Below are 43691 nucleotides of genomic sequence, written 5' to 3'. Positions count from 1 at the left end.
CTATGTTTGAAGTGAAAAAATTCTTTTTAATAAGTTATTATCAATCTTTAAACTCAATGATAAACTCCGTTGTAAATATTATTCATTTACTTAACATTAGGTAAATGAAAATCAATTAAGCCAAGAAAGAGTCGTAATGAAATTTAGCCCGTTAGTTCAAGAACTTATTGATTCATTAAAATGTTTACCCGGCGTAGGTGGCAAATCAGCACAACGTATGGCTTTTCATTTACTTGAACGCAATCGTCATGGTGGCAGCAAGCTTTCTCAAACGTTAGCTCGCGCCATGGAAAATATAGGCCATTGTGAGCAATGTCGTAACTTCACAGAAGAAGCGTTATGTGATATTTGTCAAAGCCCAAAGCGTAAAATAGCAACACAGTTGTGTATAGTTGAATCGCCAGCTGATGTTATCGCCATTGAACAAACGGGAGAATTTCAAGGTCGTTATTTTGTTTTAATGGGGCATTTGTCACCACTTGACGGAATTGGCCCTGATGATTTAGGTTTAGATGTGCTAGAAAAACAACTAGCAACAGGTCAGTTTAGTGAAGTTATATTGGCCACTAACCCCACTGTTGAAGGTGAAGCTACGGCACACTTTATTGCGGAGCTTACCCAAATCCACGATGTTGAAATCTCAAGGATTGCACATGGTGTACCCGTTGGCGGTGAACTAGAATATGTTGACGGTAATACCTTGTCACATGCTTTGTCGGGGCGAAAAAATTATATATTTTAGTCGCTTTAAAATAGACTGAAAAATCATTTTTATTAACTACGTGTATCACGAGCAGAACATACTAAATCTGCTCGTTTTTCGCTATTTACACCTAACATTTATCCATTGTTTTTCATACCAAACGCTTCATCTTTCAATTTAAGTTTAAATTAAAGTTAAATACAACGTTAAAGTTTACGTTTCATTTTCTACAGGCATTTTAGGTACTAAATTGGTTTGGGCGTATTTAAGTAAGAATATGCCACAACATACAATAAAAGCAGTGAGATAAAGTGCCGCGTTATAGTTTTTAAATTCTGCGATTAATGCCACACAATATAACGGTGCTACGACTTGTCCAACACCATATGCCGCTGTGATCAAACCCATAATGAAAACGGGGTTTTTACCTGCCAGTTGGCCGCCATAATTCATAAACAGTGATACAAGGCCAATAAATGTTGCGCCGAATAACATGCCGCTAATTAAATTAAGATAAATGTTAGCTGAAAATGTTGGTATTAAAATACCAACAACCTGCAGTGCCATCGCCACCATCATAATATCGATACTGTTATATTTATGCGCTAAACGCATCCATATAATACAAGAGGGAATACCCGCTAAGCCAACCGCTAACCAAGCATAGCCACCGTAGCCGTTTAAACCAGGTAGAGAATTAACAATATCAGGCAAAAATGTTGCTTGTACTACCATGCCTACTCCTTCGGTAAAATAGGCAAGGGCGAGTACAATAACTAATGGAGTAAATAACGTTCGATCAAATTTGTGTTTAATAACTTGATCCGCTGTTTGTTTTTCAAAACTTAAAATATAGCCTGAATAACAGGCGAAAAGTGCGCCAGCAATCGCTAACGCTAACCAAGCATGTTGCCAGTTTTCACTGTAGGTAAAAACACTGCGCATGATTAAATCAGAGACTAAAATAGAAAAACCTAAGCCACTAAAATGAATGCCCATTGCTTTGGTTTTATTGGTGTTTTGTAGCTTTGACATGACAATAGCAGAGCCCACCACTAATGCCATAGCCGCACCAAAGCCCGCTAATAATCGAGACAGTAGCCAAATAGTGTTATTTTCGCTAAAAGCCAACAGTAGCGAGGTAATAACGCACAAAACTAAGCCAATTCGAAAGTATTTAACCTTGGCATGAATATCTTTAATGAAAATAGAAAAAATCGATCCTGTCAAATAACCCACATAGTTAATTGACGCGAGTACACCAGCAAAAGCAATACTTAAGTGATTTTCTAGCATAGAGGGCAATAACGAGGTAAAAGCAAATCGCGCGACACCAACGCCAACCACTAAAGCTAAAATACCCGCTAGTAAAATAGCGGCATTGTTGTTTCGATCAAAAAACATCTTCAATCCCTATGTCATTACTTATGTAAACATTCATGAAATAAAAGTGCCTGTATTGTCTGGAGGAAGGTCATCAGAAAAGCTTAAATGTAAGGAGTAAAGTGATTGAAAGCAAATCATTATTTTTGATGTGGACTATGCAAAAAGGTTTGTCGATAAAACTTAGCGCTTTATATCAACATACGCAGGGAGAAGGTTTTATGTGAAAAATTTTAATATTTTGCTTGAAAATGTTTTCGCTACCCCCACATGTTAACTATCGAGTGAGTATTGAATAATAATGTTTGATACCCACGACAAACATTCGTTTTCAACCAGTAAATGTAGGATAAATTTCACATGTCAGAAACAGGCCAAAAAGAAAACCATCAGTTTGCAACTGATAACGCTAAGCTTCTAAAATTAATGATCCACTCTCTTTACTCAAATAAAGAAATTTTCTTACGTGAGTTAGTTTCCAATGCTGCCGATGCCGCTGACAAATTACGCTTTAAAGCATTATCTAATGCTGACTTATATGAAGGCGAGGGTGATTTACGTGTTCGTGTAAGTTGTGATAAAGAAAACAATACGCTTACGATTTCTGATAACGGTATTGGTATGACGCATGACCAAATCGTTGATCACTTAGGTACGATTGCAAAATCAGGTACTTCAGAATTTTTCTCACAGCTTTCTGGTGATGAAGCATCAGACTCACAATTAATTGGTCAGTTTGGTGTTGGTTTTTACTCAGCATTTATCGTTGCTGACTCGGTAACTGTGCGTTCACGCGCTGCCGGTGTTGCTGCTTCTGAAGGTGTTGAATGGACAAGTACTGGTGAAGGTGAATTTACCACCGCTAAAATTGAAAAAACTAATCGTGGTACTGACATTATTCTTCAATTAAAAGCAGAAGAAAGTGAATATGCTGATGATTGGCGTTTAAAGTCGATTGTTACTAAGTACTCGGACCATATTTCTGTGTCTGTTGAAATGTTAACACCAGAAGTACCTGCCGTTGAAGCCGTTACTGAGACAAAAGACGACGAAGGCAATGTTACTTCACCTGCTATAGAAGCGCGTGAAGCTGTTCCAGCAATATGGGAGCCAGTAAACAAAGCTACAGCGCTTTGGACACGTGAGAAATCAGAAGTTTCAGACGAAGAGTACAAAGAATTTTACAAGCACGTTTCGCACGACTTTGGTGACCCACTTTTATGGGAACACAATAAAGTAGAAGGTAAAACTGAATATACGTCATTACTTTATATTCCGTCTAAAGCACCGTTTGATATGCACAACCGTGAAAAACAACATGGTTTAAAGTTATTTGTTCAACGCGTATTCATTATGGATGACGCTGAGCAATTCATGCCAAGTTATTTACGTTTTGTAAAAGGTTTATTGGATTCTAATGATTTACCTTTAAACGTATCACGTGAAATTTTACAAGATAATAAAATCACTGAAACAATTCGCAAGGGTTGTACTAAACGTGTTTTAAAAATGCTTGAAAAATTAGGCAACAAAGATGCTGAGCAATATCAACTGTTCTGGAACGAATTTGGTCAAGTACTAAAAGAAGGTCCAGCAGAAGATTCTGCTAATAAAGATGCGGTTGCAAAACTTCTGCGTTTTGCGTCTACTCATCAAGATAACAGCATGCAAAGTGCCTCTTTTGCGCAATACATTGAGCGTATGAAAGAAGGTCAAGACAAAATTTATTACGTGGTTGCAGATAGCTTCGAAGCGGCTAAAAATAGCCCGCATTTAGAAGTATTTCGCAAGAAGGGCATTGAAGTATTCTTGATGTCTGATCGTATTGATGAATGGTTAGTTAGCCACTTAACTGAGTTTGACGGTAAGCAATTACAATCAGTCACTCGTGGTGGTTTAGATTTAGGTGGTATGGACGACGCAGAAACGAAAGAAGCACAAGAAAAACTTGAGCAAGAATTCGATTCAGTTGTTACTCGCATAAAAGCAGCACTTGAAGGTAAAGCTAAAGACGTTAAAATTTCACAGCGTTTAACTGACTCTCCAGCATGTATCGTTGCTGACGAACATGATATGAGCAGCCAAATGATGAAGCTGATGCAATCGGTTGGTCAAGACGTACCAGACTCATTACCAATCTTTGAAATCAATGCTGAACATGACTTGATCAAACATGTTGCTGAAGAGCAAGATGATGCACAGTTTAAACAATGGGCAGAAGTTTTATTTGAACAAGCTATGTTAGCTGAGCGCGGTAGCTTAAAAGACCCTGCTACATTTGTGTCACGTTTAAACAAGCTAATGTTAAGCCTGACTAAATAGTACCAACTCAGGTTGAATACTACTTAAGTCATAATGTCGTTAGACTTTAGTCAAAAAAAGGAGCTTTTTAGCTCCTTTTTTGTTTATTTACAGTGCTTACCACTTGTTTGCACCCCTTTGAATATGTATAGTGTTTGCACTTTCAAAAACCAATTCATTTATTAAATAGGGTTATACTAAATGCGCATTATTTTATTAGGTGCACCTGGTGCCGGTAAGGGTACTCAAGCACAATTCTTAATGGCTAAATTTGGCATTCCGCAAATCTCTACCGGTGATATGCTTCGCGCTGCAATTAAAGCAGGCACTGATCTTGGTAAAAAAGCTAAAGCAGTAATGGACGCAGGTCAGCTCGTTTCTGATGAATTAATTATTGGTTTAGTTAAAGAACGTATTGCTCAAGATGATTGTAAAGCAGGTTTCTTACTTGATGGTTTTCCACGCACTATACCACAAGCTGACGCGATGAAAGAGAATGGCGTTGCTGTTGATCATGTTATTGAATTTGACGTGCCAGATGAAGTGATTGTTGAACGTATGGCTGGACGTCGTGTTCATGCTGGTTCAGGTCGTGTTTATCATATCGTTTATAATCCACCAAAAGTGGAAGGTAAAGATGATGTATCTGGTGATGACTTAGCTGTTCGTCCAGATGATGAAGAAGCCACTGTTCGTAAGCGTTTAGGTATTTACCATGAACAAACTAAACCACTCGTTGCCTACTACCAAGCTGAAGCTAAAGCAGATGCTTGTGCTTATTTAACTATTGACGGTACTCAACCCGTTGAACAAGTTAGCGCATTGTTAGATGAAAAGTTATCTTAAGTTAAATCCTTTAAGGTTAACTTAAAAATGAAGAAGCTCGCCTAGGCGAGCTTTTTTTGTGCGTAGCGCTCAAATTTGCTATGAAATGTTTATCAAGTAAGCTGTCTAGCTCTACAATTTATTGAGTTAATTGAGACAGCCATAGTTAATATTTTTAAATACTACTGCACTTAATAGTTTTTCAGTATATTTCATTACTGACTTTTAATGGCTTGCTCTATCTCCCCAGATTTCTTCTAAACGACTATCTCGACCACATCTCCAACGATAAGTGTTGTAACGTATAGGGTTATTCTTATAATAATCTTGATGATAGCTTTCCTCTCCTTTAATGGGATAAAAAGTACTGGTGTTTAAAATAGGCGTAACAACCGTTTGATTAGGAAACTCTGCTTTGACAGCTGTTCTTGTTTGTTCAGCGAGTCGACGCTCTTGCTCGTTAGCTACAAAAATAGCACTTAGGTAACTCGGTCCTTTATCACAAAATTGGCCTTTAGCATCAAAAGGGTCAATATTTACCCAGTAATGATCAAGTATAGCTTGGTAGCTTACTATATTTGGATCGTAAGTTATTTCGACTGCTTCATAATGACCGGTATGATCCCCGTTGTAGGTTGGATTTTTAATTTTTCCACCTGTAAAGCCTGATACAACATCAGTAACGCCGGTGAGTTTTTCGAAGTCTGATTCCATGCACCAAAAACAACCGCCAGCTAAAATGGCTTTTTTGGTTTCATTGGTATGAGCCAGCGATGCATACAAAAGTATTGATGAGGTTAAAACTAAGCCTAATATTTTTTTCATAAGAATCTCGCTTTAAAAGGATGAAAGTATCATGGGTTATGTTGTTATACGTAATAGACCTGCTATTGATCAATGGTATTTCATTTTTTGATTATTAATTTAAAAAGTCTGGTTATAATTTTTTAATCAGAATAATTTCTACAAAGCGTTATTTTACTACATACCAGAGTTAACAGGCTGTATAGCATAAAGTGTAAATACTGCTATTAATTTAAGCACTTAATCGGTAGTATTTCGCATAATATGAAACTTAATGACTTATTAAAATAGTACTGAGGAAAAACAATGGTAACGCTTTCATTAACTGGTTTTTATGCCAGTTTATTAGGACTTTTATATATAGGATTATCTATAAATATTATTCGCGTACGTTTGAGTGCGAAAATTGGCATTGGTACCAGTGGCAATGAAACTTTAGCCAAGCGGGTACGAATTCATGGTAACTTCTCAGAATATGTTCCACTAGCATTAATATTACTAGGCTGTTACGAAGTAAATGGCGCATCTGCTTTGATGTTACATATATTAGGTGGTGCGTTATTGCTAGCTCGTTTGTCGCACGCTATAGGTTTAAGTAAAACGATTGGCAGTTCAAAACCACGCCAAATTGGTGTGCTTGTAACATTCCTTGTACTATTAGTTTTATCGATAGAGAATATTCGTTTATTTATGCTGGCTTAGGCAATAAAAAACATTAGCGAATTCATAAAAAGCCAACCTTGCTAAAACCAATGTTGGCTTTTTAGTCAGTCATTTTTCCTGCAATATTAGCGTATTTTCAACATAGCGATATGCGGAATATCATCTTCTAAATACATATCACTCACACGTTCAAATCCATGCTGATTGTAGTATTTTTCTAAATGCTCTTGCGCTGATATTTTTACAGTATCATTTGGAAAGTCTGTTGAGCACAGTGCTAAAGCTACGCGCATTAATTCATGACCAAGCCCTGTACCACGAGCACATGGAGCGATTACCACTCGGCCAATACTAATGTAATCTGTATAAGTTAACCCTTTAGGGAGAATACGCAGGTAAGCGGTCATAACACCTTTTTGATAACAAAATAAGTGTTGGGTTAATGGGTGGCGGTCGTGATTGTCTAAGTCAGGATAAAAGCAGGTTTGCTCAACAACAAAGATATCAATTCGTAGTTTAAGTAAATCGTAGAGTTCATCAGTAGTTAGCTCTGAGAAAGTTTTATTTTTCCACATGTTATCTGTAAGCATAATAATTTGATTGGCAATGTTTTTTATATCATTTCACGGTACTTTAATTAAGTACAGCACAGCGATAAGGTATTTTATAATTGAGTTGAAAATACTAATATTACTATGCAAGCTATATTGATATAAAACTTTGTTAGCAGGATTTTTCGTTGATCAGTAATTGTTCAAAATCAATATCTGACATTGGCTTAGCTAATAAGAAACCTTGACCGTAAAGACAACCTGCCTGTATTAGAAATTGTTTTTGTTGCTCAGTTTCAATTCCTTCTGCAATAACATCAATATTAAGCTTACTTGCCATGACAATTATCGCTTCACATAACGCAGAATCTTCATTATCTGCTGACATATTTTGTACAAAACTTTTATCAATTTTCAGGTAATCAATCGTATAGTTTTTAAGGTATGAAAATGAGCAATAGCCAGTACCAAAATCATCAATGGAAAGCGCAACACCTTTTTTACGAATTTGCTCAAGCACGCTAACGACTTCAGCTTGATTTTCCATTAACAAATTTTCAGTTATTTCAATGGCAATCGCTTTAGGAGAAATGTTTCGCTCTTCTAGAGAATTGACCCAAGCACTTATTTGCTCTCCTTGATTTTTATATTGTACTGGTGAAGTATTTATACTGATCATTAACTCCTGGCAATATGCCTCGCGCCAGTATTTAACTTTTTCAGTGACTTCATTAAATATCCATTCACTGATCTCTACGATTAACCCTGTTGATTCAGCAATCGGGATAAAATCTAGCGGAGAAATTAAGCCTTTTTCAGGGTGCTGCCAACGAATAAGCGCTTCAGCTTTAATTACTTTATTGTTCGATAAGTTAACAATGGGTTGATAGACCATATGAAATTGCTGTTGTGTTATAGCCGTGCGTAAATCTTTTATTATTTCCATGCGCTTTAGAAAGTCAGTGCGCATATTTTCAGTAAAGAAGTGAATGCTATTGCGACCTTGATTTTTAGCGTTGTACATTGCTTGGTCAGCATTTCTTAACAGTGAGTTAATGTCTATAGCATCATCGGGATAACTGGCAATACCTATACTGGCTGTGCAATGAACACTTTGCTCATTAATGGTGTAGGGTTGTGCAAACGTGGTTAATAAATTTTGCCCAATGTTATCTATATCTTTTGCAGTAGTGGTTCCCAGTAACACTATAATAAATTCATCACCACCTAATCGCGCAACAATATCATTTGCTCTAATACAATTTTTTATACGTTTTGCACTTTCAATTAATAATTCGTCGCCAACATTATGACCAAGAGAGTCATTTATATCTTTAAAGTTGTCGATGTCTAACATGGCAATGGTTAGTTGTTTTTTGTCTCGTTTAGCGTTCTCAAGTGCTAAAGTTAGGTGTTCCTTTAATAAGTTACGATTAGGCAATTGTGTCAAGTTATCAAAGTTGGCTTGATGCCATATAGTTTTATCCGCACTATCTCGCTCAATGGCGATACGTACAAGGTTTGATATTTGTTCAATTAGGGCGAAATCTGCTTTTTTTGGTGTGGATTTTTTACGATGATAAATTGCAAATGTACCAATTAACTCACCTTTACTATCGATAATAGGCTGTGACCAACAGGCACCTAATTGAGCTTTTTTAGCCATTTCAGCCCACGGAACCCAATAAGGATGGCTTGATATATCACTAACAATAACTCTTTCTTTGGTGAACGCTGCTGTACCGCATGAACCATTTCCTTTACCTATTTGAACACCGTCGACCGCTTGATTATAAAAGTCAGGTAAACTTGGCGCAGCTCCTAGCATTAAATGTTCACCCGTATTATCGATTAGTAAAATACTGCACAACATTTCAGTATGCTCTTTTTCAATGCCATTTATAATAGCAGGTAGTATTTGTGATAGAGGGGCTGAGCTGGCAATTAATTCAAGAATATTATTACGCAGTTTATTTAAATTGTCACTTTGGGATAATTGTCGATTTTTATTCTGCATAAATACAGAAAAAGCAGATGCAAAAACATTGGTTAATATCATGGTTACAATGATTCTAACCAGTATAAAACTATCAAGTTGTTGATAAGTTATATAGCAGATACTGGTAATTAAAACGCCATTAAAAATACTAGCTGTCAAAGTGGGTAGTAAGTAAAAACTCGCTACTATCACCGGAAAAGTCCAATAAATTAATTGTTCACCTTTGAGTTCAACAGCAACTAAAATGATGATTTGAGAAAACACCGCAAGTGAGTAACTAAAAAATTTTGTTATATTTTTTTTATTGGTGAGTAAAACACCCAAAAAAATAATAAATATCGTTATCATACCTGTTAATGACAGGACTATTTCTGTGATATCTTGAGCGATTATGCTAAAAAATAGAATGGGGATAAAACCAAAGACAGCTGCAGCGCTAGCGGTTAATAGGATTTTGTTTTCTATAGAGCGATGTTTAATTTTAGCTATCATACAACATTAACTTCTTATGCTTGAGTTTTGTTTTTGAAGCGTGGTTAGATTTACTTATACGAATAAAATATCGAAAAAGATCCTCGTATTAAATAAAAATAGCAGAAATAATAAATAGCGTATATAGAAAGGTAGTGAGTTATGTCCAATTAACTTATATGGATGCTTGTTGATTAGTTATTGGCTAGTAACTGATTCGATATCAGTTAAGTTTACGTTCAAACGTTGAAAGTATTCGCCATATTTTTTTCGAGAAATATAATGATTAATTTCTATTGTATATTGTTCAATATCGAGTTCTGGATACTCAATATATATTACATTCTTTAAATCATTTTTTTCTAAATAAAGTAAATATGCTAATGGTAGATATTTAGGGTTAAAGTTTTTTAGATAAACAGTAGATCTAACCTCGGAAGGGGTATAATATTTTTTTTCACCAAAACGACTTTCAAGTGCTGGCATCAATTTAGCACCATATTTTTTGATTGCGCGAAATTTTAACAATGTGCTTTCCTTAGCCTATATTATCGTCATGAAAAAATATTGCGCGAATTATATACAGCAAGACATTGATGGTCAACCTAATCCTCTTTAAGCTCAGACTTATTTTATTTATGTGCGATAGCGTGAATAGTTTAGGTAAATGATGCTGTTGTTTTACCTACTAACAATAGCTTTAAAATAACTAAGTCACTAGATAAATAAAAAAGATAATGAAGGAAATAGCTAACTAAAAAATAGTTAGCTATTAATTGTTTGGTATTACTTCTTTGAATGTCTAGAAGCTAATACTGCCATTACTTCGCTTAAATCAATGTTCTGATCTTGCAGCAATACGATTGTGTGATAGAACAAATCGGCACACTCACCTAATAAATCTTCTTTAGTTTCTGCCACTGCTGCTAAGGCAACTTCAACACCTTCTTCACCTACTTTTTGCGCCATTTTGGTGGTACCACGTGAAAATAAGTGCGCAGTATAGCTGTCTTCAGGGGCGTCATTTTTGCGACTGGCGATAACTTGCTCAAGGTGGCTTAGAAAATTTTGTTGGCTAATTTTTTGCTCAGGGAAACAAGATTCTGTACCAAGGTGACAAGTAGGTCCTTGCGGACGACAGGCAATTAATAAGCTGTCTTGATCGCAGTCAGTTACCACTTGACTCACTTTCAAAAAGTTACCGCTTGTTTCGCCTTTACACCATAATGCTTGTTTCGCGCGGCTATAAAAAGTGGCTAAACCTGTACTTAACGTTTTCTCTAAGGCTTCAACATTCATATAGCCTTGCATTAACACCGCACCAGTATCTTGGTGCTGAATAATTGCTGGGATCATGCCCGTCATTTTATCCCATGCCAATTGGCTAATATTGTCATTTGTAATTAGCATAATCTGATCTCTACTTTTTCATTTTTAAGGGCTTGCTTTAATTCGTCCATCGGAATAATACCTTTATGGAAAACACTGGCAGCAAGGGCGCCATCAACATCTGCTTGTTGAAATACATCAACAAAGTGTGATATTTCGCCCGCGCCACCTGAGGCAATTAGAGGGACTTTACACAAATCTCTCACTTGTTTGAGCTGTGTAATATCATACCCTTGGCGAACGCCGTCTTGGTTCATGCAGTTAAGTACAATTTCACCAGCACCTAATTTTTGCACTTCTTGGATCCAATCTAAGGTGCGCCATTTAGTTTTTTGCGTTCGGGTTTCATCTCCGGTGAATTGATAAACTTGATATTCACCAGCGCCATTATTAGCGTCTTGATTGAAAAAGCTGTCAACACCGATAACAATACATTGTTGACCAAATACATCAGCTAAGCGCGAAATTAAACTTGGATCTCTTAATGCAGGAGAGTTGATCGATATTTTATCTGCGCCCATCATCAGTATTTGTTTTGCGTCTGCTTCGGTTTTTATGCCGCCAGCGACACAAAAGGGAATATCGATAACTTCGGCAATACGGCTAACCCAGCTTTTATCAACAACGCGGTCGTCTGAACTGGCAGTAATATCGTAAAAAACTAGTTCGTCAGCACCAGCTTGTGCATACTTTTGTGCCAGCGGTACGATGTCGCCAATAATCTCATGATTACGAAATTGAACACCTTTTACTACTTTACCGTCTCGAACATCAAGGCAAGGAATTATGCGTTTGGCCAACATGCGATTGCCTCCTCTAAGGTAAATTTACCTTCAAGTAGCGAGCGGCCAAGTATCACGCCATCAACGCCAGTAGGGATTAGTGCTTTAATATCATCTAAAGACCCAATACCGCCTGAAGCTTGCCATTTAATGCTTGGGTATTGCTGGCATAACTCTTGATACATACCAACGTTACTGCCAGTCAGGGTGCCGTCTTTACTGATGTCAGTACACAGTACATGAATTAAACCTGCTTCAATGTAATCATCTAATAATGTTTCTAAGTTAACGCCACTGTCTTTTATCCAACCGTGTGTGGGGAGGGTTTTATTGCCCATAGCATCAATTTTTACATCTAATGCGAGTACAATTTTTTCACCACCAAATTCTGTTATCCAGGTACGAACTAAATCAGGCTCTTTTATCGCGAGTGAACCAATAACAACACGGTCTGCGCCTAAGTTAAGTAACTGTTGTACGTCTTCTTTACAGCGCACGCCACCACCTACTTGTATGATCATAGTATCGTGCTTGACCAAAGTTTCAAGCAAGGTTAATTGGCGTTTGTTGCTATCTTTTGCGCCGTCTAAGTCAACAAAGTGCATGACCGTTGCACCCGCTTTAGCGTAAACGTTTTGTCGTTCTTTTGCGGTATATTGATAATTAGTCTTTTGCTGGTAATCACCTTGAAATAACCGTACGACTTCACCGTCGATTAAATCAATTGCTGGGATCATCATGGCTTACATCTCCAAAAAATTTTTAATGATTTTACTGCCAAGCGCGCTTGAGCGTTCTGGATGAAATTGGCAACCGATAAAATTGTCTTTTGCTATTGCCGCTGAAAATTCACTGCCGTATTGGCAGCGAGCAACTGTATATTCTGAAATAGGGGCAGCAAAGCTATGCACAAAATAGAAATAATCATCAGCGCTAATACCTTTGAATATTGCATGGTCGCTTACTTGCGTTAGGGTATTCCAACCCATGTGCGGCAAACGTAAACCGTTTGCTTGCAAGGGAGTAATATCGGTTGGAATCAAACCTAAACATTGCACTACTTCGTCTTTACCTGCGCCTTCAACAGACGTACGCGCCATTAATTGCATGCCTAAACAAAAGCCTAATACAGGTTGGGTAAGTTGCTGTAATGTTTGTACTAAACCTTTCGATACTATGTTTTCCATCGCATGGCGAGCACTACCTACACCGGGTAATATAACTTTATCGGCATTCTTAATCACATCAAGATCATCAGAAATAGTGATAGAAAAACCTAAGCGCTCAACGGCAAACTTTACTGATGATAAGTTTGCACAACCAGTATCAACAATCACAAAGTTAGCTTGTTTGTTCTCGCTCATGCTATAGGCACCCTTTGGTGCTTGGTAAGTCGTCACCGGCAACGGTTATGGCTTGGCGAAGTGCACGGCCAAATACTTTAAATAAGCTCTCAACTTGGTGATGACAGTTGCCTTCCGTGGTTGAAAGGTGCAGGGTGATTGCCATTGAGTCAGCTAACGAACGGAAAAAGTGCGAGACCATTTGTGTCGACATTTGGCCGACCATGTTATCACTAAAGTTGGCGTCAAACTCTAACCAAGGACGACCAGAAAGATCAATCGAACACTCGGCGCGACACTCGTCCATCGGTAATACAAAACCAAAACGACCAATGCCACGTTTGTCACCTAGTGCTTGTTTTAGCGCTTGGCCTAAAGCTAAAGCGGTATCTTCAACACTGTGATGTTCGTCAATGTGGTAGTCACCATCAACAGCTACTTGCATACTAAAACCGCCATGTGCAGCAATTTGTTCAAGCATATGGTCGAAAAAGCCTAAACCGGTTTTAATGCTAATATCGCCCACTTTATCTAAGTTAATAGCGACATTAATATCGGTTTCTTTTGTGGTACGCACTACTTTTGCAACTCTTGGGTTATTCAGTAGTTGTTCAGCAATATCATCCCAATTAAGTGTTTGGCGATTATATTTCATGGCTTTAATACCCATGTTAGCAGCAAGACCAACATCGGTATCGCGATCGCCAATAACATAAGAGTTGGCAAAGTTAACTTTACCTTGCTGTAAATAGTCGCTGACTAAACCGAGTTTAGGCTTGCGACAATTACAATTGTCTGTTTCGAAGTGTGGGCAAAGTAATACGTCATCAAAGGTAATACCTTGTGAAGTAAAAATCGCCATCATTTTATCATGCGGTAGGTCAAAATCGCTTTGTGGATAGCTTGTTGTACCTAACCCATCTTGATTAGAAACCATGACTAATCGAAAGCCTTTTTTCTGTAAGGCAATTAATACTGGAATTACGTTTGGCTCAAACACTAACTTTTCTAAGCTATCGACTTGTTTATCAGTAATTGGCTCTTCTATTAACGTACCGTCTCGGTCAATAAATAAAATGTTTTCTTGGCTCATATTAATTCTCTTGTGCCAGCGTTTGGGCTGTTGTAGTGGTAAAACTATTAATAATAGTTTGTTGTAATAGTGAAAGTTCGCTTTCACTGCCAATGCTAATGCGTAAACAATTTGCTAAGTTTTGTTGCTTTGATTGGTCGCGTATTAAGATACCTTGTTCTACTAAACCATTAAAAATAAAGTCTTTTAATTCGGTACTTTTACAGCGAAATAAAACAAAATTAGCATCACTGTTAAATACTTCGCTACACCATTGTTGTGCGTTTAACCATGTCGCTAATTGTGTTCTTAGTGTATCAGTTTCATTTACGCGAGTACGCATATGCTCAAGCCCTGGATTTGCTAAAGCTTCACTTGCTATATCAGCAACGGGCGTTGAAATAGGGTAGGGAGCGATAACTTTGCTGAGCATGGTGATAACATCTGTATTCGCAAGGGTAAAACCACAGCGTAAACCGGCCAAGGCAAACGCTTTTGAAAGGGTTCTTAAAATCACCAAATGCGGATAATGTTCAAGCCAACTTGCTACTGTTTGCGCTGGGCTAAATTCGATATAAGCTTCGTCAACCACAACAATAGCTGTTTCAGCAAAAAGCTCAAGCGCGGCTTTAATGTCTTGCTGCGCGAGTAAGTTGCCAGTTGGATTACCGGGAGAGCATAAAAACACGACTTTGGCTTGGCCAACTTGTGCTTTTAATCCTGTTAAATCCAAAGACATTGTCGATGTTAATGGCACTTTAATAATATCAGCACCATGGTTTTCAGCACTAATGGCATACATACCATAAGTGGGAGGACAAATAATAATGCTGTCTTGATATGCTTGGCAAAAAGTTCTGATGATTAGTTCAATTCCTTCATCAGCGCCACGTGTTGCTAACAAGTTTTCTGGCGCTATTTCACTGTATTGGCTATAAGCATTGATCAGCTTCTGTGGCTGAAAGTCAGGGTAGCGATTAATGCTGTCACTGTTAACTTGATAACTACCGGTGCCAGAAGCTTCGTTGGCGTTGAGCCAAACTTTGCCTTGTGTTGCGCCGCCGCTAGCAAACAGTCTGCGAGCTGACTGATACGGCACCATATCGATGAGTTCTTTACGGGCTAACTTGTTGGCAATACTCATTTACGACTCCGTGCTTATTGTTGATGAATTATCAATTTCAGCTTCTAAGCGAATGGTTACTGCGCGTTTGTGAGCATCTAATCCTTCTGCATCGGTTAACTCACAAATACATTCGGCGATTGAACTAAGGCCTTCGCGTGTTATTTCTTGTACGGTAAAGCGTCTTGAAAAATCAGCAAGTGATAAACTACTAATCACTTTGGAATAACCGTAAGTTGGTAATACGTGATTGGTACCACTGGCATAATCACCGGCAGATTCTGGTGTATAAGCGCCCACAAAAATAGAACCAGCGTTACGTAAACTTGTTAATAACTGCTGAGCATTGTCGGTTTGAACAATCAAATGTTCTGGACCATATTCATTAGACACTTCAACAGCTTGCTCTAAATCTTTGGTTAATATTAAACGACTTTGCTGTAATGCTTGGCGAGCTATGGTTGCTCTAGATAACGTTGCAAGTTGTGCTTCTAAAGCGAGTTGCACGCCATTTATTAAAGTTTCGCTGTCAGATAATAAAATAACTTGGCTATCAGGCCCATGTTCGGCTTGCGAGAGTAAGTCGGCAGCGACAAAGCTAGCATTAGCATTGGCGTCTGCGATGACCAGTACTTCTGATGGTCCGGCAGGCATGTCAATCGCAAAGCCATTGACTTGCTGTGACAACTGTTTTTTAGCTTCAGTAACATATTTATTACCTGGGCCAAATATTTTATTTACCGCGGCAATACTTTCAGTGCCAAAGGCTAACGCTGCACAGGCTTGTGCGCCGCCGACGCTATAAATTTCATCAATATCACAGAGTGAAGCTGCTACTAATATTTCGTCAGCTAATTGTCCGCTTTTATTTGGAGGACAAACTAATACTTTACGTGAGCACTTGGCTAGTTGGGCTGGCACACCTAGCATAAGTACTGTTGATGGTAATGGAGCACTCCCTGCTGGAATGTACAAACCCACGCTATCAATAGCTTCAGTTTTTAAGGTACATACAACACCAGGGGTAGTTTCCACACGAATATCTTCACTGATTTGTGCTTGGTGAAAACGTCGTATTTGACCATAAGCTGTTTCAATTGCTTGCAAACGCTTTACTGTTAACCGCGCTTTTGCTGCAACAACTTGTGCTGAAGTTACTTTGAGTGTGCTAAGTTTCACGCCGTCAAATTTTTCAGTTAAATCAAATAAGGCTTTATCACCATTTTCTCTAACATTAGCGAGAATATTTTCAACTTGTTGAGACAATAATCCGCTTTCTGCAATAGCGGGGCGTGCAAGCGCAAACCCCCGTTCGCTATCAGACAAATTTTCCCAAACAATTAAATCTTTTAGTTTGGTTGTGTCTTGGTTATTTATGCTCATTGTTTAGCCCATCATTTTTTCAATTGGCATAACTAAAATAGAGTTACAACCTAACGCGTTAAGTTCCTCCATTGTTTCCCAGAAAAATGTTTCTGTAGCCACAACGTGCACAGCAACAAGATCATCACGACCAGCTAATGGCAGTATCGTTGGCGTTTCTTTTCCTGGCATTAATGCGCTAACTTGAGCAATTTTATCTTTTGGTGCGTGTAGCATAATGTATTTACTTTCTTTTGCTTTCATTACACCTTGAATACGCGGTAATAAAGTATCAAGAATAGCTTGTTTTTCAGGTGCTAAGGTACTTACCGTTTGAATTAATGAGGCTTTGGATTGAAATATTTCTTCCACTTCAACCAAGCCATTAGCTTCTAAAGTTGCACCGGTTGACACTAAATCACAAATACCATCTGACAAACCTACACGTGGTGCTACTTCAACAGAGCCTTTTAATAAACAAAATTCGACGTTTATGCCATTTTTCTTAGCATAACGGTTGAGTAATTGTGGGTAAGTTGTCGCAAATCTTAAACCGTCTAGACTTTTTATCCCTTTATAATTAAAACCTTCTGGCATAGCGATTGATAATCGACAACCGCCAAAGTTTAAACCTGTTGTGCGAATGTATTTTGATTTTTGTTCCATTAAGGCACGTTCTAACGCTGCTTCTTCTAAGGTATTGTCGCCGACAATACCTAAATCACAAACACCGTCCATTACTAAACCTGGAATATCGCTACTACGCACACGCATAATATCTATTGGCATATTGGTAACATGAGCAAGTAAACGGCGATCAGTAACATTAAGTTTAAGGCCACAACGCTTTAATAGCGCTTGTGTGTCGTCGCTCAAGCGACCTGATTTTTGCATTGCAATGCGTAAGCGTGGTTCTGATGACATGTTATTTTCCTATTAAATTTTTAAATTCTTATACTATTTAGTCACATTTAATATGGTGAAATTAATCATGTATATACAATTGTATAGCCATAAAAATGCGAAAACCCCCGAGAGAGGTGAACTCTTTCGGGGGTTTAGAAATTAATTTTCATTTATCTTACACCGCTGAAAGGTTCAAAGCCCCCCAGCGAAAAAACCTGAGCAGCTAGTCCGTATGATGGTGATGATGATGGATGGCGTTCAGATTTAAAGTCATATGTTATTTACTCTTTATGAATAATAATTTAAGTGTGTAAGTTAATTATCTAGCTTCTTATTAAATTAAAGTAGTTACTTTAATTAGTCTTTACATTACGTTGATTTTTGGAGCAGATCAAGGGATTAATACTTACTCGCTATGAAATTTTGAACTAAGCTAGTACTGTTTAGTTCTAAGTAATATAAAACAGCCCGATTAAAGGTTGGATTAGTCTTGTCGATATATGTATAAGTCTAAATAATCTGGCAAAAAGGATCACTGATGGATATTTTTACAACAGTACTAACCCGTGTTGTTCCGGTGCCCATAAAACCCGCTGACTTAAAGGTTAAAGCATTAACTAAGGGGGCAGCGGCAAATGCTGTTTCTGATGATATTGCTGGTTTGGAAGAGCAACCTTTATACCATACAAAAGTGGCCAAAGAAAAGTCACCTGATAAAGAAGATAATGCAAACGACTCATCAAAAGAAGCCGTTGAGCCATCAACGGTGCCTATCGATAACACGGGTCAGCATATTGATATATTTGATGATAGTGAGAGCACACCCGAAGAACAAGATGATAAACCTCACTTAGATATTTACATTTAACATCACGCCGCTGTTTTAATCCTAAAAATGCAGCACAGATATTAGTAACTACCTTGTGGCTTATTTTATTGCTATAGAATAACTATGATTGCCAATATTTCTCCTGTTATTTTTAACTGTGATGATTATAATGAGCGCAAATTAATTAATGCCGTATCCTTATGAGTGCTGTTGAACATGCGTTTTCACATCAAGGAGCTTTAGCAAAAGCTATTAGTGGCTTTTCTCCTCGCCAAGCTCAGCTCGATATGGCACTAGAAGTATCTAAAGCTATTGCGCAAAAAAGCAGTTTAATCGTAGAAGCAGGTACAGGAACGGGCAAAACATTTGCTTATTTAATTCCAGCGCTTTTAGCGAATAAAGCCAATGCTGAAAATGATGCCGGACAGATAAAAATTATTGTTTCAACCGGCACTAAAAACCTTCAAGAACAGCTATTTCATAAAGACTTACCTTTAATACGAAAAGCACTCGCTAGTAATGCTCAGGTGGCTTTATTAAAAGGACGCGCTAACTACCTTTGTATTTATCGTTTAGAACAATACCAGCAATCGCGTGGTCAACTTGACGCCCAAACATTAGCTGACTTTGTTAAAGTTCGTGCGTGGGCAAATGGCACACACAGTGGCGATATTGGTGAGTTGGTTAATGTCACTGAAGGCTCTCCTGTTTTCCCGTTTGTTACTAGCACCGTTGATAATTGCCTAGCAAAAGATTGCCCAAATATTGAAGATTGTTATTTAATTAAAGCACGAACAAAAGCCATTGATGCCGATTTGGTGGTGGTTAATCATCATTTATTCTTTGCTGATATGGCGCTAAAAGACAGCGGCTTTGGTGAGTTGATCCCGAAAGCTGATGTTATGATTTTTGATGAAGCACATCAAATAGCTGATATCGCCAGTGAATATTTTGGTGAAGCGTTTTCTACTCGCCAGATGCTTGATCTTTGTAGCGATGTGTTACAAGTGTATCGCACAGAATTAACCGACGTAAAACAATTAGCAAAAGCAGCAGAAAAACTGTTAAAAACCAGTCAAGAATTTCGCTTGTTATTTAGCTACGATCCAGAGCGTGGTAACTGGCGTGAAAAACATCAACAGCAACAATTTTCGCATGCATTTAAACTGTTAAAAACTGATTTAGATTTTCTTTACCAAGTGATTAAACTCTGTGTTTCTCGCAATGAAGCTATTGATAACTGTTTTGACCGAGCGGTAAACCTATTAGCACAATATGAAATAATGGCTGATGTAGATGCTATGGGCATGAGCTTTTGGTATGAAACTACGCCACGCCATGTTGTGCTGCATAAAACGCCATTATCAGTAGCTGACAAGTTTGGTACGTATGTAAAAGAGTCAGGCGCTGGCTGGATATTTACCTCGGCAACACTTGCTGTTGATGGCGCATTCAAACATTTCTCTAGCCATTTAGGCCTTGAAGATTCGGCCAGCTTATTACTTGATAGCCCGTTTGATTATGCTAAACAATCGCAATTAATAATACCGCGTTATTTGCCAGCCGCCAATGACATGAATCGTGCTAAAGCGCTATGTGAACTGGCTATTCCTTTGATTGAAGCCTGTGCAGGCGCATGTTTTATGCTATTTACCAGTTATCGCGTTATGCATCAGGTTGCTGAGTTATTAAACGAGCAAATTGATAACCCATTACTCGTGCAAGGGCAAATGGGTAAACGAAAGTTATTAGAAGAGTTTGTTGAGCAAGACAGTGCCGTTTTATTAGCTACGGCGAGTTTTTGGGAGGGCGTTGATGTTAGAGGTGACAAACTAACTTGTGTGATCATTGATAAATTGCCATTTGCTTCACCCAACGACCCTTTATTACAAGCACGTAGTGAAGATGTAAAGCGTCAAGGAAAAGATCCGTTTGCTCAAATTCAATTGCCGCAAGCGGTTATTGCATTAAAACAGGGCGTAGGGCGTTTAATTCGTGATGTAAATGATAACGGTATACTCGTTATATGTGACGACAGGTTAGTTAATCGGCCATACGGAGAAGTATTCCTTAAAAGTTTACCCGATATGAAACGCAGTCGAGATATTATCCAAGCCGCACAATTTTTAGCCCAAATTGCTGATCGAGATTAGTGTTGGTCAGTAAATATTTTTAATATTATAAATTGATACTGGAAAGCCTTTTGGCTAAAGAATTCTGGGTTTAATATAAAATAATGTTAAACTCCCCCACATAGAAAAACAGTAATTTTAAAAGGTTTTTGACGTGAATTTTTTGGCCATTGATGCCTCAACTGAAGCTTGTTCAGTTGCAATTAGATATAACGATAAACAGTTTAGCGAATACGAACTGTGTCCTCAGTCGCATAGTTTGCGTTTGCTCCCTATGATAGACAGCGTGTTAAAACAGGCTGAAGTTAAATTAACTGATCTTGATGGTATTATATTCGGGCAAGGGCCTGGTAGTTTTACCGGAGTTCGTATTGGAATAGGTGTAACACAAGGTTTAGCCTTTTCTGCTCAGTTGTTTGCTCGTGGTGTATCTACCTTACAAGCAATGGCCCAACAAGCTTTTGATGAAAAAGGAGAGCGTAAAGTTATTGCAGCAATAGACGCTCGAATGTCAGAAGTTTACACCTGCTACTTTGAAGTTGATGATCAAGGGATCATGCAACCGCAAACTGAAGAAACTGTGTTAGCACCTAATCTTGTCGCTCAATTTTATCAACATTTAGCACTGCCCGCTTATGGTGTTGGCACCGGCTGGGATGCTTATGCTGAACTAGTCAGTTTAATGTCAAATTCATCCGCTTCACCTGATATTTTATATCCAACTGCATTAGCCATGTTAACGATTGGACAAGTCGACTTTGATAAACACTGTGTTGATGCTGAACACGCACAACCCAAATATGTTCGTGATACCGTTTCATGGAAAAAGCTTCCTGGGCGATAAGTTTACTCGCACTGAACAACGCCACGATGCGTTTAATAGTTTTGATATCGCTTTTTAATTCAAGGTTAACCTGTTTATATCCGTTATCTTAGGAAAGGTAAGCGTTAGTTATCGATTGTGTTTAACGCTAAGTGGATAAAAAGTAGTGTTCACTTGAACAAGAATTTGTTAAATTAGCTTTTATGCAAGTAAACAATACCGCAAATTTAGCGGCCCAAGCGGCCCTATCGCTTAGAAATAGTAACGCTATTCCTGCTCAGGAACAGCGTTTAAGCACAGTTGCGCGTGAAAAGTTTAACAATGAAGAAAGTCAAACCCAAAAGTCACAGGCCGAAACTGATGGCCGTCAACGTTTAGATATTGACGAACAAGCTATTTCGCTTATTGAACGTGATCAACTTTCTCAATTTGACAGTCGAAATAACTTACAAAGAAATAATCAGCAAGGCGAGCAGTCAACTAACTATAATAGTGGTTATGATTCACCTTCTAATCAAAATCGATCAGCTGTAGCGGCATATCAGTCAGTTGGTGCTATTGCTCAACGTGACGATATTCAACAAATTTTTGGCGTTGACCTGTTTGCCTAATTTGCTTACCTGATTTTTATAGGATAATAACTATCACTCCTGCTTTAAAACTCCAATAATGCACATTAAACCTAAATACCACTTTTGGTTAATGTTATTAATCGCATTAATTATTTTACAACTGCCTTTTATTTCGATCCCTTTTAAATGGTTAGAAAGTTATTTTCATGAAATAAGTCATGGTTTAGCAGCACTAATAACCGGCGGCAGTATTGTAAAAATTCAATTATTTCCCAATGGTGCTGGCTTATGCACAACTCGTGGGGGCTCAGCATTTTTTATTAGCTTGATGGGATATGGGGGCGCGATATTGTGGGGGAGTTTAATCTTCTATTTAGCATCTAGTCATCAAAGAGTTGCCCAAGTGTTTTCTGTTCTGCTAGTGGTATTATTAGGCAGTAGCATTTTATTGTGGGTGCGTGATTTATTAACCTTATTTATTGTATTAATTTTACTGGCTTTGGTATTCGCACAAATAAAATACTCTTCTCATAAATATCTGCAAAAATTATTACAAGTTACAGGTTTGTTAGTGCTGATCAACAGTTTGATGAGTCCACTCTATTTACTTGATGGTCAATCCCGCGGTGACGGAGCGGCTTTAGCTGATTTGACTTATATCCCCGAGATAATTTGGGTTGTTATTTGGTTTTTTGCAGCATTATTTGCAACTTACAGGCTCAGTAAGATTTCATTACGCAGCTCACGTTAGTCAACAGCACAACATTACGGCATACAGCGTTCGCTTATCTCTGTGGCCAATTAAAGGATTTTTATGCCAAGTGATTACACAGTTAAAGCCGTAACATTTGAAATTAATGGCCGAAAAATTAGTGGTATAAGTAATGGCAATGAGCAGGGTAAATTGCTGTTATGCTTGCACGGTTGGCTTGATAATGCCGCAAGTTTTCAGCCACTACTACCTTATTTAACCAACTATCATGTTATTGCTATTGATTGGCCTGGGCATGGTTTATCTGATCATCGAAGTACTGATGCACATTATCACTTTTTAGACTGGGTCTATGACTTAATTGCGTTATTTCGAACACAGCAATGGCAAGCTATTGATATTGTCGGCCACTCTATGGGGGCTATGGTTGCTTGTTCATTCGCAGCAGCATTTCCTGAGCATGTAAGGACATTAACGCTGATTGATGCCATTGGTGTGTTAACTGCAGATGAAGCAACGACAACAACGCAATTGCGAAAAGGCCTATTAAGCCGTTTATCGCGAAACATAAGCACTAAAAAATATCATAGTAGTCTTGCTTCAGCTGTTGAAGCTAGAATGCAAGTATCAGATTTAGATAAAGCCAATGCCAAAATCATTGTTCAACGTGGTATTGAGCAAACAGCACAAGGATTTAAATGGCGCTCTGACAATCGATTACGTTCGACATCACCTTATCGATTAAGCATGACACAAGCAGAGCAAATTGTTGCCGATATAAAAACCCCTGCACAGCTGATTTATGCCAATAAAGGCATGTCTATGGTTGCTAAAGGCTTGAAGCGCTTTGGTCCATTGTTTAAAACGTTAACCGTACATAAGTTAATTGGTGGTCATCATGTTCATATGGAACAACCTGAGCAAGTTGTAACACGAATAAACGCGTTTATTCATCAACAAGAATTTAAAGAAGAGTAGCTAATTTCGATTAAGATTGTTAAGCGTGTTTTCTAGCTATTCGACTATAATAAGTTGTCTCATTATCCAGTTAATTTAAACAAGTGTTTAAATTAACTGGATCGACCAGTGAAAATTTGTTAAAAAGTATCATTAATAAAGAATAAGAATTTAAAGAGGAAAGGTACTGTGGAAAAAATTTGGCTTGAGAAGAGTTATCCACCCGGCGTTCCATTTGAAATTGATCCTGATAAATACGCTTCAATTGTCGATATGTTCCATAAATATACTGAGGTTTATGCTCAGCGTACTGCCTTTATTAATATGGGCGCAGAAATAAGTTACGGTGAACTTGCCGAGCAGGCTACAGCTTTTGCTGCGTATTTGCAGAAAGACTTAGGTTTAGTCAAGGGCGATAAATTTGCCATCATGGTGCCTAACTGCTTACAGTATCCAATTGCACTTTTTGGTGCTTTGTTAGCCGGTTTAACTGTCGTTAATGTTAATCCGTTATACACAGCAAGAGAATTAGAGCATCAATTAAATGATTCGAATACTAAAGCAATTTTAATTATTGAAAACTTTGCGAGTATTTTAGAAAAAGTAATTGATAAGACCGCTGTTGAAAAAGTTATTTTAACGTCACTGGGCGACCGCCTAGGCACAGTTAAAGGTGCGATTGTTAATGGTGTCGTTAAATACATTAAAAAAATGGTACCAGCCTTCAACCTTTCAAATACTGTACGTTTTAATAAGGTACTTGCTCAAGGTTCAAAACATCAATTTACAGCGGTAAAACTTAAAGGTGAGGATTTAGCCTTTTTACAATATACCGGTGGTACAACAGGTGTTTCTAAAGGTGCCATGCTTACACACCGCAATATGGTTGCTAACTTAGAGCAAGCCAAAGCGGCGATTGCACCACAACTTGAAGAAGGAAAAGAACTAGTTGTTACAGCGTTACCGCTTTATCATATTTTTGCTTTAACGGCGAATTGCTTGACCTTTATCACGCTAGGTGGCACAAATTTATTGATCACTAACCCGCGTGATATGCCGGGTTTTGTCAAAGAGTTAGCAAAATATGACTTTACCGCTATAACGGGTGTAAATACGTTATTTAATGGTTTATTAAACACTCCTGGCTTTAGTGAGTTAGATTTTTCTAAGTTAAAATTATCACTAGGCGGTGGTATGGCTGTTCAGCGCCCCGTTGCTGAAAAGTGGGAAAGTGTTACAAAAACTCGCCTACTTGAAGGTTATGGTTTGACTGAATGTGCGCCATTAGTCACCTTGTGTCCTTATAATCAAGAGCATTACAGTGGCACTATTGGTTTGCCAGCTTCTTCAACCGATATTAGAATTGTGTTAGAAGATGGCAGCGATGCAAAGATTGGTGAAGCGGGTGAAATGTGGGTTAAAGGCCCACAAGTAATGAAAGGCTATTACAACCGACAAGAAGCAACAGATGAAATTCTAAAAGACGGTTGGTTAGCAACAGGTGATATTGCTTGTATGGACGAAAATGGATTTTTCAAAATTGTAGACCGCAAAAAAGATATGATCATTGTTTCTGGCTTTAATGTCTTCCCGAACGAAATTGAAGAAGTTTTAGCGAGTCATGCAGGGGTGTTAGAAGCTGCTGCAGTAGGCATTCCTCATGAAGCAAGTGGTGAAGTGGTTAAAGTGTTTGTCGTGCGCAAAGATCCTAATTTAACTGAAGCTGACTTGATTAAACATTGTCGTGAAAATTTAACCAATTATAAAGTGCCAAAATTGGTAGAGTTTCGTGACGAGTTGCCAAAAACTAATGTCGGTAAAATTTTACGACGTGAATTGCGTTAATACTGCTTTCGCTATTTAACTTTACTGCAAAAAGTTACACAAAAAAGGCCAACATTAGTTGGCCTTTTTTGTGTTTAGAGCATGCTCAGATAACCTGACTTCCAAGGCACTAGTCAATCCTATGCTTCAATCAATGGTCAGTTTTTTCTGATAAGACTACTGAATTGATATATCAGCAAATAACTATTGTGCGTTTAGTCGTTGACTGTTAATTGCTTTACTGTCATCGGCCATAAGATATACATACAGTGGCATAATATCTTCTGGAGACGCAATAGTCGTTTTATCTTCAGCAGGGTATGCAACCGAACGCATATTAGTATTTGTAGCACCAGGGTTAATTACGTTAGTTCTCAGTGCACTATTTTCATACTCATCAGCAATAACTTGCATCATGCCTTCAGTCGCAAATTTAGAAATACTGTATGCGCCCCAATAAGCTTTACCTTTGTTACCTACACCTGAAGAAGTAAAAACTAGTGATGAACTTTGAGCTTTAAGCATTACAGGTATCAATGCTTGTGATAATAAAAATTGCGCATTGATGTTAACTTGCATTACGTCTTGCCAAGTTTGATGATGTATTTGGTTAAACGGTGTTAACTCGCCTAATATTGAGGCATTAAGTAATGCGCCATCTAATTGGCCAAATTGACTTTCAATTGTTGAAGCTAAATCAATATAGTTCTGTTTCGTTGCACCTTTTAGATCCAACGGTACTATAGCGGGTTCAGGGTAACCTTTAGCGAGAATGTCATCATAAACGGCTTCAAGTTTTGCAACGGTTTTACCTAATAAAATAACTGTGGCGCCTAACTCTGCATAAGTTAATGCGGCTTGGCGACCTATACCAGCACCTGCACCAGTAATTAAAATGGTTTTGTTCGCTAAAATTTGTGGTGTTATTGCGTATTCAAACATATGATTAATTGCTAAAAAAATTTGTTAATAATTCTACTACTTTCATTAGTAGGCTGACGAGTTTTTTTCGATAGAATTCACCATTTACAGCATAAAACTGTTAATAAATAAAAAAATCACTAGCACTTGATCTATTCTTGAGTTAAGTTTGACTGGTCGAACAAGTTGAAGTTAATGCTAGGATAAGTATAAAAATCAACAATAATGAAGAATAATAAATATATGCTCTGAAAATTTCTTAGCTTATAAAAATAAAGACTAGAACGTGGGGAGATAAAATGAAAAAGCTAGTACTCAGTCTCGCAATAGCCAGCACATTAGGTTTAAGTGCTTGTGGAGACGAAACAATACAAGATGTCGAAAATGAAGTTGCTGAAAATGGCTCAGCCGTAACAGCGACAGCACGTGTTAAATTTGATCCCGCAGCAGGCGCTGCAGGGCTTTCTATTCCAAATGATTTGATTTTCTCTGGCACGCTTGATGGCACTTTAGAAATACCGGTTGATGATCCAACTGATGGTTCTGATCCTTTTGTTGCTATTAGTGCTCTTGATGGCTGGTCTATCTCTCAACCTTTTTCACTGGGTATTGAGTTTCCTGCAGGCACTTCTTTAGAAGCCAGCAGCGCTTCAGAGCCTGCTTCGGTTAGAATTTTTGAAGCTGTTATGGGTGGCGATGCTAATGACAGTGATTGTACCGCGGTTACACGTGGACTAGCTTGTAAAATTGTAGCTGAACTAACCTTTGGCGTAGATTTTGTTACGAGAGGCTCAGCGACTGGCGTATCTGTTATTCCAACACAACCGCTAAAAGCTGAAACTACCTACATTATGATGATGTCAAATAATCTTCGTGATAATAACGGTAAAGCTATCGCAGGTTCTAGTACCTATGAATTAGCACGACAAGATATCAACACATTGCCTTTAGGTAATGAGTCACAATTAGGTCTACAAGCCGCAATCAATAGTTACGAAGCTGCGCTTGTTTCTGCAGGCGTAGATAGCAACACTATTATTTATAGTGCAGCGATGACGACACAGTCAACAACTCGAGTTTTGAGTACGGTTAAGTCGTTAATGGCAGCTGGCGTACCGCAAATGGTGGCGAATGCACAAGCGGGTAATCCTGCTGTTGCTGTTGCTGATACTGGTATTTCAGTTGCTACGGTATTGGCTGGTTTTATTCCAGCAGAATTAGTGCCGCTATATTCAGCAGCTAATTATATTCGCGGCTCTATTACATTACCTTACTATTCAGGTATACCTTCGGCTGAAAACCCGCTTGCACCCGTTAATGATTGGTGGCGTGCGCGCTGTGATTCAGGCGCAACACTTGCTGGTTTAGCAGCTGCAAACCCTGCGGCAATTCCAGCTGGCCCGTTAGATGCTAATGATGGCTTTTGTATGAATTTTGGCTTACGCGATTTAAGTTCAGTTATGGCGATTGATACTGAACGTAACTTAACTAAGTTTAATCCAATTCCAGCTACAAGTGCGATGTTACCTATTGATGTACAAATGACCACGCCAGATTTAGCTTGGGCTAACCCGGTACGTGCAAATATGGGATTACCGGCCTTAGAAGAACCTGAAAATGGCTGGCCTGTAGCTATGTTAGTACATGGTATTACATCAACTAAAGAGCAAATGTTACCAATTACAGGTATTTTATCCGTATTTGGTATCGCTACTATTGCGATAGATCAACCCTTACATGGTAGCCGTGGTTTTGACTTAAACGGTGATTCTGTTGATGATATTAACACCAGTACCGTATCAACCTTACATTATGTGAACTTAGGTAGCATGCTAACTATGCGTGATAATACGCGTCAAAGTACTGCTGACTTATTAGGTTTACGTTTAGGTATGAACTTCCTAGGTGGTGTTCATGTTGAAGGAAATCCGGTTAAAATAGATAGCTCTAAAGTTCACCTTTTAGGTCACTCATTAGGTGGCATATATGGTATGAATACAGTTGGTTTAGCGAATACTGAGTTAAGCCCACAAGTAGACGGCTTATTTAACATTGCTAGCACATCTTTAGCTATGCCTGGTTTAATGTTAGCTAATTTTGGTATTGATTCACCGGCATTTGAAGGTTTAGCTAAATCTAACCTTACCTTGCAGTTATCGCCTGACTTTAAAGCAGCGGTTGACGCAACTTTACCTGCTGGGTATACCCAAACGGAATTGAGTGACTTCTACTTTGCTTTTTACGATGCCTTAACAGTTGAACAAAAAGCAACATTAGATGCTGGTTTTGCGCAGTTTACATTTGCTGCACAAACGGTGACTGACTCAGGCGACCCAATTGCTTATGTGCAAACACTAGCCGCTACTCAAACCCCGACACATTTAATTGAAGTAGTGGGCAATGGTGCTGATAACCTTCCAGACCAAACAGTGACTAATACGGCACCATTTACGCCAATGGGCGGTACTGAACCTGCGATTGCTTTCCTAGGCTTACCAAGTGTTAGCGAAACAACACAAGGTTCTGGTGCGGTAAGGTTTGTTAGTGGTCATCATAGTTCAATATTGAACCCACTTCCTGATGCAGCAGGTGCTTCGCCTGACGCTGAATTAAGTGCTCGAGCTACGCAAGAAATGCAAACGCAAGTTGCGACATTCTTTGCAAGCATGGGACAACTAATTACAGTTACAGACGCTGCAGTTGTAAAACAAGACTAAGTTTACCTTAAGTCAAAAAAAGCCCTCATTAGAGGGCTTTTTTATTGGTGCTTATTTACAAGGTTAACTTTATTGAATAATTTGAGCATAGACCTTTATTTATAAACTAATTACCCCATATTGTTAGATAGAATAATTTTAAAATTAATACATAACAGCAAGGTTATTAAACGTTAGCTTGTTGGTTAGGAGAGAAGCATTGGAATTTTTGTATGAATACGGTTTGTTTTTAGCGAAAGCTATCACCTTCGTTATAGCAGTCATTGCTATCATTATTGCTATAGCATCATCAGCAATGAAGCAGGGTGGTAAAAAAGGTGAATTAGAAATTATTGATTTGTCAGAGCAATACAGTGAAGTTGAAGAAGATATTATTCATCACTTATTATCGAAAGATGAGTTAAAAGAAAAAGAAAAGAAAGACAAAAAAGCGGATAAAGAAAAAGCAAAAATTGCCAAAAAAGCAAGTAAAGACGAAAGTGAAGAAAAAACAGTTACCCCACGCTTATTCGTTGTAGATTTTAATGGCAGCATTGACGCGAAGGAAGTTGGCTCTTTACGTGAAGAAATTAGCGCAATATTAACGGTTGCTCAACCAAGTGATGAAGTATTCGTACGTTTAGAAAGTGGCGGCGGTATGGTACATGGCTACGGTTTAGCTGCTTCGCAACTTGATCGTGTGCGCCAAAAAAATATTCCATTAACGGCCTCTGTTGATAAGGTTGCTGCAAGTGGCGGCTATATGATGGCTTGTGTCGCTAATAAAATAGTATCAGCACCTTTTGCTATTATTGGTTCAATTGGCGTTATAGCTCAAGTACCAAATTTTCATAAACTGCTAAAGAAAAATGATGTCGATTTTGAACAATTTACTGCTGGTGAGTTTAAACGCACGGTAACAATGTTTGGTGAAAATACTGATAAAGGTCGCGAAAAATTTGTTGAGGAGCTTGAGGAAACACACGTGCTTTTTAAGAATTTTGTTAGTGAACACCGTCCAAGTCTTGATATTGCTAAAGTGGCAACGGGTGAACATTGGTTTGGTACGCAAGCTAAAGAGTTAGGTCTTATTGACGAACTACAAACCAGTGACGACTACCTGCAAGCGCGTTGTAAGTCTCATAAAATCGTTCAAATTAAGTATGCGACTAAAAAAGGCCTTGCTGAAAAGTTTTCAAAAGCAGCATCTTTATCATTTGATGCCATTATCAGCAAAGTTTGGCAAAATAACCGTGTATTCCCTGGTTAATTGTTGTCGTAGGCTAAAAATAAATGCCGTGGCATATGCATAATGAATAACAGCTTTTGGCAGAAATGTTGGGAGCGCAACCTGTTGGGTTTTCATCAGCATGATGTGCACCCATTTTTGGCTGAATACTTCGATAAAAGACTCTTGGCTACTGATAGGCATGTGTTTGTACCTTTATGTGGTAAAACGCTTGATATGGCCTATTTAGCCAAGCTTATGCAAGTGACAGGCAATGAGTTAAGTGACATAGCTTGTCGAGACTTTTTTATAGGAAATAATATTGCCTATCAAAAGCATAACGTAGGTGAATTCGAAAAGTATACATGTCAGCAACTTACCTTGTTGCAAGGTGACTTCTTTAAGCTCTCGGCCAACGCCATTGATCGCATAGATTGGATATATGATCGTGCGGCACTAATTGCATTGCCAACAACTATGCAGCAGCAATATGTAAATCATTTAAAAACTTTCTTTTCGTCGCAGACTCGTTTGTTTTTAGTGACCGTTGAGTTTCCAATAGAGCAACTGATTGGGCCACCATTTGCTATAACCGAAACTGATGTGAAAAGCTTATTCTCGGGCTTTAAGATTGAATGCATAGCCACTCATGAGATAAAAGATAAACAATTTGCTCAACGTAAACTTGATGTAGATTACTTGCTAGAAAAGCTTTATATCATCTCAATCGATGACGCGAACGGGCAATAGGTTATTAAGACAATAGATAAAGAATTTAGATCGTGAGATTAGTAAGGCAGCAAAAAAAAAAGCCAATAAAAAAGCCAATAAAAAAGCCAATAAAAAAGGTGCCATCGAGCACCTTTTTTAATGAACAAAAACCAACTTATTCAGCAAGTGGAATACTTTTACTGATGGTCTGTCCGTTTAAGTTAATTTTAACTTCGTTCATTGCGACTTGAGCACGAGCCGTTTTTTCGATAGGGTTAAATGCTATCGTATTTAACTTAATAGACTCTTCTAAATGTAATTTGGTTGTTGCCATAAGTTCAATGGCGTTAATAGATTGAGCTTCTACTAATTGTGTAGCTTGGCTGCTGTTTGCCATTAAAGCAAACATAGCAATGGTTGATAATTTAATAATGTTTTTCATAAGTCACCTGTAATAAAACGTCAATAGTATTTATAGATGTTTTTGGGACTCTTTCTTTTCAATTGCAAACAAGGGTTGGGAGCCTGTTTGATTATAGCCGATTATGTCGGGGTAAAGATGAAGTCCTTCATCTATTGAGGCTATAATACGGTAATGCTGGTAAATGTTAAACTGACTAATTATAATGACATTCATTAGAAAAACTAATCCGAAATGGTTATGCAGATTATTTGATAAAATATGCATGACATGACTCGTTACTTATACAATTCAATAGGTGTATCTTGGCAAATAGACTCCCACCACTTAACGCTATCAGGGCTTTTGAAGCTTCTGCGCGGCAATTGAGTTTTACCAAGGCTGCTGAAGAATTATTCGTCACTCAAGCGGCTATTAGTCATCAAATAAAAGCGCTAGAAGATAATTTAGGTATAAAATTATTTATGCGTAAAAATAGGTCATTGTTGCTGACTGAGGAAGGGCAGTCTTATTATCTCGATATTAAAGATGTTTTTAATGCCTTGCATGATGCAACCGAAAGGCTATTAGCCCGTGGCGAGAAAGGTGCCATTACCGTTAGCTTGCAACCTAGCTTTGCAATACAGTGGCTGGTACCTAGGCTAAATACATTTAACTTATTACATCCTGATATCGATGTGCGAATTAAAGCGGTTGATCAACCTGAGAACTCATTGACTGAGGATGTTGATTTAGCCATATATTATGGCCGGGGACGCTGGAAAGGTATTCATGCTGAGCAATTACATACTGAATATTTAATCCCCGTTTGTTCACCATTGCTACTAGCAGGTAAAAAACCGTTAAATTGTATTGAAGACTTAGCAAATCACACGCTATTACATGACACCTCTAGAAGAGATTGGAAAAGATGGTTTAAGCATGTTGATGTAAAAGGGGGGAATGTGAACCACGGCCCAATATTCAGTCATTCGGCTATGGTTTTACAGGCAGCAATTCACGCACAAGGTGTTGCCCTAGCTCACAGTGTATTAGCTAAACCTGACATTGATAACGGTCGGTTAGTTTGTCCATTTAAAGAAGTCTTAATCAGTAAGAACTCTTATTATATCGTCTGCAGAGAACAACAATTAGAATTAGGAAAAATAACAGCATTTCGTGAGTGGGTGCTGCAAACGGTGGCTGATGAAGGACAATTGTTATGAGCCATAATAAAACGGTTGATAGTCACGAAATAAACGTAATTACTCCGGTAAATACTAGTCATGAACTATGCGAGGTTAAAAACGCGAAAGCTGTGGTGATTTTTGCTCACGGTGCGGGTGCAGATATGCATCATCATTACATCGAAGATCTCGTTGAAGAAATGAATTCACAACAACTGAGCGTTTTACGTTTTAATTTTCCTTACATGGATAAGCGAAAACTCGATGGCAAAAGACGCCCGCCAGATAGAATGCCAAAACTTGTCGACTGCTATAAGTCGATAATCGCTAATTTTAAAACAGATTTACCGATAATTATTGCTGGAAAATCGATGGGAGGCAGAGTAGCGGCAACTTTGGCTGGTGATAAGCCATTAATGGACGCGCATAATATTAAAGGGGTTATTTGTTTAGGTTACCCATTTCATCCGGTAAAAAAACCAGAAAAATTACGTTTAGCACCCCTGCAAGAAACACAATTGCCCGTACTTATATTGCAGGGAGAAAGAGACGCTTTGGGTAGCGAAATAGAAATTAATGATTATGAAATTTCTTCACGTTGCCAATTACATTTCTTTAATGATGGCGACCATGATTTAAAGCCGCGGGTTAAATCTGGTCAAACTTTAGCACAACACAAACGTGCTGCGGTTTTTGGAATGAGGAGTTTTATCGATGAAATTAATAATGACTGCTAAACTACTGATGATATTTGTTGGTATCAGTGGTTGTTTTTCTGTATTATTCGGCGCTTGGTTAGCCCATGGTGGACAATCGCTACCTTTGGCGTCACAAGAACGACTAATGACAGCATTAACGTATCAGTTTTTTCATACGTTGGCGCTTATGCTAACCATTATCTTATACAAGCTTCATTCAAAGGCTATATTATTGAGCGCAGGGATATTATTTGCACTCGGTATCGTTTTTTTCAGTGGTAGTTTGTATATCAAAACTATATTCGATGTTTTGAGTATTGGAAAGCTGGCGCCATCAGGCGGCCTGTCATTTGCACTTGCATGGCTATTGGTCGGATTTGCAGGTACTAAAATGTTTGATCAAAAGTTAGGTAAATAATCAATATGACTGCAATAGTGCTTTATTGTCGCCCCGGATTTGAAAAAGAATGTGGCGCAGAAATTCAAGAAAAAGCTTCATGGAATGAAGTATACGGCTATCTAGAGTTAACTAAAAATCAGGGCGTGGTTTATTTTCATCTAAATAATCCAGAAGAGGGTGAAGCCCTAATGGAGAAGATTCCATTACGCCGACTTATATTTGCTCGCCAATGGTTCGTTACTGTTACCGAAAAAATTGAATTACCTGATTACAATCGCGTTGAAGCGATTGTAGAAGCATTAGGTAAAGAGTGGCAATATGCAGACTTGCGTATGGAAACACCTGATACTAATGATGGTAAAGAGTTATCAAAATTTTGTCGAAAATTGGCTGTTCCATTACGACAAGCATTGAGAAAAGAAGCAATATTGACCGAAAAAGGCAATAAAGATGGCGCAGTTTTACATGCGTTATTTTTATCAGGAAAAGAGGTCATATTTGGTTTTTCTCTTGCACGAAATACTTCACCACATGTTATGGGTATTCCGCGTTTAAAATTTCCTAATGCTGCACCGAGTCGCTCAACACTGAAACTAGACGAAGCTTTTTTGTACTTCATTCCTAAAGAAGAGTGGGATATACGTTTAACTTCAGGCATGAATGCCGTTGATTTGGGTGCTGCACCTGGTGGTTGGACTTATCAATTGGTGCGTCGCGGCATGATGGTAACATCAATCGACAATGGCCCGATGGCAGAGTCTTTAATGCAAACGGGTCAAGTAAAGCATCGTACTATGGATGGCTTTAAATATGTACCACAAAAGAAAAACGTTTATTGGTTAGTTTGTGACATGATTGAGAAGCCTCAACGTGTGGCAAAATTGATGAGCGAGTGGTTATTAAAAGGTCAATGCCAAGAAGCTATTTTCAACTTAAAACTACCTATGAAAGGTCGATACCAACAAGTTAATGATGATTTGCAAACCATGAAAGATGCGTTTTCTCATTACAATGTTAAATATGAACTGTTTGCTAAACATTTATATTATGATCGTGAAGAAGTCACTGTTCACGCTAGGTTACTTTCTCCTCCACCAACAGAGTTGTAAGTTAGACTGTTGTAAAAAAATTGTAAACGCCCGACATTACTACTAACGCAAGTTAATATTACGAGTAATAATGTCGGGCGTTTTTCTATTTTAATTATCAATCTTTCAATAACAAACCAGTACAAGTGGTGTTAATTAATTTTTAACCGCCGAGACAATGGTTGGTTTGTCATAACAAAAATTAATGCGAACAACATAAGTACTAATGGTGTCGGTTCACTCACCACTACGGCATTATTTTCAGCTTGTAGGACAACATTTTGAAACGCAATAACCTCGCTATCACTGTTAACTTTAGCTTTTAACTCAATAGTTAATAAATTCCCAGTGGTTAAATTAGGTGAAGCGAATGTGGTAAATTTATTGCCTAATAATGTTGAGTTTACAGTCATGGGGTCGAAAAGTGTGACTGAACTGCCATCGGCTAAATCGTACTGCTGAAGAGTACTATCATTAGTTATTCCCTGAAACAGTCGAGTAAATGGTTTGTTGTCTACACTATAGCGCCATTCGAACCAATCACTACTCTCAAAGTCACCCATTGCAGCCATATCGGCTAAAAATGTAATGGCTGACAAATTGGCAATATTTATTTGCCAAGTCGCTACAGCGTCACTGCTTGTGTTGTCTTGGTTAACAGTATCAACAATACCAAAGAATGCGTCTTTATTGCTTTTAGTTACTATACCTAAGCTATCTTTAGTCACTGCTGTGCCTTTATCTAATAAATTTCTAGGTATATTGAAGGTCTGATCTTGTTGATATATTTGAAAGCCATCCTTACTACTGCTAAAAGCATTGGTGAACTGATTGCTATAACTGATATTTGTTGAAGCATTGGGTGCTAATAGGTCGTAACTTATTAATGATGCTTGGCTATTACTTACCATGAAAAAAATGGAGAGTAAGGTAATAACTTTTAAACTTTTTGGTTTCATAACAAAATCCTTTTGTTCTGATTTGTTTGTTTTATTAGCCCTTAAGAAGTTCGCTTTATACGAAAAATGAGTATTTAACTGCATTACTATAACTACTTTCATCCTTGGAGCAGTTCAGTGTTAAGTTTATATAGCGCTAATATAGGAAGTAGCCTATAAAACTTAACAAAGTATAGTGAGGGTTTTAATAAATGCTAATTAGTTACATTTTAAAGATTACGTGATGGGAGCTTTGCTGATAAACGCCGTTCTAAATATTTGGTGATCTTAGCTGTTAGCCAAGTTGAATAACCAATACCATATTATCTGAAATAAGCAGCACATAAAAAAACCAAGTCGTAGACTTGGTTTTTTAGAATGATTATATAGAGTTAACTAAGTGGATTATCGGGTTTATAAACGCTCTAATACCGACTGAGTGAAGTCTGAAGTACCATGTGTACCGCCAAGATCACGTGTTGTACGATCACCAGACTCTATTACTTCTGTTATCGCACGACGAATATTGTTAGCTTTTTCTGCCATACCTAAATACTCTAACATTTGAATGGCGGCTAAAATAACTGAAGTTGGATTAGCTAAGTTTTTACCTGCAATATCAGGCGCACTACCGTGTACGGCTTCAAATATTGCACAACTCTTACCAATGTTAGCGCCAGGTGCCATACCAAGACCACCGACTAACCCAGCACATAAGTCTGATAATATATCACCAAATAAATTGGTAGTAACGATAACATCAAACTGTTCAGGGTTCATTACCAACTGCATACAACAGTTATCTACAATCATTTCTGTTGATTCTATTTGCGGATAACGAGTGGCTACTTCACGGGCAACTTTTAGAAATAAACCTGAAGTAGATTTTAATATATTTGCTTTATGTACAGCCGTTACTTTTTTACGACCTTCTTTAATCGCGGTTTCGTAAGCAAAAGTTACTATACGCTCAGCACCTTCTCGAGTAACAAGGCTTCTTGCTTCTGCATAGTTTCCGTCTTCTGAAAGCGTTTGACCTAAACCTGAATACATACCTTCGGTATTTTCACGAATAGTAATGATATCAATATCTTCATAACGCGCTTTAGTACCTTTAAATGATAATACTGGGCGAACATTAGCATAAAGTTGAAAATGCTTACGTAATGTCACGTTAATCGAGGTAAAACCATCACCGACCGGTGTAGTTAATGGGCCTTTTAGTGCTATCTTGTTTTTTTCGATCAGTGCTAATGTAGATTCAGGTACTAAATCACCATGATTCTCTAATGCTGTTAGGCCAGCATCTGCATACTCATATTCAAAATCACAGCCGGCTTTATCAAGTATCTTGATCGTTGCGTCTATAATATCTGGACCTATACCGTCACCAGGGATTACTGTTATGGTTTGTTTTGCCATTGTTAAACTACCTTTTGAATATTACTGTTTTAAAGTTGTGAGAAGAGCGCGCTAATGGTAAATATAAAGCAATTTTAATAGGCATATTGATGCCGCGCTGATTATGTTGATTCAATTAAATTGAGTGAGTCATTATAGCAACTAATCCGAGCAGTTAGTAAGTTTTAGCGTTAAACTTTAGTCTACAATCATACTTTCTTAATTTGGACTGAATTTAAACGAAATAGACCTAACAATCGCATAACGATCAACATTAATACTTGATAATAAATATATTGAAAATAAGTTGCTCATTTAAGTGCAAAAGCTTAAATAAATATTCGTTAATGATATTTAAAGAGTTTTGAATTGTTCATACGCCGTGTTACCAATAGCGGTAAGAACGCCATTAGTAAATAACAAAGCGGTGCATTCATCTTGCGTTGTGATGCCGTCAGATTTTACATGTTGAGTTCGGTAAAAGCTGACTTGATAGCTTGTTTCATCAACTAATTTTGCTTCTGTAATATCAGGACTACCTAATTGCTCTATAGCACTGTTGAAATTGAAGTTTTTTAATTCAAGCTTAGCTATAAACTGTCTGTTATATGCTTCTCTATCTTCCCATTGCATTTGTGCTGGGCTGTCATCGTAAAAATTAACCACGAGTGCTACAAATATACCGTATGCTATTAATGCAATTAAGATCCGAGCAATAACTTTTTTATTCACTTAAATTCCTTGAACCTACTTCAACGAGGCTTTGATATTTTTTTGTCATTTGAGTATATAAACTTAACTTCAACATAAATATATTGGCCTATAAATCACTATATTTATGTTTGAAATTAGAGATTGGCAATCAAAAATCGCCTAGTTTTTTCAACATGACTTTTGTTGAAAACTCAATACACATTGATAGGTTTTGATGTTACCAGATTGTTAACTACTGGCAAGTGCATTTTCACAAGGAAGTCTGATATCTTTTAAATTAAAGCCTAATGGTATATCTATTTTTAATGTTAATAGCCGGCGACTTAGTGATATTTGTTCATTATGCTGCGATAGCTTTTCGCTGATGCTGTTCTTTAAGTCTGTAGCATTGAGAATACTTTTAATGGAGCCATATTGGTTTAATAGTTGAGACGCTGTTACTTGCCCAATACCCGCAACTCCCGGTATTTTGTTGGTGTTATCGCCTGTCAATGTCCATAAGTCCATTAATTTATCTGGTTTTACGCTAAATTTATTTAGCACATATTCTTCGTCTAAATAGCGACGATTAAAGTAATCATATACCCGTATATTGGGATTTAATAACGATAAAAAACACTTATCAGTAGATACTACTGTTACATTTTGACCGCGTAACGCGACTTTGATGGCTAAAGTTGCAATTAAATCGTCTGCCTCATCAGTTTCTGACACTAAAGAATCAACGGAGTGGTTCATAAAGCGGTCTTGAATATCAGCTAATTTATTGGCCAAATGCTCAGGCATTTTCTTACGGCCCTTTTTATAGTCTGGATAAACATCATATCGCCAGCATGGTGTTTGAGAATCAAAAACAGCAAGTGCGTGAGTCGGTTGTAACTGTTCTAGTATTTTTTCTAAAGCTAGTTCGCATGCTTTCTCGGTATTAAATAAAACTTGTTGTTTGGTATTCTCTGCTAATTCATTATTTAATAAGAATGGTCGCTCTTGAACAGCATAAATTCTTCTGATCAAGTTCAGCGCATCTATTAATACCAAATTTACAGTCATCAATTAGCCTTCAATAACGGTATAACAAGGTATATATTCACTGCCAGGCAATTTCATTCTTTGTTGTTTTACGAAAGATTTTAACAGTGTATCCATTAAGGCCATTATTTTACTGTCACCACTAATTTCAAAAGGACCTTTTTCACGTATTGCCTTAATACCACTTGCTTTAACATTACCCGCGACGATACCCGAAAATGCTCGGCGCAAATGAGCGGCTAATGACGCGATATTTTGTTCGTAATGTAAATTTAATGCAGCCATATTCTCGTGGCTTGGCTCAAAAGGTTGCTGAAATTCAGCTTCGATAACTAATGACCAATTAAAATGGTAAGAATCACCCGTAAGTTTTCGGTGTGCGACAACATCTTCGGTGGTGGCTTTTAATGTTTTTGCGACCTGTTCAGGATCGTCAATAATAATTTCATAAAGTGCCTGAGCCGACTCACCAAGAGTAGCACCAATAAAGGTGTCAAGTTGTTGAAAGTACTCAGCACTTTCAATTGGCCCAGTTAAAATAATAGGTAACTTTTGAGATTGATTTTTTGGGTGCAGCATAATACCTAATATATACAGTAATTCTTCTGCTGTTCCTGCGCCACCAGGGAAAATGATAATGCCATGTGACATACGTACAAAGGCTTCAAGGCGTTTTTCAATATCAGGCATAATAACCAATTCATTAACTATTGGGTTTGGTGGCTCTGCTGCAATTATGCTAGGTTCAGTTAAGCCTAAATAACGCCCAGTAGTGTTTCGTTGTTTTGCATGGCCAAACGTAGCACCTTTCATTGGACCTTTCATTGCGCCCGGTCCACAACCTGTACAAATATTAAAACCACGCAAGCCAAGATGGTAGCCAACTTTTTTGGTGTATTTGTACTCAATACTATTAATTGAATGACCACCCCAGCAGGTGATCAAGTTAGGTGAACTGTCAGGTATGATCGCATTTGCATTGCGTAACATATCGAAAGTCATATTGGTTGCGCTGTCGGTAGCCTTAGTATTAGCTGTGTAACAATCGCCAATAAATAAAATGTCTCGTAATACGGCTGAAAGGTGTTCTTGAATACCTTTAATAATTACACCATCAACAAAGGCATGCTCAGGCGGGTTATCTAACGCTAATTTAACACCACGCTCACGGCGTAAAACCTGAATTTGAAAATCTTGAAATTGTTGATATATATCTTCTGCATTGTCGGTATGACTACCCGCATTTAGGACTGCCAGAGAACAATTACGAAATAGGTTATAGAGCTCACTTGTAGCTGACTGCTGTAAATGGTCAACTTCTGCTTGAGACAGTAAGTTCATTTTACCTACGGGATTAACTTGAGTGTGCATAATTCTACTTCCTCGTTTTTTTACCCGTAAACTACTTTGTTTTTACCTTCATGTTTTGCTCGGTATAGTGCGGTATCTGCACGTTCAAATGCAGAATGAACAATATCATCTCTTTGGACTAAAGTTATACCGATAGATAGCGTTATAGTGACGCGTGTGCCTTTAAAGGTAAATGGTAAGCTTGCTACTTTTTTACGTAACATATTAAGTCGATTCATTACCGTTATTTTATCAACATCTTTAAAAATTAAAACAAACTCTTCACCACCATAACGGCTAATAAAAACATCATTACCCATAACTTTTGTTAGGGTATCAGCAATAACCTGTAGGGTTTTATCACCTGCGGTATGGCCGAAAGTATCATTGATGCGCTTAAAGTCATCCAAATCGATAACAGTAATGGCGAGATCAAATTGTTTGTGATGAAATCTAACCAGTTCTTTAGCAAAAAACTCATCAAACGATGCTCTATTAGCTAACTTGGTCAAGGCGTCTTGAAAGCTTTTGGCTTGAACTTCCTGTATGCGTTTTTCAAAAATTTTGCTTTGTTGTTCTAGTTTTTCAACTTTTGCTGACATGCTGTTGAGTTTTTCATTCAACTCTATATTTTGGCTATTTTCTAATTCAGCTTTATTTTGCAGGGTTTTGGCAATTTGCTGAATTTTATCGTTAACATCGACTTTCATTTCAGTTAACGAACCTGCATCGTTAATGCCGATGCTGACTTCTTTTATCTTTTCAGTTAGCTCTAAATTAATTGCAGCATGTTGATCGTTTGATTCAGATGAAGTTGCAATGGTTGCTGTAACTGACATTTGAACAGATGTAAGTGTTTCGCTAATGGTAGATAAAAACACTTTAGCTCGACTACGCTCTTGTTCAAGATCTTCAATCATGAAATCAAAAACATTGAGACATTCAGTCATTAAGTTCTGGTTCGAAATTTGGCCGTGTAAGCTGGACTTAATTTTGCTGACATTCGCTTTATGTTTTTTAGAGATAACTAAGGTATTTAAGATCGAACTAAATCTGCCTAGTAATTCTTTTGGGGCCTCTTGTTGAATTGCTACAGTGTTACTTTCAAGTTCTGCTTTAACTTCAACATGATTAATTTTATCAAGTGCGACAGGTTTACTGGTATCTGTTGTTTGTGATTGGTCAACAGCTAGCTTAATTTGACTGTGTATTATACTCTCATAAAAAGCGATAATTTCGCTCATTAATGGTATGTATTGAATTAATGACGCATGGCCTTCTTCAGCTTTATTTATTAAGGTTTGAAGCTGACGACGGCTTTCTTTTGGAAAGTTTTTACTTTTTTGTAGGCCAGTACTGGAATTACTTAATTGATCATGTATTTCAATTCTATTTTTATCATTTTTTAGTGAGTACTGTCGAAGAAGTGTGGAAATCGTTTTAATATCTTTTTCAAAGTCTGTAAAGCTTGTTGCTGTTTTTAGAGTAGATCTTAAGTTTGCTAATTTGTTATCAAGCAATATATCTGTGCCTTTACAAGCCTGAGATAGTTTGCCAATAAAGCCAGTTAACAGAGCTGATTGTGCACTAAATTCGTTTTCTAATTCTGTACGAGAGATTACAGCGGATTTAAGTCGAGACTTTAAATCTTTGATAGTTTTATCCGCGACTGAGTTTTCGCTCATATAAATCTTCCCTAAAATGCAACACAATGGAAAATTAGCACTGTTAATGCTAATTAAAATAGAGTCTTAACAACAAAAATAAAGCTATATTTTCAGTATATATTAATAATAAACATTCCAGTATAAAAAGCTAGTATTAGTGCATAACTAATGAATTTTAGTTCAAAAAACAAGCACTCTTGTTGGTTATTGTCTCAATGTTCTCAATGCAGGTGCTTTGTTTTGCGTTGTGGAGCGAAAAGGGTTTATGTCTAAACCACCTCTGCGTGTATATCGAGCAAATACTGTGAGGCTTTCTACTTGACAAAAATGCTGAATATCACAAAAAATACGTTCCACACATTGTTCATGAAACTCATTATGTTGTCGAAACGAAATCAAATACTTTAATAAAGTGGCATGACAAATTTTCTTGCCATTGTATTTTATATAAATACTGGCCCAGTCTGGTTGATTTGTAATTAAGCAATTTGACTTTAATAAATGACAAACCAAATACTCTTTTACATTCTCTCCATTGTCGTGACAGGCATTCTGTAATAGCTCAGGCGTTAATTGATATTGATCTATTTCAATATCAATATCATCAATACATACAGCGTTATCAACAGATAACTGCAGTGCAGGACAATTATTTACTGTAAAGAGTTTTACTTCAGCATTTGCGCCAGCGGTAGCGGATAGGTCTTTTACTAAAGCTGACTCGACAGATTGCCATGATGAAAACTTAGTCTGGTTAAAACTATTTAAATAAAGCTTAAATGACTTTGATTCAACAATGTTTGGGCTAGTACAAGGAAAGCTGAACTCAGCAACAGCAACAACTGGCTTACCTTTATCATTGAGCCAAGAAAGTTCGTAACCATACCAAACATCTTCACCTTTAAAAGGTATATTATCCATTGTTAAGCCCAAACTATCTCTATTTAGGCTTCTTGGCACTGCTTGCAGCAATGTTGGGTTATATTGGCTACAATACTCTGTTGCTTTTCCAAGGGTTAATTTACTGAGTGCTTTTGCGTTTGTATAAGTGCTCATTTTTGAGTATTTTCTTCTCTGGTTGTACAATATGAATAAAATTTTCTTTATTTTATAGGAATTAATCGTTAGATGAAAATATCAAATAATTCACTCAATGAACTGGTATGGAATTTTTCACAAGATTACTTACAAGCATATCAACACAGGTTTGAACATTTACCCATAACACATCAAGTTGAAGATTGGCCTTCACCTTGTGAGCAAGGTATTCATGAAGAAGAGTTTTCGCTCTGGCATCCCATTAAACTTGAAGAAACATTAACCTTTAATAATGTTGAAGCAGCTTTAGAAGTCACGATTCATCATGATATTAAACAGTATTTTACCACTATGTACAGTGACAGTTTAGACGCTAGCTGTGCAGAAGGGGATTTGTCGCTTTTATTTGCTTGGAGCGCAGAAGACTTTGCTCGTTTACAAGAAAATATTATCGGCCATATTTTAATGAAAACGAAATTGAAACAAAAGCTAACGATCTTTTTTGCCACTACCGATGATGATAACCATATTATTTCACTAGACAATGATACAGGTGAGATTTGGGTGGAAAAAGTGGGCTGTGAACCACATAAAAAAATAGCAGATACGCTGGTTGAGTTTATCTCACAACTTGAGCCAAGGATCCCTCCAAAAGCTATCGAAGAGTAATAACCAATTATTTATTAATCCCATTTAATT

General features: G+C 37.6%; 41 protein-coding genes. 19 read left to right on the top strand and 22 right to left on the bottom strand.

Features of this window, described 5'->3' with window-relative positions; translation table 11 throughout:
* Positions 1 to 136: 136 nt before the first annotated feature.
* Positions 137 to 742, top strand: coding sequence for a recombination mediator RecR (recR, locus tag H4J50_RS08390; RefSeq protein WP_108456470.1), 606 nt, complete (start codon positions 137 to 139; stop codon positions 740 to 742).
* Between the two features lie 174 nt (positions 743 to 916).
* Here recR and H4J50_RS08385 read toward each other — a convergent pair whose 3' ends face one another.
* On the bottom strand, positions 917 to 2107 hold the full coding sequence (locus tag H4J50_RS08385; RefSeq protein ID WP_182255660.1) for a YbfB/YjiJ family MFS transporter: 1191 nt from the start codon (positions 2105 to 2107) through the stop codon (positions 917 to 919).
* Positions 2108 to 2446: 339 nt separating this feature from the next.
* Here H4J50_RS08385 and htpG point away from each other — a divergent pair, with 339 nt between their 5' ends.
* Together htpG and adk are read left to right on the top strand one after the other, a co-directional pair.
* Positions 2447 to 4408: a molecular chaperone HtpG gene (gene htpG, locus H4J50_RS08380; protein WP_182255658.1), complete on the top strand. Its 1962-nt coding sequence runs from the start codon at positions 2447 to 2449 to the stop codon at positions 4406 to 4408.
* Positions 4409 to 4588: 180 nt separating this feature from the next.
* A complete protein-coding gene (adk, locus tag H4J50_RS08375) occupies positions 4589 to 5233 on the top strand; it encodes an adenylate kinase (protein WP_108456467.1) in 645 nt (214 codons plus the stop codon).
* Between the two features lie 204 nt (positions 5234 to 5437).
* Here adk and msrA read toward each other — a convergent pair whose 3' ends face one another.
* Complete coding sequence (gene msrA / locus H4J50_RS08370) at positions 5438 to 6037, bottom strand: peptide-methionine (S)-S-oxide reductase MsrA (protein WP_182255656.1); 600 nt, start codon at positions 6035 to 6037, stop codon at positions 5438 to 5440.
* Between the two features lie 285 nt (positions 6038 to 6322).
* Between msrA and H4J50_RS08365 the strand changes: the two genes are divergently transcribed.
* Positions 6323 to 6718 carry an MAPEG family protein gene (locus H4J50_RS08365; RefSeq protein WP_108456465.1) on the top strand — a complete coding sequence of 132 codons (396 nt, stop codon included), beginning with the start codon at positions 6323 to 6325 and terminating at the stop codon, positions 6716 to 6718.
* 86 nt (positions 6719 to 6804) lie between these two features.
* Here the strand turns inward: H4J50_RS08365 and H4J50_RS08360 are convergent, their stop codons facing one another.
* The 11 genes from H4J50_RS08360 to hisG all read right to left on the bottom strand — a co-directional run bounded on the left by H4J50_RS08360 (position 6805) and on the right by hisG (position 17695).
* On the bottom strand, positions 6805 to 7269 hold the full coding sequence (locus tag H4J50_RS08360) for a GNAT family N-acetyltransferase (protein ID WP_182255654.1): 465 nt from the start codon (positions 7267 to 7269) through the stop codon (positions 6805 to 6807).
* Positions 7270 to 7402: 133 nt separating this feature from the next.
* The gene (locus H4J50_RS08355) at positions 7403 to 9721 is read right to left on the bottom strand and encodes an EAL domain-containing protein (protein ID WP_182255652.1); all 2319 of its coding nucleotides are present in this window, start codon (positions 9719 to 9721) and stop codon (positions 7403 to 7405) included.
* A 177-nt stretch (positions 9722 to 9898) separates the two neighbouring features.
* Complete coding sequence (locus tag H4J50_RS08350; RefSeq protein WP_108456462.1) at positions 9899 to 10228, bottom strand: hypothetical protein; 330 nt, start codon at positions 10226 to 10228, stop codon at positions 9899 to 9901.
* A 258-nt stretch (positions 10229 to 10486) separates the two neighbouring features.
* The gene (gene hisIE, locus H4J50_RS08345) at positions 10487 to 11110 is read right to left on the bottom strand and encodes a bifunctional phosphoribosyl-AMP cyclohydrolase/phosphoribosyl-ATP diphosphatase HisIE (RefSeq protein WP_182255650.1); all 624 of its coding nucleotides are present in this window, start codon (positions 11108 to 11110) and stop codon (positions 10487 to 10489) included.
* Complete coding sequence (gene hisF, locus H4J50_RS08340; RefSeq protein WP_108456460.1) at positions 11104 to 11892, bottom strand: imidazole glycerol phosphate synthase subunit HisF; 789 nt, start codon at positions 11890 to 11892, stop codon at positions 11104 to 11106. The genes hisIE and hisF overlap by 7 nt, the downstream gene beginning before the upstream one ends.
* Positions 11874 to 12611: a 1-(5-phosphoribosyl)-5-[(5-phosphoribosylamino)methylideneamino]imidazole-4-carboxamide isomerase gene (gene hisA / locus H4J50_RS08335; RefSeq protein ID WP_182255648.1), complete on the bottom strand. Its 738-nt coding sequence runs from the start codon at positions 12609 to 12611 to the stop codon at positions 11874 to 11876. Before hisA ends, hisF begins: the two co-directional genes overlap by 19 nt.
* Positions 12612 to 12614: 3 nt before the next feature.
* On the bottom strand, positions 12615 to 13235 hold the full coding sequence (gene hisH / locus H4J50_RS08330; protein WP_182255646.1) for an imidazole glycerol phosphate synthase subunit HisH: 621 nt from the start codon (positions 13233 to 13235) through the stop codon (positions 12615 to 12617).
* Position 13236: 1 nt separating this feature from the next.
* Positions 13237 to 14307: a bifunctional histidinol-phosphatase/imidazoleglycerol-phosphate dehydratase HisB gene (gene hisB / locus H4J50_RS08325; RefSeq protein WP_182255644.1), complete on the bottom strand. Its 1071-nt coding sequence runs from the start codon at positions 14305 to 14307 to the stop codon at positions 13237 to 13239.
* 1 nt (position 14308) lies between these two features.
* On the bottom strand, positions 14309 to 15430 hold the full coding sequence (gene hisC, locus H4J50_RS08320; protein WP_182255642.1) for a histidinol-phosphate transaminase: 1122 nt from the start codon (positions 15428 to 15430) through the stop codon (positions 14309 to 14311).
* Positions 15431 to 16792 carry a histidinol dehydrogenase gene (gene hisD, locus H4J50_RS08315; RefSeq protein ID WP_182255640.1) on the bottom strand — a complete coding sequence of 454 codons (1362 nt, stop codon included), beginning with the start codon at positions 16790 to 16792 and terminating at the stop codon, positions 15431 to 15433.
* 3 nt (positions 16793 to 16795) lie between these two features.
* The gene (gene hisG / locus H4J50_RS08310; RefSeq protein ID WP_182255638.1) at positions 16796 to 17695 is read right to left on the bottom strand and encodes an ATP phosphoribosyltransferase; all 900 of its coding nucleotides are present in this window, start codon (positions 17693 to 17695) and stop codon (positions 16796 to 16798) included.
* Positions 17696 to 18215: 520 nt separating this feature from the next.
* Here hisG and H4J50_RS08305 point away from each other — a divergent pair.
* The 7 genes from H4J50_RS08305 (at position 18216) to fadD (ending at position 25547) form a co-directional block, all read left to right on the top strand.
* Entirely contained in the window at positions 18216 to 18545 is a 330-nt protein-coding gene (locus H4J50_RS08305) for a hypothetical protein (protein ID WP_182255636.1), read from the top strand.
* A 161-nt stretch (positions 18546 to 18706) separates the two neighbouring features.
* On the top strand, positions 18707 to 20659 hold the full coding sequence (locus H4J50_RS08300) for an ATP-dependent DNA helicase (RefSeq protein ID WP_182255634.1): 1953 nt from the start codon (positions 18707 to 18709) through the stop codon (positions 20657 to 20659).
* Between the two features lie 133 nt (positions 20660 to 20792).
* On the top strand, positions 20793 to 21482 hold the full coding sequence (gene tsaB / locus H4J50_RS08295; RefSeq protein WP_182255632.1) for a tRNA (adenosine(37)-N6)-threonylcarbamoyltransferase complex dimerization subunit type 1 TsaB: 690 nt from the start codon (positions 20793 to 20795) through the stop codon (positions 21480 to 21482).
* A 182-nt stretch (positions 21483 to 21664) separates the two neighbouring features.
* Complete coding sequence (locus H4J50_RS08290; RefSeq protein WP_182255630.1) at positions 21665 to 22072, top strand: hypothetical protein; 408 nt, start codon at positions 21665 to 21667, stop codon at positions 22070 to 22072.
* A 58-nt stretch (positions 22073 to 22130) separates the two neighbouring features.
* Positions 22131 to 22784: a M50 family metallopeptidase gene (locus H4J50_RS08285; RefSeq protein ID WP_182255628.1), complete on the top strand. Its 654-nt coding sequence runs from the start codon at positions 22131 to 22133 to the stop codon at positions 22782 to 22784.
* A 63-nt stretch (positions 22785 to 22847) separates the two neighbouring features.
* On the top strand, positions 22848 to 23723 hold the full coding sequence (locus H4J50_RS08280) for an alpha/beta fold hydrolase (protein WP_182255626.1): 876 nt from the start codon (positions 22848 to 22850) through the stop codon (positions 23721 to 23723).
* A gap of 168 nt (positions 23724 to 23891) precedes the next feature.
* Positions 23892 to 25547, top strand: coding sequence for a long-chain-fatty-acid--CoA ligase FadD (gene fadD / locus H4J50_RS08275; protein ID WP_182255624.1), 1656 nt, complete (start codon positions 23892 to 23894; stop codon positions 25545 to 25547).
* A gap of 183 nt (positions 25548 to 25730) precedes the next feature.
* On the opposite strand, the gene H4J50_RS08270 is transcribed toward fadD, so the two are convergent.
* Positions 25731 to 26468, bottom strand: coding sequence for a YciK family oxidoreductase (locus H4J50_RS08270; protein WP_108456446.1), 738 nt, complete (start codon positions 26466 to 26468; stop codon positions 25731 to 25733).
* A 278-nt stretch (positions 26469 to 26746) separates the two neighbouring features.
* On the opposite strand from H4J50_RS08270, the gene H4J50_RS08265 reads away from it, so the two are divergent.
* The 3 genes from H4J50_RS08265 to H4J50_RS08255 all read left to right on the top strand — a co-directional run bounded on the left by H4J50_RS08265 (position 26747) and on the right by H4J50_RS08255 (position 31121).
* Positions 26747 to 29164, top strand: a complete 2418-nt coding sequence (locus H4J50_RS08265) for a VolA/Pla-1 family phospholipase (RefSeq protein WP_182255622.1) — start codon at positions 26747 to 26749, stop codon at positions 29162 to 29164.
* Positions 29165 to 29363: 199 nt separating this feature from the next.
* Positions 29364 to 30413: a protease SohB gene (gene sohB, locus H4J50_RS08260; protein ID WP_182255620.1), complete on the top strand. Its 1050-nt coding sequence runs from the start codon at positions 29364 to 29366 to the stop codon at positions 30411 to 30413.
* A 42-nt stretch (positions 30414 to 30455) separates the two neighbouring features.
* A complete protein-coding gene (locus H4J50_RS08255; protein ID WP_108456443.1) occupies positions 30456 to 31121 on the top strand; it encodes a thiopurine S-methyltransferase in 666 nt (221 codons plus the stop codon).
* A 136-nt stretch (positions 31122 to 31257) separates the two neighbouring features.
* Here H4J50_RS08255 and H4J50_RS08250 read toward each other — a convergent pair whose 3' ends face one another.
* Positions 31258 to 31524, bottom strand: coding sequence for a hypothetical protein (locus H4J50_RS08250; RefSeq protein ID WP_182255618.1), 267 nt, complete (start codon positions 31522 to 31524; stop codon positions 31258 to 31260).
* Positions 31525 to 31808: 284 nt separating this feature from the next.
* Here H4J50_RS08250 and H4J50_RS08245 point away from each other — a divergent pair, with 284 nt between their 5' ends.
* From H4J50_RS08245 to rlmM, 4 genes are read left to right on the top strand one after another with little or no spacing between them, the layout of a single operon-like run.
* Positions 31809 to 32708 (top strand): transcriptional regulator GcvA, encoded by a 900-nt coding sequence (locus H4J50_RS08245; protein ID WP_182255616.1) that lies wholly within the window; start codon positions 31809 to 31811, stop codon positions 32706 to 32708.
* Entirely contained in the window at positions 32705 to 33406 is a 702-nt protein-coding gene (locus H4J50_RS08240; protein ID WP_182255614.1) for an alpha/beta family hydrolase, read from the top strand. The genes H4J50_RS08245 and H4J50_RS08240 overlap by 4 nt, the downstream gene beginning before the upstream one ends.
* Positions 33384 to 33785, top strand: coding sequence for a DUF423 domain-containing protein (locus tag H4J50_RS08235; protein ID WP_108456439.1), 402 nt, complete (start codon positions 33384 to 33386; stop codon positions 33783 to 33785). The genes H4J50_RS08240 and H4J50_RS08235 overlap by 23 nt, the downstream gene beginning before the upstream one ends.
* A 5-nt stretch (positions 33786 to 33790) precedes the next feature.
* Positions 33791 to 34876, top strand: coding sequence for a 23S rRNA (cytidine(2498)-2'-O)-methyltransferase RlmM (gene rlmM / locus H4J50_RS08230; protein ID WP_108456438.1), 1086 nt, complete (start codon positions 33791 to 33793; stop codon positions 34874 to 34876).
* A gap of 131 nt (positions 34877 to 35007) precedes the next feature.
* On the opposite strand, the gene H4J50_RS08225 is transcribed toward rlmM, so the two are convergent.
* From H4J50_RS08225 to queF, 7 genes are all read right to left on the bottom strand, one after another.
* Positions 35008 to 35814, bottom strand: coding sequence for a hypothetical protein (locus H4J50_RS08225; protein WP_182255613.1), 807 nt, complete (start codon positions 35812 to 35814; stop codon positions 35008 to 35010).
* Between the two features lie 393 nt (positions 35815 to 36207).
* Positions 36208 to 37215, bottom strand: coding sequence for an isocitrate dehydrogenase (locus H4J50_RS08220; RefSeq protein WP_108456436.1), 1008 nt, complete (start codon positions 37213 to 37215; stop codon positions 36208 to 36210).
* A gap of 333 nt (positions 37216 to 37548) precedes the next feature.
* Complete coding sequence (locus tag H4J50_RS08215; protein WP_108456435.1) at positions 37549 to 37926, bottom strand: DUF3192 domain-containing protein; 378 nt, start codon at positions 37924 to 37926, stop codon at positions 37549 to 37551.
* Positions 37927 to 38136: 210 nt separating this feature from the next.
* A complete protein-coding gene (xni, locus tag H4J50_RS08210) occupies positions 38137 to 38958 on the bottom strand; it encodes a flap endonuclease Xni (protein WP_182255611.1) in 822 nt (273 codons plus the stop codon).
* 3 nt (positions 38959 to 38961) lie between these two features.
* Complete coding sequence (gene ppnN / locus H4J50_RS08205; RefSeq protein ID WP_182255609.1) at positions 38962 to 40308, bottom strand: nucleotide 5'-monophosphate nucleosidase PpnN; 1347 nt, start codon at positions 40306 to 40308, stop codon at positions 38962 to 38964.
* A 20-nt stretch (positions 40309 to 40328) separates the two neighbouring features.
* The gene (locus H4J50_RS08200; RefSeq protein ID WP_182255607.1) at positions 40329 to 41972 is read right to left on the bottom strand and encodes a GGDEF domain-containing protein; all 1644 of its coding nucleotides are present in this window, start codon (positions 41970 to 41972) and stop codon (positions 40329 to 40331) included.
* 186 nt (positions 41973 to 42158) lie between these two features.
* Positions 42159 to 43010 carry an NADPH-dependent 7-cyano-7-deazaguanine reductase QueF gene (gene queF / locus H4J50_RS08195; protein ID WP_108456431.1) on the bottom strand — a complete coding sequence of 284 codons (852 nt, stop codon included), beginning with the start codon at positions 43008 to 43010 and terminating at the stop codon, positions 42159 to 42161.
* Between the two features lie 72 nt (positions 43011 to 43082).
* Between queF and syd the strand changes: the two genes are divergently transcribed.
* Complete coding sequence (gene syd / locus H4J50_RS08190) at positions 43083 to 43661, top strand: SecY-interacting protein (protein ID WP_182255605.1); 579 nt, start codon at positions 43083 to 43085, stop codon at positions 43659 to 43661.
* The last annotated feature ends 30 nt before the right edge of the window (positions 43662 to 43691 follow it).

It is taken from the genome of Colwellia sp. 6M3 (genome assembly GCF_014077595.1).
GTDB lineage: Bacteria > Pseudomonadota > Gammaproteobacteria > Enterobacterales > Alteromonadaceae > Cognaticolwellia.
Note: the sequence above shows the minus strand (reverse complement) of the source record. Positions and strands in the feature narration are given on the sequence as shown.

Bases quoted from the DNA above. Each gene is read 5' to 3' on its own strand.
- recR (WP_108456470.1), top strand. From the start codon at position 137: ATGAAATTTAGCCCGTTAGTTCAAGAACTTATTGATTCATTAAAATGT.
- H4J50_RS08385 (WP_182255660.1), bottom strand. From the start codon at position 2,107: ATGTTTTTTGATCGAAACAACAATGCCGCTATTTTACTAGCGGGTATT.
- htpG (WP_182255658.1), top strand. From the start codon at position 2,447: ATGTCAGAAACAGGCCAAAAAGAAAACCATCAGTTTGCAACTGATAAC.
- adk (WP_108456467.1), top strand. From the start codon at position 4,589: ATGCGCATTATTTTATTAGGTGCACCTGGTGCCGGTAAGGGTACTCAA.
- msrA (WP_182255656.1), bottom strand. From the start codon at position 6,037: ATGAAAAAAATATTAGGCTTAGTTTTAACCTCATCAATACTTTTGTAT.
- H4J50_RS08365 (WP_108456465.1), top strand. From the start codon at position 6,323: ATGGTAACGCTTTCATTAACTGGTTTTTATGCCAGTTTATTAGGACTT.
- H4J50_RS08360 (WP_182255654.1), bottom strand. From the start codon at position 7,269: ATGCTTACAGATAACATGTGGAAAAATAAAACTTTCTCAGAGCTAACT.
- H4J50_RS08355 (WP_182255652.1), bottom strand. From the start codon at position 9,721: ATGATAGCTAAAATTAAACATCGCTCTATAGAAAACAAAATCCTATTA.
- hisIE (WP_182255650.1), bottom strand. From the start codon at position 11,110: ATGCTAATTACAAATGACAATATTAGCCAATTGGCATGGGATAAAATG.
- hisF (WP_108456460.1), bottom strand. From the start codon at position 11,892: ATGTTGGCCAAACGCATAATTCCTTGCCTTGATGTTCGAGACGGTAAA.
- hisA (WP_182255648.1), bottom strand. From the start codon at position 12,611: ATGATGATCCCAGCAATTGATTTAATCGACGGTGAAGTCGTACGGTTA.
- hisH (WP_182255646.1), bottom strand. From the start codon at position 13,235: ATGAGCGAGAACAAACAAGCTAACTTTGTGATTGTTGATACTGGTTGT.
- hisB (WP_182255644.1), bottom strand. From the start codon at position 14,307: ATGAGCCAAGAAAACATTTTATTTATTGACCGAGACGGTACGTTAATA.
- hisC (WP_182255642.1), bottom strand. From the start codon at position 15,430: ATGAGTATTGCCAACAAGTTAGCCCGTAAAGAACTCATCGATATGGTG.
- hisD (WP_182255640.1), bottom strand. From the start codon at position 16,792: ATGAGCATAAATAACCAAGACACAACCAAACTAAAAGATTTAATTGTT.
- hisG (WP_182255638.1), bottom strand. From the start codon at position 17,695: ATGTCATCAGAACCACGCTTACGCATTGCAATGCAAAAATCAGGTCGC.
- H4J50_RS08305 (WP_182255636.1), top strand. From the start codon at position 18,216: ATGGATATTTTTACAACAGTACTAACCCGTGTTGTTCCGGTGCCCATA.
- H4J50_RS08300 (WP_182255634.1), top strand. From the start codon at position 18,707: ATGAGTGCTGTTGAACATGCGTTTTCACATCAAGGAGCTTTAGCAAAA.
- H4J50_RS08290 (WP_182255630.1), top strand. From the start codon at position 21,665: ATGCAAGTAAACAATACCGCAAATTTAGCGGCCCAAGCGGCCCTATCG.
- H4J50_RS08285 (WP_182255628.1), top strand. From the start codon at position 22,131: ATGCACATTAAACCTAAATACCACTTTTGGTTAATGTTATTAATCGCA.
- H4J50_RS08280 (WP_182255626.1), top strand. From the start codon at position 22,848: ATGCCAAGTGATTACACAGTTAAAGCCGTAACATTTGAAATTAATGGC.
- H4J50_RS08270 (WP_108456446.1), bottom strand. From the start codon at position 26,468: ATGTTTGAATACGCAATAACACCACAAATTTTAGCGAACAAAACCATT.
- H4J50_RS08265 (WP_182255622.1), top strand. From the start codon at position 26,747: ATGAAAAAGCTAGTACTCAGTCTCGCAATAGCCAGCACATTAGGTTTA.
- H4J50_RS08255 (WP_108456443.1), top strand. From the start codon at position 30,456: ATGAATAACAGCTTTTGGCAGAAATGTTGGGAGCGCAACCTGTTGGGT.
- H4J50_RS08250 (WP_182255618.1), bottom strand. From the start codon at position 31,524: ATGAAAAACATTATTAAATTATCAACCATTGCTATGTTTGCTTTAATG.
- H4J50_RS08240 (WP_182255614.1), top strand. From the start codon at position 32,705: ATGAGCCATAATAAAACGGTTGATAGTCACGAAATAAACGTAATTACT.
- H4J50_RS08235 (WP_108456439.1), top strand. From the start codon at position 33,384: ATGAAATTAATAATGACTGCTAAACTACTGATGATATTTGTTGGTATC.
- rlmM (WP_108456438.1), top strand. From the start codon at position 33,791: ATGACTGCAATAGTGCTTTATTGTCGCCCCGGATTTGAAAAAGAATGT.
- H4J50_RS08225 (WP_182255613.1), bottom strand. From the start codon at position 35,814: ATGAAACCAAAAAGTTTAAAAGTTATTACCTTACTCTCCATTTTTTTC.
- H4J50_RS08220 (WP_108456436.1), bottom strand. From the start codon at position 37,215: ATGGCAAAACAAACCATAACAGTAATCCCTGGTGACGGTATAGGTCCA.
- xni (WP_182255611.1), bottom strand. From the start codon at position 38,958: ATGACTGTAAATTTGGTATTAATAGATGCGCTGAACTTGATCAGAAGA.
- ppnN (WP_182255609.1), bottom strand. From the start codon at position 40,308: ATGCACACTCAAGTTAATCCCGTAGGTAAAATGAACTTACTGTCTCAA.
- H4J50_RS08200 (WP_182255607.1), bottom strand. From the start codon at position 41,972: ATGAGCGAAAACTCAGTCGCGGATAAAACTATCAAAGATTTAAAGTCT.
- queF (WP_108456431.1), bottom strand. From the start codon at position 43,010: ATGAGCACTTATACAAACGCAAAAGCACTCAGTAAATTAACCCTTGGA.
- syd (WP_182255605.1), top strand. From the start codon at position 43,083: ATGAAAATATCAAATAATTCACTCAATGAACTGGTATGGAATTTTTCA.